The following is a 44599-nucleotide window of genomic DNA, read 5'->3' on the forward strand; positions in this document are numbered from 1 at the left end:
TTCTTTGAAATATAGCCTTTAGCATCAATAAATTTATCAAAGCCTTGCTTAGGATATGCCTGCAACCTATTCCAAAACTCTCCTTTATAACCATGCAAAGCAATCGTATTATATCCTTTATCCTTTAACAACCATGGTAATCCATAATAATCATTACTGACATATTTAGTATATGTTTGACCATCCATAGCAGGATATAATGAATTATGAGTAGTAAATTCGGCATCAGATGTATTTCCTCTACCAAGCAACTGATAATATCTATTAAAGTAGATGCTGTCATTATTTATCAATCTATTTAAATTCGGTGTAAGCTCTTGATTATTATATTGCCTGCCAATAACAAAATTCTGTAGACTTTCTACCTGTATTACAATTAAATTTTTACCTTTTACAATTCCATTAAATTTATTATTTTTATTATTATTATGTGAACCTTTTAATGCTTGAGTTAAATCAAAATTCTCCTCATTTCCAAATAAGCTTACAAATATATCATTGGCATGATAAGTAAACACCTCTTGTTTTCTTAAGCTTATTTCTTCACTAGATTTATCCACAACTACTATAAATAAGAACCAAATTATACACATTATAAGCACGGGATACTTAGATTTTTTCATATTATTATAAAAATAGTACATTTTAACTTTTTTCTTATACTTAACTATTATATATGTAAATAGAAGTGGAATATCTAATAGCAATAAAAAATAAACAGGTTTTAATAAATATTTAACGCTGCTTGTTACTGGACCTAATTGACCAATTTGCCTTAAAACTACAATAGAAGGCAACTGATTGAAATATTTAAAAAATACAACATCTGCAAATGTTACAAATGAAAAAATAGTATAAAATATTATAAACAAACAATCTCTATACTTTTCCTTCAATAAATCAAAAACCATAAAAACAGTCATAGTAAATAAAACACCAGAAACTACAACAAATACATTAGTATTAAAATCAATAAACCTATAAAATATGCTTAATTTTAATGTAACAAGTAATAGAATAATCATCAATTCTCTTGAAATATTTTTATATTTTTTCATATACCTTCTCCTTGTTATTATCAAATTTTTAATAAAAACAACCTAGTATATAAATCTGCTAAACAAAAGATGACATTGTTTTTTATTTTATTTCACTTTTAGAATTATTGATACTAACTCAGGTCTGTTCCATATTCTTTGAGGTACTAAGCTATTTCCTAATCCTCTTGAAACTATCATAAATGAATTACCTTTTTCATGAATTCCTTCTGAATATTTTGGAAAATAACCTTGATTTGGCGCAATAACACCTCCTATAAATGGTATACGAACCTGTCCACCATGAGCATGTCCCGCTAAACTTAAATCAATATTGTATTCTGTATAAATATCAAAATTTTCAGGTCTATGCGTCAAAAGTATTTTAAAATTTTTATCATGTTTTTCTATTGAAGAACTTAATTCTTTTCTAATTATATCTCTTAAAATATTCTCTTTGGTGTTTTGAATAGCATTAAAAGCAGGATCATCAATACCTATAATTGTTACATCACTAGAACACTTTTTTATCTCCAATGATTCATTACGAAGTACAACAACTCCTGCATTTATCAGTTTCTTTTCTAGAGAGTCAAACTTACCTGACCACCCTTCATGATTTCCATTAACATAGTATATAGGTATTTCATTCTTTAAACCATTAATCAGCGTCATGCTTTTTTCTTCATCATATCTTCTTCTATCAATTAAATCACCAGTTATTACTACAATATCAGGGTTCTCATTTTTTATTTTGTTTATCAATATTTCATTATTTTTTCCAAATACTTTACTATGTAAATCTGAAATATGAATTATTTTAAATCCGTCAAATTCTAAAGGTATTTTAGTACTACTAACAATATGCTCACTTATAGTTATACAATTATTTTCAAAATACAAAAATACATATAAAACAGCTATTGCAACTAAACTAATAACTAATTTCCTGAATTTCATTAATAATCTCCAATCTTTACATATATCAAAAACATAAATAGAAAACTAAAATCTATGACTTTAAGCAGACAACTAAAATCTCTGATTTTAAGCAGAGAACTAAAATCTCTGATTTTATGTGAATCGCTTACTCATTCAATGAATGAGTTTCTGATTTGCCGCTTACTCATTTTAAAATGAGTTTCAAAAATAAATATATTTAACCTAAATTATATTATACAATTATTACTAATATAATACAAACATGTTAACACTTTATTTTTCTTTATTCATAACTTCTAAGCATAAATCTCTAAAAGCAATCTTGAATCTTTCATTATTTTCTTTCGTTCTCTTTTTATGTTTTCCACCTCTTTTACCCGCTCTTCTGTTTTCTTGTGATAGAAACCTTTCAAATAAAAGTCTGTCAATATTATTGCCATTATAAATCCTGCCATTTTGATTAATAGCATTTGCTTTTTTTGATAGAACAACAGCAGCAAGACCATAATCCTGTGTTACTACAATATCTCCTTCTGTTATATTATTCACAAGTACAATATCAACAGCATCTTTTCCTTTACCAACAATAACGACTTGAGAGTACGAATCATCTAAAGTATGGCTAGTATCTATATACATAATAACTTTAATATCAAGTTTTTTTGCAATACTTACAATTTCTTTCTTAACAGGACATGCATCCGCATCAACTAAAATTTTCAAACTATCACCTCTTACATATAATATCACAATGATTATAAGTATTATACAATTTTTTAAATATGTTCTTTTATTAAATCCACTTATGATTTTTTGTTATAATATACTTATATAAACATTACAGGAAGATAAAAGATGGAAAAAGCTTGATTCTTCAAACAAAACAAGGACTATCCTAAAATTTAAGATAGTCCTGCCTTAGTTTGAAATTGTTATATGCTATATTTTGAATTATATAAATATATCTTAATTTTGATTTTCTAAAAATGCTTCATAAACCATTGAAACTATGCTTCCGTAGCCTCCTGTTTGGAAAGCATCTCCAGCAAATTTTCCATCTTTAATTGTTGAATGTTTCTTATTTGTAAGAAGAACTATAGCTAAATCATATTCTGGATCTATTATAGTTAATGTTCCTGTCCAACCTGTATGTCCTATAGCTTGATTACTTGCATATGGTCCAAACATCCATACTTTACTCATATTTGCTGCTCTATTCCAACCTAATCCATATACATCATTATTGTATGATGGTTTAGCAAATTGATCTCCTACATTTGCATCATAGACTTTTACGTTGCCATATCCGCCTTTATTTAATACAAGCTGACATAATACAGCTAAATCTTCACTTGTTGAGAATAAGCCTGCATGACCTGAAACTCCACCCATGCTATAGAATGCTTTTTCATCATGAACTTCACCTTGTAATGTATATTTTCTTACATTTGGGAATTCTCTTGTATATCCTCTAGTATTACCAAACACCTCAGTTGCTGCACAAGCTTCTTTTTTAATACCTTTTTTAGTAGGATTATACATAGTTTTTTCTAAGCCTAACTCTTGATAGATGTTTTCTTCTACATATTGGTCTAATGGCTGACCAGTTACTTTTTCAACTAAAAACCCTAATGTCATAAAGCCTAAATCACTATACTTTGTAACTTTTCCAATTTCATTTTTTAAAGGTGCTTTGCAAATTAACTCGAATGTTTTTTCTTTATCTTGTGAATAAAATTCTTCTCCTAATGGGTTCCTTTTTTTATCTGTTGTATAGAATCTAATAGTTGAATCAAAACCTGAAGTATGTGTTAATAAGTGTCGAACCTTAATCTTTTCTTTATCATTGCCAGCAAATTCAGGGATATATGTACTTACATACTCCTCTAAATCTATTTTACCTTCACTAACTAATTTTTGAATAGCTAAGTTAGTAGCATACATTTTTGAATTTGATGCTAAATCAAACATTGTATCTTTTTCCATTTTTTCTGGTTTGTCTAATGTTACCCCTTGTTCATACTTTTTCTTATATCCATAAGCAGTATTTTTAACTATTTTACCGTCTTTAACTACAAGTAAAACTGCTCCTGGAAATCCATTTTTTACTTCATCATTTATAAATTTGTCAATTTTTTTAAGTTTATCTTTGTCAAAGCCTACTGTTTCAGGATCAGCATATGAAAGTGTAGGATATCCTATTTTGACATTAATGTATGCGTTTTCAGGTTTAACACCTAATACTTTAAGAGTGTTTTCTCCATTTTTAGTATACTTGCTTATATCTACCTGAAAAGCTTCTTGATTTTTTAAATTACTAGGTGGAAACGAAACTTTTTCTCCATTTATGTATATTTTTGCATAAGTTGCACCATGACTTTCAAGCATCATAGTACCTTCATTCTCATAACCTTTGAATACTCTTCTACTTCTAGCTAAAACTCTACTAGTTGGATTTTCTTCAGGAAAACGATCAGAAAACTGTGAGACAAACGTTTGCTGTTTTTCAGAAAAAGCTACTAAGTTATTATCAGCACATAAACCAAATGAACTAGTGAATAACATCACTACTACTACAAGCAATGCTGATATTTTTAATTTTTTCATAATAATACCTCCCTTTATTATTAAATACATTAAATTATGAAATAATATTTCTTTATTTATATTATATTATGATATATTATTTCTTTCAAGCACAAAAAAATAATTTGAATGTTTTTTAAAAAATTCCTTACACTAAAAAACATTCAAACCTATTTCGTATGTTAACTCATACTACTTTAACATCAAAAATAATTATTTTTATCAATGGAACTCATATTGAATGAGTTAAAATAATCAGTGATTATTTTTTATTTGCTGGTTCTATATTTATAGTTTTTCCCTTTATCCTATTATCTTTCATAGCATTCAATACTTTATTAGCATGAATTTTAGGAACTTCTACAAAGGTAAATTTATCATATATATCTATAGCTCCAACCAAATCTCCCGGTAATCCTGATTCACCTGCAATTGCACCCAAAACATCTTTTGGTCTAACTTTTTGATTCTTACCAATATTTATAAACAGTCTTACCATTCCTGGTTCTGCTCCAGTATCCCCAAAATCTAATTCTTCTTCTTTTTCTTCTTGTTTATGCTGTCCCATAACTATTTTCAATAATGAAGCTGCTACATCTATAGTATTAAAATCATCTTCTACTATTTTTTCAACTATATTAATTTCTTTTCTTAGACTTTCATTTTCTATAATATTTTTAATTTGATTTAAAATAGTACTTGTTTTAGCTTCTTCTACATCACTAACTGATGGAGTTCTTTCTCTCTTTATTTTAGTTTTTGTATACTTTTGGATATTTCTTAATTTGTACACCTCTTTGCCAGAAACAAATGTAAAAGCCTTTCCTTCTCTACCAGCTCTACCTGTTCTACCAATTCTGTGTACATAGTATTCTTCATCTTGTGGAACATCAAAGTTAAATACTATCTCAACGTCATCTACATCTATACCTCTAGCTGCGACATCTGTTGCTACAAGTATTTCTATATCTCCATTCCTAAATAAATTCATAACTCTATCTCTTTGTCTTTGTTTCATGTCACCATGTAATTTATCAGAAAAATATCCTCTACTCTGAAGCTGATCAGACACTTCATCTACTTTCATTTTAGTATTACAAAATACTAAAGCTAATTTAGGATTGTAAATGTCTATCAATCTTGATAATATCTCTAGTTTATTGTTCCTTTTCACTTCAAAATAGTACTGTTCAATGCTTGGTACTGTAAGCTTTTTATGTACCACTCTTACTGTTTCTGGATTTTTTTGATATTCTTTAGCTATTTCTAATATAGCCTTTGGTATCGTAGCTGAGAATAAAATAGTTTGTCTTTTTTCTGGTGTATCTTTTAATATTGTCTCAATATCATCTTTGAAACCCATGTTTAACATCTCATCAGCTTCATCTAATACTACCATTTGTAAGTTACCAACTTTTAGTGTTCTTCTTCTCATATGATCTTGTATTCTTCCAGGAGTACCGATTATGATTTGTGGGCTTTTCTTTAATGCATTTATTTGTCTTTGAATTGGTTGTCCACCATATATTGGTAATACTTTTGTATCATGTAGATATTTTGCCATCTTTCTAATTTCTTCAGCCACTTGTATAACTAATTCTCTTGTTGGACAAATTACCATGCATTGCACGCTTTTATCTTTTGGATTTATTTTTTCTAAAATAGGTATTCCAAATGCGGCAGTCTTACCAGTACCTGTTTGAGCTTGCCCAGTAACATCTCTCCCTTCTAAAATAAAAGGTATTGCCTTTGTTTGAATTGGTGTAGCTTCTTCAAATCCCATATCTCTTATTCCATGTAATAACTTATCAGATATGGTTAATTCCTCAAATTTGGTTGTCTTCATACATCTTCCCTTTCTACTGTTTATTTTTAATATTATAATGATAATAAATATTCAAAGTATAAATAGTTTAACCCAGATTAATCATATCATTCATATATTTCAATAACTAACTATAATTTATCATTTAAAGCTAACTTTTATTACGAAAAACTGAGTTACTACAAATAAGATTGTTTTTTACGAACATTACAGTCTTAATAATATAATACTCAAAATATTAAAAATTATTAAATACCTACTATATAATATCCTAATAATCATATATACACAAGATATATTTTCTAATAGTAGTTACAATCAAATTAAAAACTATATTTATATATTCGTATAATCACGTAATTTATTTATATTTTATACATAATTAACGTATTTACAAGCTTCTATTTAATTTAAGAATTTTGTTAAATATAATTACCATTCTCCTTTATTTCTTAATAATGAAGTAAGTTTTTATTTTATGACATTTGAAAATTATATCATATAATCCCTGATTATTCATGGAAAATCAAATATTCTATTATATCCTTCTGATTATAAAATGTCCATTAAATAACTGACATTCCAACTGTTATGCTTTCGATTCTAATCCAGAGTTATACTGCACACTATAGGGAGTTTATATGAACAATCAGGGATAATTGCATATAATGTAATAAAATTTTTTTATTTTTATAAATATTAATTATATAAGCTTTGTTGTAAAACGCTTTTACGAAATTGTGGTATTTTTCCATTATACAGAAATATATTAATATTTATTTTGTATATTTATGTATCTTATTGATGTTTATACAATTCAATCAACTTGACAAAGTCATCTACTCTGGTTATAATCGACTTATCACTTGTCCGATATTAGCTGATTAAGATTTTATACATTTTTTATTCATAAGGGGGAAAATAAATTGACCTGCAAAAACAGAGAACTAAATGTTTACTCTGAAATAGGAAAATTAAAAACTGTATTACTTCATAGACCGGGTAAAGAAATAGAAAATCTCACACCTAACCTAATGGAAAGATTATTATTTGATGATATACCTTATTTGAAGGTAGCACGTCAAGAACATGATGCTTTCGCAGACATTCTTCGAAGCAATGGGGTTGAGGTATTATACTTAGAAAAATTAGCTGCCGAAGCTATAGAAAATCATAAAATAAGAGATGAATTTGTGATGAATTTTATTGAAGAAGGTAATGTAAGAGGAAATGGATTAAAAAAACAACTACTAGATCATTTATCACAATTCAATAATCAAGAATTAATTGATACTTTAATGGCTGGAGTTAGAACAACTGATATAAAAAATTACGCTACCGTTTCTTTAACTGATATTACTACATCAGACTATCCATTTGTACTTGATCCTATGCCAAATTTGTATTTCACTCGTGACCCATTCGCAACTATTGGATCAGGTATTACGTTAAATCATATGAGAACTGAAACAAGGAATAGAGAAACCATATTTGCAAAATATATTTTTGAATACCATCCACGTTTTCAAAATTGTAAAGTGCCTATATGGTATAATAGAAACCAAGAATTATCTATTGAAGGTGGAGATGAATTAATACTTAATGATAAAGTATTAGCTATAGGAATCTCTCAAAGAACTGATGCTGGTGCAATCGAAAGATTTGCCTCTACAATATTTGCAAGTAATGAAGGCTTTGAAACTATATTAGCTTTTGATATTCCAAAGAAAAGAGCCTTTATGCACCTAGATACTGTATTTACAATGGTTGATTATGATAAATTTACAATTCATCCCGAAATTGAAGGTCCGCTAACAGTGTTCTCTATAACTAAGGATTCAGCTTCAGAAAATGGATTGAAAATTGTTAAAGAAGAAACTGTATTAGAAGAAATATTAAAAACACATTTAGGATTAGATTCAGTTACACTAATTAGATGTGCTGGTGGAGACCCAATTGATGCGGCTAGAGAACAATGGAATGATGGTTCTAATACATTAGCTATAGCTCCAGGTGAAGTAATAGTTTATTCTAGAAATCATGTTACTAATAATTTACTACAAGAACATGGGATTAAAATCCATGTAATGCCAAGCTCTGAGCTTTCAAGAGGTCGAGGCGGTCCAAGATGCATGAGTATGCCTTTGTTTAGAGAAAATTTAAAATAAAAATTATATAAGGGTTAAAAATTTGAATTATACAAAATTTTTAACCCTTATTTATTTATAAATTAATCAAAATCTTCATTTCAAACAATTATGTAAATAAAGCTTATAATTATTCAATTATAAAAGTCTTTACAAGTACTTTTCATATATTTTTCTTGCTATATCTTTAATTTCTAGTTTTAGGTGTTCAGGTTGAACTATTTCAATTTCACTCCCAAATCCAAGCAAAAAACCATAAATCCATTTATCAATTTTCATATTAGTAACAACTCTTACTCTACCGCCCTCAATTATTTTACATTTTTCTATACCAAACACATCAATTGCAATATTTTTAATTGATTTATCAAATAAAATTTCTACTACTTCTGTTTTCTCAATTTTATTATTGTCCCAACTAATCCTATCTAATTGTATTTCTTTTCTAATAAACATCTGATCAGTAAAAGATATTTTTTCTATTCGTTGTATTTTAAATAATCTAAAATCTTGTCTTTTGAAACAATAAGCATACACATACCAATTAGTATTTTTTAATACTAAGGTATAAGGATTAATTTTTCTATTCTCTGTATTATCCCATTTATTATAAACGATATCAATAGTTAATCTTTCACGTATAGCTTTTTTAATTACTCCTATAAATTCTATAGTTTTTTTATCGCAATACCAATTTGTCAAATCTATCAATATCTCATCTTGTTCAAATGTACACGTTGCCGTATTAGTATATTTTACTTTATCTATTAATGTTTTTATTTTATTATCATTTGATATACTATTTATGCCTTTTAATGCAATTAGAATATTATTTATGTCTTCTTTAGTAAAAACAGTCTTATCTATTTTATAACCCTCAATTATTCCTATTCCACCATTTACACCTTGATAAGTTGTAATAGGTATCCCAGCTGCTTCAATTGCATTTAAATCTCTATATATAGTCCTCACAGAAACATCAAACTTTTGAGCTAAATCTTTAGCTTTTACTTTTTTATGAGTTACAAGATGCAAAATTATAGCTAATAATCTATCAATTTTCATCAAATCACCTATTTTAAATATATCGTAAAACATTAACACCACTATGTCAAATTTACATCATAAAGCTTGTTTATGAGGGGAATTTTAATTAACATAATTAACAAAATTAATTGTTGCTTTAACTAAATTATCATTGTTATATTTATCAAATACTGTTAATTCTGCCGGTTTATCGAAATCGATATCTTCTATATTATACTCAACGATTTTAAAAGTATCTTCTATATAGTAATCAATGTTATCATTTGCAATCTCTCTGCCATCCTGCGTAAGCATCACACCATATAATCTAGCACTGTTGTTTTTAAAATATGTAATTATACCAATTTTTTCAAACGGATAAATATTCTCTTTGTTTTTCTTCACATAATCTAATGTTATAGTTTTATCATTATGAAAATATTCAACATTAGACAATGTAGAAATCTTGTAAGCTGGTGTTTGTAAATAGGACGAAGCTATTGAGTGAATTCCATTATTTGATGTTGGTTTTATTAAAAATTTAGCAGTATAATTTTCTTCTTTTCCATTATTGATAGCTTCTATTATTTGTTCATCTGTTAAATTATAAATATGCTTTCTAACGTCATCAACTACGGCCTTTGCCGCTTCTTTATTTTGGTTTATTACATCATGATTATTATTAGCAACTACTGTAGCATTATTATCAGCTATATTTTCTTTATCTTTACTCTCTAAATAGATATAAGTACTAACTGTAACTATCATAATAAAAACTATAGAACATATTGCTAATAAAACCCATTTTAAAGAACCTTTCATATATCCGTCTCCTTTTTATTTATATTAATTATTCCCAAAATTAGGTCTCTACCTAGTTTATAATATAATGCTAATAATTTCAACATGAATATAATCAAAAAATTATAGAATTCAAAAAGATAAAAACAGCTAAGCTCTTTACTACAGAGCTTAGCTGTTTTCTGATTAACAAGAAGCTATCAGGTGTATTTATAATTTTATTGATCTTGTGTAAGAGTTAAATTTGACCCATTGCAACTTAGATCAAAGAAATAGTCTCCGCTTCCTTTTGAAGATTTAACTTTTAGTTTATAAGTTCCAGTATTTTGAACAGGAGAGTACCTAATAGTTCTTTGTCTTGTATTACCACTATCAGATGCTACTTCACTTCCGTTTGGATCAATTAAGACTATATCAAAATCTACTCTTCTATCCCAATCAGGTATAATTAGTGTTATTGCTATAGGATAGTTTGTACCATTAACACTAAATTCCCATATATCTTCACTACGTCTAGCTGCTAAGTTTTCATCTCTATACATATGATCAGGTACTACAATATTACTACCTGTAAATCCACCAGCTTGTTTAACTGCTGCATAACCATCTAATCTACCATGTCCATATTCATTATCTTGTCCAGGTTTACCCCAGTCTATTGCAGTAGTTGTGATAATATTTCTAATTTGAGCTGGTGTTAAGTTAGAATTAGCATCTAACATTAAGGCAATAGTTCCTGCTGTAAATGGAGTTGCCATACTTGTACCAGTGTATGATATATAGTCATTAGTACTGTTAGCATATGGAGCCATAATACTTGTTCCTGGTGCTGCTATATCTGGTTTAATTCTATCATCTGCAGTTGGTCCTCTACTAGAATGATATATTAAAGCAAACCCTTTTTCTCCTACATCAATCATATTACCAACAGTTATAGCTCCTGTAGCTGCCCCTGGAGAACCTACAGTATATTTTTCAGGTCCAGAGTTTCCAGCTGCTACAGCTACAGTAATTCCAGCATTAACAGCATTGTTTACTGCTAAAGATGTTGAATCTGTTCCATCAGAACTGCCTGATGTACCAAGACTCATACTTATTACATCTATTCCATATACATTTTTATTAGTTATACACCAATCGATTCCTGCTGTTACATCACTCATACTTCCTGAACCGTTACTATCAAGAACTTTAACACCTACTAGCGCTGCACCAGGTGCAACTCCTTTATAATTAGAATTTCCTTGTCCTTCACCTGCTACGATACCAGCACAGTGAGTACCATGACTATTGTCATCATAAGGAGTAGCTTGACTATTAACATAATCTTTCCAACCAATTACTTTTCCACCGTCTAAATCAACATGACTTGCATCTATTCCAGTATCAATTACAGCTACTACTACATCATCTTTAGAATAGCTACTGCTTCCATCTTTATTTCCATCAATACCAAAATCGTCTCTTGCTTTTTCAGTACCAAACCAATTATTAGCATCATCTAAACAAATTTTAACTTCTTCATCATATTCTATACGCTCAACCATATCTGACTTTTTGAGTTCTTTAATTTGTTCTTTACTTAAACTAAGTGCTACTGCAGGGATGTTTTTAAAAGCATGCTTTACTTTATTTTCTTTCATTAAAGTTGAAACCTCATTATTAGCAACTTTTAATTGATTTTCTTTATAAATTACTATAACTGGTATTAATTCATCAGCATTAACTTTTTCCATTGCACTAAAAAGATTCTCTGTTAACTTATCACCATCAGCATCAAAAAGTTTTATAATTTCTTCTTTTTCAGTCTTGTCATTTGCTAAACCATATGAACTAAGTGACAAAACAACTAAAACACACATTATAATAGATAATATTCTTCTCTTACTAAACATTTTCTTCCTCCTTATTTTTTTTATTTTTTATAATCTCTGACATTCATTTCAGGAAATCTACATCTGTAATTATCTAATTATGAACTGAAATTACAAATACATTGGACTCACCTCTTCCAGAGAATTAACAACCTATGTAAATGAATACTATTCATTTTTTGTGCATTTAGTAAATATTCGTTTAGTTTTCTATTTACTTTTATAATACAACCTTCCCAGACTCTTGTCAACCATTTTTTTCTATTAATAGTATTTAATGTATTAATTATAGCCTAATATTTGGTTTATATCAAGAGAAAAATGCTATAATTGATTATAACAATACTTTTCTAAAGTGAGTTTAATAGAAAATAACTAGTTCATACCATTAACAAAATTTATTATATCGATAATATGTTAGCATTTGCATTTTAACCATAGTCAAGAAAACAGCTAAGCTCTTATCAACAGAGCCTAGCTGTTTTCTGTTTAACATGCAGCTATCAGGTGTATTTCAAAATTTTATTGATCTTGTGTAAGAGTTAAATTTCCACCATTACAACTTAAATCAAAGAAATAGTCTCCACTTCCATCTTTAGATTCAATCTTGATTTTATAAGTTCCTGTACCACCAGAAACAGGGTAATACGTGATAGTTCTTTGTCTAGTACTATTATTTTGAGAAGCTACTTCACTACCATTTGGAGCAATTAATTTTATATCAAAATCAGGTGTTCCCCACCACCAAAAAGATGTCCAATCAGGTATAATTAATGTTATTGCTATAGGATAATTTGTGTCATCAACATCAAATTCCCATATATCTTCCCTGCTATCAGCTAATGTTTCAGCTTTATGCATATGGTCAGGTACTGCAATATTACTACCAGTAAATCCACCAGCTTGTTTAATTGCTGCATAAGCATCTAATCTACCATGTCCATATTCAGTATCTTGTCCAGATTTACCCCAGTCTATTGCTGTAGATGTAATAATATTTCTAATTTGAGCTGGTGTTAAGCTTGAGTCAGCATCTAGCATTAATGCAATAGTTCCTGCAGTAAATGGAGTTGCCATACTTGTACCAGTATATGAAATATAGTCATTAGTACTGTTAGCATATGGAGCACTTATATTTGTTCCTGGTGCTGCTATATCTGGTTTAATTCTATCATCTGCAGTTGGTCCTCTACTAGAATGATATATTAATGCAAAACCTTTTTCTCCTACGTCAATCATATTAGCAACGGTTATAGCTCCTGTAGCTGCCCCTGGAGAACCTATAGTATATTTTTTAGGTCCAGAGTTTCCAGCTGCTACAGCTACAGTGATTCCAGCATTAACAGCATTGTTTACTGCTAAAGATGTTGAATCTGTTCCATCAGAGCTGCCTGATGTACCAAGACTCATACTTATTACATCTATACCATATGCATTTTTATTAGTTATACACCAATCTATGCCAGCTGTTACATCACTCATACTTCCTGAACCGTTACTATCAAGAACTTTAACACCTACTAGCGCTGCACCAGGTGCAACTCCTTTATAATTAGCATTTCCTTGTCCTTCACCTGCTACGATACCAGCACAATGAGTACCATGACTATTGTCATCATAAGGTGTAGTCTGATTATTAACAAAATCTTTCCAACCAATTACTTTTCCACCGTCTAAATCAACATGACTTGCATCTATTCCAGTATCAATTACAGCTACTACTACATCATTTTTAGAATAGCTACTGCTTCCATCTTTATTTCCATCAATACCAAAATCGTTTCTTGCTTTTTCTGTACCAAACCAGTAATTAGCATCATCTAAACAAATTTTTACTTCTTCATCATATTCAATATGCTCAACCATATCTGACTTTTTGAGTTCTTCAATTTTTTCTTTACTTAAACTAAGTGCTACTGCAGGGATATTTTTAAAAGCATGTTTTACTTTATTTTCTTTCATTAAAGTTGAAACCTCATTATTAGCAGCTTTAAATTGATTTTCTTTATACACTACTATAACAGGTATTAATTCATCAGCACTAACTTCTTCCATTACACTAAAAAGATTCTCTGTTAACTTATCTCCATCAGCATCAAAAAGCCTTATTATTTCTTCTTTTTCAGTCTTATCATTTGCTAAACCATATGAACTAAGTGACAAAAAAACTAAAACACACATTAAAATCGATAATACTCTTCTACTAAACATTTTTTTCCTCCTTATTTTTTTATTTTTTATAATTTCCGTCATACATTTAACCAAATAACATCCGTAATTATTTAATTGTAATCTGAAATTATAAATACATTGGAACCACCTCTCCTAGAGAATTAACAACTTATGTAAATGAATGTTGTTTGTTTTTTGTGCATTTAGTAAATACAAATTCCATTTCTATTTACTTTTATAATACAGCTTTTTTGAATTCTTGTCAACCATTTTTTTCTAATATTAGTATTTATTGTTTGTATAGAGCTTAAAATGTGTTCTCTTTATACAAATAAAGTATTTAGAATACCTGCTAAAAAAAAAGTACTGCAATTGTTTATAACAGTACTTTTGTGAAGTGTGTTTAATAGAAAAACCTTAGTTACAAAATTATATTGTAATTATATTATATTAAGCCATTTGTTCTTTTTTTAGAAAAAATGAAAAATAAATATTGAATAGCATTATACGTTAAAGAATTGATTTTTTTGTTTACAAACAAAGTTAAAATTGTAAGATAAGACTTTATAAAACAAGTTTTATTCTATTTGAATTAGTTACTTTAATTCTGTGATTTTATTGAATATCTTATGTTCCTTAATCTTTCAAATGTATTGAAATAGATATAGTTTAATATTGAAACAAAATTCTTTAGATACGAAGTAAATGTGTTATTTTTTTTATTTCTGTAAAAAACATTCTGCTACTACATCCCAAGGATGAGGCTCTATAGGCTCAGGTTCTTTTATTGCTAATATATTCATACTAGTTATCAAATTAAGTATAACTACAACTACTACTACCAGTATTAATTTTTTTGCTTTCATATACCCACCCCCTTTATATATATGATATAGTTAGTTGCAAAACTCTCAGCATTCAAAATTATCCACATTTTTAAATTACTGTTTTGCAACTAACTAATATATAAAAGACGATTGTAAAGTTAGAGCTTTTAAGTTTATAAATACAAATTTTTCTTATGTATTATAATACTATATCTAACAAACAATCGTCTTTTAAGCAGAAATATCTCATATGAATCGCTTACACATTTAATGAATGAGATTCTGATTTGTCACTTATTAAATTCACAATATATTATTCCCAGTTATATTAATAATTGTTTTTGTGTATCAACTAATTATCATTAAACTTATTTTTAGTACTTCTACTGTTTTTAATATATCTTTATCAGTATAATAAAAACTAACCTTAAGCAAAATATCCTTTATTTTTTCAATATTCTCTATTTTTCTATTGTTTTTAATTATTAATTTTATTTCTTCTAATAATTCGTTGATATTTTTATTATCCTTAGTATGTATATAGCAATTTAATAACTGATTATATATATCAATTACTAATGATAATTTCAATTTTTTCTTAGCTTCTTCTAATGCTTTGATTAAGCTATTTTCTGATAATTCATAGTTTTCTATATCTAAATATCTCTTACCTAATGCTAAATATATTTCTTCAAGATAATCATAATTTGTGTCTAATCTAATTCTCAAGCTATTGTTTATATATTCTACTGATTTTTCTTTTTCACCTATTATAAAAAAGAGTTCACTTAAATTCATGTATGCAACTGCGACATATCCTAGCTCATCACAACTAGACGCTAAATCAACAATTTCCATATAAATATCTTTTGCTTTGAGATATTCATATTTTTTAAAATAACAATTTCCTTTTAGAATTAATAACTCAAGCTTTTGTACATTAGTCAATCCAAAATGTTCTCTTTTTTCTAAGTTGTTTATTGATGCTATTGCTGCATCATATACACCTAACCCATTGTAAGCCAAAGCATTATTAAAAAAAACGCTTTTTTCTATATCATAGTCTGTTATTTCTTTATTATCTAATATAAACAAAATATGATTATTTAAATTTATTACTTCATGATAGTTTTTAACCCATAATGAACATCTAGCTAATTTTTGATATAGTAACGCTGTTTTTAGATGATTTGAGGTTGTTATGTTCATTTCCAACGCTTCTAAATAGTGTATATGACTCATCTCATAATCACTTCTACAATAATAATAATCTCCTATTACTTCATTAAATTCAGCTTTTTTATCTACTATATCCCAATCTTTTAATATATCATTTATGATTTCACATTCACTATCAAATCTCTTGTCTTTTGAATTAGCATAATCCCTTAAATTCGATATATGCTTATCCAATAACTTTTCAGCCTGAATAAATTCATTTCTCATTAAATAATCTACATCTAAGTCTAATTTAATGTTTTTTTTAACAGCCCAATCATTCATACTGTCCACTATTATTTTCGCTGTATTTTTAACTAGCTTTGTTTTTCCGTTTTCAATATAGCTTATCAAATTTCTAGTAACCTTTCCTCCAGTGATTTCATACTGCTTTAAGCCTAAATAACTTCGTATCCTGCGTACTTTTTCGCCTGGAGGTAATATGGCATCTTCTAAAAAATACATTTTTCTACCTCTCTTCATTTATGTTTAAGTTTATTAGTATCTTAATTCAAGATTATTATATTCACATCCTTCTATTATTTATATATATTAACTAAATGTAAATAAAATTACTATTTCATAATTACTTTAGTTAAACTATTTTTTAAAATTAAATTTACTATTTTTAAAATAAATATTTTGTTTGCAAATAAAAAAACTCTTAATCATTGATTAAAAGCTTATTTTTGATTAGCTTCAAATTTCTTTTTTAACATACTTTAAAAATGACTCACCGAGTTACTTCACACACTAAATTTTTTTAAAGATAACGAATTGTCTACATTCTAGTTCTAAACATAAGCATTATCAAAAAAAGAAAAACAAGTTAAAATGAAGCTTGATTATGCATTAATGATTATGACTGTTGCAATTAGAACTTATGCCATTTGCACAATATGTTCTTGTATTGGTGTTGCGTTCATGTTAATTCAACTACTAGTTTATTATCATTATTCTTATTACGACAAAATCCCTCTATCCACGATAGAGAGATTTTTATATCAAAAGATTAATAAGGATTGGTACCAAAACAAGCACGGTACTAGATAATCTATAAGACATATCCGTTGTATTAGTACCTGCCAAATCTATGCTTTCTACATTTCAATAACTTTAGAACTATTTTTTCTGACCTCTTATAGCTATTCCTAAACAAACTGCAAATCCACCCCAAAGAAGACCGACAGCTATAACACCAAATACAATTGCACTTGTACTCATTATATATCAACTCCTTCTGAAATCATTCTCTGGTATTCTTTACTACCATTTATATTTGCAATTATTAATGCTGCAATCGATATAATTACTACAGTTCCTCCACCAATTACTAATAAAGCTTTTATAGGATATCCTTCATAACCTTTAGTAAAATCAATGTAAGTGTTAAATAAGAACATCATGCTCAATAATATAGGTGTCATATATATAAGTGTCTTATTCCACCAAGTACCTACAGTAAAATCTGACAACTTATTTGCATATTTACGAGTTCCTTCAATATTAAAATACCATGTAAGAACTAATAACTCAATTAAACCCGATATTGCAATACAATAAGTATTTATAAAGTGGTCTACAATGTCTAGTATATAAATTCCTGCTCCTGAAACAAATATTAAAGATATAACGAAACCTATAACTGTAGCAATTGTTAATACCTTTGTACGAGAAGCATTGAATTTATCTGCTGTACCAGATACTACAACTTCCATAATAGACATACTTGAACTTAAACCTGCAAATATCAAACATAAGAAGAATATTGCGCCAAAGATTCCATTGAAGCCTGGTAAAGCATTTATAGCCTTAGGAAATACAATAAACGCAAGCCCTATACCTCCAGTGGCAACCTCGGATACGCTAACTCCTTGTTGAGCAGCCATATATCCTAAAACAGAAAATACTGCTATACCTGACATGATACTAAATGAACAGTTTCCTAAACCTGTTATGAACGCATTATTCACTATATCTGTATCATCAGGTAAATAACTTGAATATGTCATCATAATTCCAAAACAAATACTAAGCGAGTAGAAAATTTGTCCATATGCAGCAATCCATACCTTTAGGTCTAGTAACTTGCTGAAATCAGGTTTGAAAAAATAATCTAAACCTTGTGCCGCACCCTCTAATGTAACTCCTCTTACCATAACTGTTATCAAACATATTATTAGTAATGGCATAAAAATCTTATTAGCTTTTTCAATACCAGCTTTTACTCCACCCCTTAAAATAATGTAGTTTATTAACCAAGCTAGTACTAGAGTAATTAAAGTTACTTTATTTAAACCTCCTAATGTAAATGGTCCTTCAGATACTTGTAAGAACTTATTAAAGAAAAAATCTTTAGTTTCTATTCCCCATTTACTTGTAAATGCATAAACAAAATAATTCATTGACCAACCAATTATAGCAACATAATAAACCATAATTCCAAAAGATATCATTGTTTGAAACCATCCTAAAGCTTCAAAAGGTCTCTTTATCTTGCCAAATATCCCTGGCGTTGATGTTCTGACCTTATGTCCAAGCGAAAACTCTAAAATTAATATTGGAATACCAGCTGTTAATAATGCAAATAAATAAGGAATTAAAAATGCTCCACCTCCATTACTAGCTGCTACATATGGAAATCTCCATATATTACCTAGTCCAATTGCCGATCCTATAGCTGCTAAAATAAATCCCATACGTGATCCCCATTGACCTCTTTTACTCATATAATTCTCCTTTCCAACTTTTTAGTATATATTTATTATTCCTAAAAAAATTTTTTATAAAACAATCACATCAAATTCGAAATTATTACTTTTTTGTAATTGTTGCGAATATTTTGAAAATATAAAGCAAAAATTAATCTATAATTCGACATTTTATTTGATTGTTTTATAAAATGTGTCTATTTTTGCTATTATACTTTAATTTTCTGAATATTGCAAGTAATATAGCAAGAAAATTTAAACAATATTTGGGAATACGTTTACATTTTTATTTTTTGTAAATAGCTTTGATAATATTTACTATTTTCCATAAAATATCTAGGTAATAATTGCTTTTATATTATTGCGTAATGATTTAAAAACTAGTTTAAAAATGAAAATTACTCCACTCTGTTTCTTGGGTTAAGCAATTCACATTAAATCACAGATTTAGTTTTCTGCTTAATTAAAATAAAACTGAGTAATTTAAACTCAGTTTTGTTTAATTCTATAATAAGTTTTATAAGTTCTAATTCGTTTTCATAAAACTAAAAAGAAAATATAGTCATCTTACGTAAATTATTTTGTTAAACTTATATCAATAACTAACCATTTTTTAATATATATTTATTTAAAATATAAACTTAAATCTTCACTAGCATTAGCTACATCGCTTTTTTCAAGCCACCCCTTCCGAGCTACATTTATCCCATATCTAACATAGTCTAGATCTTTTATGCTATGAGCATCTGGTGAGATTACAAACTTGGCTCCTTTCTCTTTAGCAGCTTTTATATATCTCCAATCTAAATCTAGCCTATAAGGATTTGAATTTATCTCTATAATTACATTGTTTTTTACACAGGCTTTTACAATTTCATCTATATTTATATTATAAGGCTCTCTTGATAATAGAAGCCTTCCTGTAGGATGTCCTAATATTTTAACATATTTGTTTTCAATTGCTTTTATAATTCTCTTTGTCATTTTTTTCTCATCCATTTTGAATGAGGAATGTATTGAAGCAATAACAAAATCAAAAGTTTTTAGAACTTCATCTGAATAATCTATGCTGCCATCAGCAAGAATATCAGCTTCAGTGCCTTTAAGTATTTGAAAACTTAAATATTTTTTGTTTAATTGATCTATTTCATTATGCTGTTTAATTATATCGTCTTTCTTTAAGCCTCCTGCATAAATAGCTGATTTACTATGATCTGTAATACCTAAATATTTATAACCCCTTTTGATACATTCTCGTGCCAAATCCTTTATTGTTGCACTACCATCACTATAATTAGTATGAACATGAACAAGTCCTTTAATATCTTTACTCTCTATAAGCTTAGGTAATTTTCCTTCAATAGCTGCTTGTAATTCTCCATTATTTTCTCTTATCTCAGGTTGTATAAAATCCATACCAAAAACTTTGAATATATCATTTTCATCTTTACATTCAATTAGTTTTTCATCAGAAAATATGCCGTATTCATTTATTTTTAATCCCTTTTGTTTTGCTAAGTGTCTAAGAGCTGTATTATGCTCTTTACTCCCTGTAAAATGGTGTAATGCATATGGATATTGCTTATCTGTTACTACTCTCAAATCAGCTCTCAATCCATTTTGAAGTATAACGCTTGATTTTGTATTTCCTTTACTAGTAACCTCAACTACATAATAATGAGATGTAAAAATATCCATCACTTTATCTGGTTCATCACTACTCACTAATATATCTATATCTTTGATAATTTCCTTCTTTCTTCTTAGACTCCCTGCTACTGCATATCTTTTTATATAGCTGACATCTTCAAATGATTTAATTATTTCCTGTGCAATAATATCTCCTACAGGAAAATGAAATTTGTCGGCATATTTCTCTATAACTATAATTCCCTCTAATATTTTTTCTTGACCTTTTTTGCTAAACCCTGTTATTATCAAAAGCTTATCTTCTAAACATGCTTGCTTTAATTCTTGTATTGTACTTATTCCTAATTTATCATAAAGTATTTTTATCTTTTTAGCACCAATACCTGGAATTTTCAACATTTGTATTAAACCTTCAGGAATCGAACTTTGTAAATCTTCATAATATTTTAGTTTTCCAGTATTGACTAGCTCACCTATTTTTTCTGTCAAAGCTTTTCCAAACCCTTTGATGTGACCTAATTTTCCTTCCTTTACAAGTTCAAAAATATCTTCCTGCATTAATTCTATCTTCCTAGCTGCATCATAATACGCTTTAGATTTAAAAAAACTCTCTCCTTTAATCTCAAGTAAAAGTCCTATATGATTTAATGTTCTAATTATATCTCTCTTAGTCATAGCTTCACCACCAAATACTTTTTCTATATTATGTCCACAAGCAATATACTCTAATCAAAATGAAGTTTTTACTCTAATAAGAATAGCATAAATTGAGGATGTATCTACATGGATGATTTTTTTTCTGATGATTTTTGTAAATTTGTACAAAATTTAGTTTTAAAGCAATTTTTCTAATCTATACAACTCCTTATAATAAACAACAAACTGTTTTTATAAATCAAGTAATTCATTACTTCTCTCAAAGGCTTACCCTAGCTATTTTATTATTAAATCTTTGCGAGTATTATAGTTCATTACTCCTTTAAAAACAGAAACCTCTTAAGTAAACATAATAGTTTCTGTTAACTTAAGAGGTCTATTTATTAATTCATTAATGTGTTTTTTCTAATCATTTATTTATTATATTCTTCCATAATTTTAACAGCTGCACTTGTACCTATTCTTGACGCGCCAGCTTGTACAAATTTTTGTACCATATCTAGTGTTCTTACACCGCCTGCTGCTTTTATTTTTATTTCTTCAATTGTATTTTCTCTCATCAACTTAACATCTTCTATGGTAGCACCAGATGTTCCAAACCCTGTTGAAGTTTTTATAAAATTCGGTTTTACTTCATTGGCTATTTTACATAATACTATTTTCTCTTCATTTGTAAGATAGCAATTTTCAAAGATAACCTTACTTGTAACGTTAAATTCTCTACAAATCTTAACTATTTCTTTCATTTCTTTTTCAATATAACTGTAGTTTCCCATTTTAAGCTCTGCTATATTTATAACATAGTCTACTTCTCCAGCTCCTTTTATTATTGCATCTCTTGTTTCGAATAGCTTTGTATCAAGAGTACACTGTCCAAGTGGAAAACTTACAGCTGCATCAACTAGTACATCTGTACCTTTAAGAAACTCGCTACATCTTTCAATATTTGCATTATTAATTGCTACAGTTTTAAAATTAAACTCAATTGCTTCCTCGCATAATTTTCTCATGTCAGCCTCACTGGCAAAAGGTTTTAAATTTGTATGATCAAATAATTTTGAAAAATTATTCATAGTATTACTCCCCACTTTCTATTTTATTTTGTAGTTTTTTTAGATTCGTCATACTTTGCACTGTATCTTCATAATTTACTTCAGACTCAAGGCTCACTGCATTATTGTATTTGCTAATATAAAGCTTTCTTAATATCTTTTCATAATCCATTGAACCTTCTCCAAAAGTAATATGATTATATGTACTAGCATCACCATTATTAACACATTTATAGTCTTTAAGATGTACATGCTTTATAGCTGGTAATATTAAATCTAACTCATCATAAGGGGATACCTGTGCATATTCATCAGATAAAATATCAATCGGTGCTCTATAACTGTTACCACTGTCCCATAATAACTTTAGATTTGTACTATTTATATTATCTATAACTTTTTTAGTCATAATTCCTTTTGGCATATGAGAATGAGGGCAATTTTCTAATACAAGAACTACATCAAGATTTTCTGCTATTCTAACAGCATTGTTTATATTTTCAGTAACTAATTTTAAATCATCTTCGCATACAGCTTTCTTATTCGAAGGAAATCTAAAAGGAAATATCCTAATAAACGGAGTCTCTAGCTTCTGAGAAATCTCCGCTGCTCTTTTAAGCCCTTCTAAATGTTTTTCTAAACCACCATTAAGCGTTAGAAATTTTTGATTAAAACTATCAAGAGCATAATAGTCATATAACGGGCACATAAAAAATATCGTAGAACTTAAACAAGACACCTTCATATCATATGTTTTCAAAAGTTCTCGCACTTTTAAAACTTCTTGCCCTGTAAGATCCTCAACAGTTTTTCCCCATAAAGAATGAATTTCTATTGATTTATAATCATGTCTTTTGGCAGTTTCTAATGCTTCTTCAAAGTCCATACTTATTTGATCTGTTATTATAGATTTGTACATAAATATCATCCCTTCTTAAAATTCGATATAATATTCATATCTATTTGCAATATAAAAACCCTTTGTATACTCTATTATCGATTCATTTTTATCAAAAGACTGACGTTTTATTGTAAGTACAGGGTTTCCTTTCTCAATATCAAGATATTCACTTAAATGTTCGTCAGCTATTGATGCTCCAATGTGTTGCTTTACTTTTTTTATTTTTATTCCTTTTACATCATCTAGAAATTCATATAATGATCCATAGTACAAATCATTGTTTAACTCTAGCTTGAGATCCATTTTGAAATAAGTATCAAATAATACTATAGGCTCTCCATCTGCACATCTAATACGTCTTACTCTGTAAATTTCTTCACCCTTTTCTACTTTAAGTTTCTCAGGTATATCATCAAAAGCTTTTGTTATTGTAATTTCAGCCCATTTTGTAGATGCTTTTATTCCTCTGTCTTTCATTTCATTTGTAAAACTCTTAATTCTCGTAAGTGGTTCTTCAATTATCGGCGATTGTACCAATGTTCCTTTCCCCTTAACTCTTTTAACATAACCTTCTTTTGCAAGACCATTAATAGCCTGTCTTGCAGTAATTCTGCTAATATTATATTTCTTTTGAAATTCTAACTCCGTTGGTATTAAATCACCGATTTTATATTTTCCGCTCTTAATATCTTCTTTTATCTTTTCTTTTAGCTGTACATATAAAGGTTCGTACTCTTTACCTCTATTAATTTGCATATAATACCTCCTATTTATTTATCTAATATATGCTTTTATAGTACAGATTTTCTTTCCCTGAGATTTTCCATAAGGTTTAATAGTATATTCTTTAATACACTCTGGTATAATAAAAGTTTCTGCATAATGCACTATAAAAGGTTCAAACTGTCCTGTTGGACTTTCGATTACAGCTTCATCACCTTCAACTAGGTTAAGAACATTTACACTCCCATTGGTATTATGATGTACTGTATCAGTAAACCAGTGTCTCCTTGTTTCTATAAATTCTCTTTCATGAAGCCCTGTTCTTTCTTCTAGACATCCATCAGTTTTACTTATTTCCTCAACTCTATTTACTAAATTCTTATTAACCCAACTTGCAGTTCTATCCCACTGTATTACATTTTTACCATGTTCAATGTGTATAGGTCTAGGAATACCATCTAATCCTACTCTATCCCAATCCCATAATTTAAAAGTAAATATATATGGAGTTGCACTAATCTCTAATACCATGCAATTGTTGCCAGAACAGTGAATTGTACCTGCTGGTATTAAAAAATGATCATGCTTTTTAGCTGGAATTTTGTTTATATATTTTTCGTCAGGAAAAGATATTTCTCCTTTTTCAGCTCTTTTTAAATCATTAATCATATCATCTTTATTAATTCCTTCTTTTACACCAAGATAAACATTAGCATCTTCTTTGCAATCAAGAATATAGTAGCTTTCATCTTGAGTATAATGCATACCAAAATTCTCTTGGATATATTCCGTAATTGGGTGAACCTGAAGCGAAAGATTTTGTCCTCCCATAGTATCTAGAAAATCAAATCTAATTGGAAACTCAGCACCAAATCTCGCATGAACCTTATCTCCAAGGAGCTCTACAGGTTGATAAAGAACAACATTAATAGAAGGTACTTCTACTCTTACATTTCCATATTTTAAATACAAGCTGTTCTCTTCAGGAACTCCATCAAAACTCCAAGCAAAATTTTTCTTAGTTTTATCAAGTCCACATACTTCTTTCATCCATTGTCCACCCCAAACACCTGGGTCAAAATATGGAACAACTCTAAATGGTCTCTCTGCAGTTTGTTTCAATCCTTCTCTAAAAGCATTTCCAGTTATCATCTTAGGATTATCTTTTACATTTGTATCCAAAACATAATCCATTTTTTCATATAAACATTTTTTGTGTCTGTCAGCAATACGCCATTCAATAAAGAAACCTCTCTTATATTTTCTTTTTAGATCTTCATCATAATTATTCTGCTTCCAATTTGGCATACCATTTCTATACCTTTTTTGAATTTCCCAACGAGCAAGGTCAGCATAAATATAAACATCTCCTAAAGTTATAAGCCCTGCACCTACTCCATAAACAAGAACAATGCCTTTTTCTACGCTAGAAATTTTTTCTGCTGCTTTCTCAATTTTTTCTTTAACAAAATAATCTTGTAGTTTTTTTGTATTAATAATTCCAAACACTCTATCATCAGTTAAATATTCCTGCATCATCTCAGTAAGTTTCTCACCATCATAAGCACAATCATCCGCTTTTACTTTCATTACAGGATTAAGCAAGTCAAAACCTTTCAAAACTTCATCTTCACTGACTCCATGATAAAAATCAATAACGACTACAGCTTTTTCTTTTCCTATTATATCTTCTTTTACTCTTTCAATAATATGATTATATCCTTCAAAAGCCTCATTATCAAATCCTTTAATTTTTACCTCAGGGTATTTATCATAATTTTGCATACAACTCCTCCTTCTCGATATATGTTCTATTGTAGATAGACAAAATATATAAAATATTATTCAACATTATATAAATAATCAGTGTTAAATTACTCAAAATACTATATATGGCATTACATATGATTGAATTATATGGTATATCATATGTTTGATATTCAATTATATATTTATTGAACCTCTGTACAGTTCAATTGTATTATAACATATGTTATATCATTTTAAAAGATTTTTTTACTATGTTATGTCTATGTAATAAAAAAACGCTTATTAATATTGACATTATTTTTAAATATGCTATAATTAAATTGGAATTAGATGAATTTTACTATCTAAGCCCGAATTTATTTATTTTCAATTTAATATGTATTTACATATCGACATCAGATTACATTTAAGGAGGAACATTTATGATAGGAATTGTATTAGCAACTCATGGAAAATTGGCAAACGGTTTTATGGATGCAATCAAAATGATACTTGGTGAACCTGAAGCTTTAGAAATTGCATCTTTAACTACTAATGGTGGTATAGACAAATTTACTAAGGATTTAAAAACAGCTGTTGAAAAGGTTTCCTCAAAAGATGGAGTTTTTATATTAACAGATTTACAATCTGGTACACCTTATAACACAAGTGTAATTTTATCACAAACTAACGATTATGATTTTGATATAAAGATTGCAAGTGGTATTAATTTACCTACTCTTTTAGAAATACTATTTCAAAGAAATAACTATTCACTTGATGAACTTTCAAAAATTCTTTTAGATATCGGAAGCACTAGTATAGCTTTATATGAAAATACAAATAATAGTTCTGATGAGGACGACGAATTATAATTTTAGGAGGTAATAATATGGCAATTACATTAGTTAGAGTTGATGACAGAATAATACATGGACAAGTATTAACTCAATGGACACGTATAAATCCATGTGATGGAATCTTAGTTGTAAATGACTATCTAGCAAAAAACAAAGAATTGGGTCAAGTATACAAGAATGCTGCTCCTTCAAATATAAAAGTTCATATTTTTACATTTGAGAAAGCATTGTTAAAAATTGATGAAGCAAAAAGAAGCAAAAAAAATTACTTTTTAATAACTAAATCACCAATAGAGCTTAGTAACCTAGTTCAAAACGGAGTAGAATTTGGAAAAGAGCTGATTTATGGACCATCTAGTTTTAGACCTGATACTACTTCTATAGGACCTAATCAATCACTTACAAAAGAAGAAATGGATGCATGTGAAGTTCTTCACAATAGCGGAATCAACATTACATTTAAGCTTACTCCAGATAAAAAAGGCTTTGCTTGGAAAGAAATAAGAAATAACTATTATAAATAATTCATTCAGCTGTTTGATGAATTTAACTTTAGTAAAAGGAGGTGAAGTAAACTTAAAAACTTACAGTTAAACTAAAGAATTTATTAAATTTATAATAAGAGGAGGCAAAACATGTTACTACAATCGATTTTATTAGGTATAATTTGTTATCTTGCAAGTCTTGGAGTTCCTTGGTTCTTAGGTACAACAGGCGGATTTTATTACTTAAGCAGACCTTTAATATCTGGTACTATAGTCGGAATTATATTAGGAGATGTTAAAACAGGTATTATAATTGGTTCTGCTGTACAAGCATTATATTTATCTCTTATCGTTCCTGGAGGTGTAGCTTCAGCAGATATCACATTCGTAGCTTACCCCGCAATCGCTATCGCAATGCTTTCTGGTGCTGATGCTGATGTTGCAGTTGCTTTAGCAGCAACTATTGGTTTACTAGGAGTAACATTATTTAATCTTATTGAAACCGTTAATACTTTTTGGAATCATCTTGCTGATAAATATGCAGAGAAAAACGATCTTAAAGGTTTTTGGCGTGCAAACGCTTTATATCCTCAAATAACTACATTCGCTCTAAGATTTATACCAACATTTTTAGCAGTATATTTCGGAGCACAATATGCAGAAAACTTTTTAAATGCAATTCCTCAATCACTAATGCAAATTATGGGCACATTAGGCGGAATCCTTCCAGCTGTAGGTATTGGTTTACTTTTAAGTCAAATAATGAAGGAACGAACTTTAGTAGTTTACTTCCTTGTAGGTTTTGTATGTGTAGTCTTCTTAAAATTAAACATGATTGCTCTTACTATAGTAGGTGCAGCTATTGCAGTTATGCATTATAAATACTCAAATAATCCTACACCAGCTGTAGCTTCATCAGGAGGAAATGTTACCCAAGATTATGACGATGATGAGGAGGTATTATAATGGCTAAAAACGATAACTTTAAGAAAAAGCTGACAAAAAAAGATCTTCGTAAAAGCTGGTGGTCATGGATTTTATTCAACCTTTCAGCAATAAGTTTCGAACGACTTGAAGGAACTTCTTTCGGACAATCTATGTTACCAATAATAAATAGATTATATGATACTGATGAAGAAAAAGGTAAAGCACTTAGAAGACACACTGTATTCTATAACACTGAACCACAATTAGGATCAGTTGTAAATGGTATAGTTGCAGGTCTTGAAGAAGCAAAAGCCAATGAACAACCCGTTGATGATGGATTAATCGAAGGTATAAAAGTTGGTCTTATGGGACCTATTGCAGGTGTTGGAGATGTTCTTATACAAGGTATAACAGTTCCACTTCTACTTAGTATAGGTATGGGACTAGCAGCCAACGGCAGTATATTAGGACCTTTATTCTATACATTAACTTGGTTCCCTATTTGTTTGTTATCTTCTTATTTCCTTTATATGAAAGGTTACGATATGGGTCTTGATGCTGTTAACCTAATCATGGGAAATAAGGCTAAAAAAATTACAGAAGCATTTACTATACTTGGTATTGTTGTAATGGGTGGTATTGCCGCTAACTTTGTTAATCTTAACATTGCTGCTATTTACCAAAATGGAGATACCGTTATAAAATTCCAAGAAATAATCGACAATATGTTTCCTAAATTGCTTCCATTGATTTTAGTTCTAGTATCATGGAAATCACTTCAAAAGAAGAATATGAGTCCACTAAAATTAATGGGAATATTCTTAGTTTTAAGTATAGTTGGAGTACTAATAGGTCTATTCTAAATATATTAGTTCTAGGGGATGTCTCAAAATATTTTGATTCGTCCCCTTTAGGCTATTAGAAAATGAATAAATTTAAGGCAATTACTGAAATAAAGGAGGTAGTTTAAGTTGTATCCATTAAAATTTAAGCCTATATATATTGAAAAAATATGGTCAGGAGACAAAATAAAAGAATTAAAAAATGACGAAAGTTTAAATAATGTTGGAATCAGTTGGGAATTAAGTGCTCATAGAAATGCTGATACTGTTATTTCTAATGGAGCTTTTAGCGGAATGAAACTGAGTGAAGCAATAGAGCAAAATGGAGAAAGACTAATAGGCACTAAACTAGACAAAACTCAAATATTAAGAGCTGCTATATTAGATGCAGCGCAAAATCTTTCAATACAGGTTCATCCTTATCAAGAATATGCAAGTCTTCATGAAAATGATAATGGCAAAAACGAAACATGGTATATAATGGACGCAGAGGAAGATGCGTATATAATCGCTGGAACAACAACAACCGATGTAAACGTATTAAAAGAAGCTGTACTAAATGGAACTCTTGAAGATTATATAGTTAAGGTACCTGTTAAAAAAGGAGATATTACTGTAATAAAAACAGGACTTTTACACGCTCTAGGCAAAGGTGTTTTAGCGGTTGAAATTGGAGAAAACGGCGATACAACTTATAGATTTTATGATTATAACAGAGGTCGAGCACTAGATATTGAAAAATCCTTTGATGTACTAAATCCTAATGAAAAATGCTTTAAACCTAATCACATTTCTATAAAATATGATGGTTATACAAGAACATACTGCTATGTTAATAAGGAATATGCTATCGAACTAATTGATGTAGCTACAAAATATGAAAACAAGAGTGATCCTGAAAGATATTATATTTATGTATGCGTAGAAGGTTCTGGCAGTATAATCTATAATTCAGGTGTAGAAAATATTAAAAAAGGCGATAGTATTTTTATGCCTGCATCTATAGGAGAATATTCTTTTGAAGGAAACTGCCGACTTATGAAATGTTATATACCAGATACCGAAAAATCGAAAAATGAAATTTTATCAAATGTAACTATATAATGTGGTCAAGCTGAAAGGTTATTACATTTTATCTATAGTTATTGTTGACACTTGTAGTTTTTATTTATATTATTTAATTGATAGATACATAGCTAAGCTTCTTAAAAAATATAATTGCTTAGGAGATACCACAGTTTAAATATAGTTTTGAATAGAAATTTTTAAATAAGTTTAGCTATACATTGCAAAATAAGGAGAATATAAATGTTTTTTGAGAATCAGAAATTAGATAAAAACAGCTCAGTACCACTTTACTATCAACTACAAAATATTATTATTGAGACCATAAAAAGAAACAAGATTAAAGAAGGTGCCATGCTACCAACCGAAATTGAAATAAGCAAGATTTTTAACATAAGCAGACCTACTGTTCAAAAGGCACTGAACAACCTTGTTACCAAAGGTTATCTACATAGAATAAAAGGCAAAGGAACTTTTGTCACTAAGCCAAAAATTACACAGGAATATACACGATTTATTGAAAGCTATAATGAACAGATGAAAAAAAGCGGGCTTATACCAAAAACTAAATTGTTAGAAAAGAAGGTCATTGAAGCTGATGAGAAAATTGCTTCGAAACTCAATATACGTGCGGGTGAAAAAGTGATAAAGCTAAAAAGACTACGTTTTGCCATTCATGTCGAAGAAGAGATCATCAGTGATTTAAATAAACCCGTTCTTGTAACTACTGTTTATACTCCATATAATTTACTACCAAGCATTATGAATTATGACTTCGAAGTTTTTTCGTTCTATGAGGTACTTGATAAAAATAATTTAAGCGTTAAAAGAGTAACCAGAGAAATAGAATCCAAAAACTCGGACATAGAAACTGCAAATATACTAGAAATAAACGAAGGAGATGCAGTATCTATAATTACATCAATAGGTTTCTTGGAAAACGGAACACCAATCGAATATTCAGAAAGTATTTATCCTGGTGAAAGAAATAAGTTTGTTTTAGAGATTTCTAGGTAAATGAGAAAACCAAGTGGTTCAAACATCTAATAAAAAGGGCTGTTTAATATATTTTAGACAGCCTTGTTTTAATGAGTATAATTAACTTTTTAATAATTCACTAGGAGATATTTTTTTTATTTGCTTTATTGAGCACAATGATGCAAGCAATGTAATAGTAATCAAAATAAACAATATACCTAATAATGCATTTAGATCAATATATAATTGTATACTTAAAAGCGTATTACTAAAAGTTCTAACTATGAAAGGATTTACAAACTTATTAAGTGATTTAACTATTAGAAATATAGCTACAAAGTAACTTATCAATGTTAAAACGCTACTTTCTATGTAAATTAGTGTGAAAAGATGCTTATGATTATAACCCATGGCTTTAAATAAAGCAATCTCAGTCTGTCTATCATCAATTGAAGATTTTATGTTAATGGTTATAGAAATAAAATTCAATATAATAATTATCAACAGCGAGAACACTCCAATGATTTTAATAGTTTTTATCATATCTGTATTTATTATACTATTTTCATATCTAATAACAGTATAATTATCTTTAACTGAAAATATCTGTATTATTTTATTCACATTTCTATAATCATCAACTAAAATATCCATCGTTACAGTTTTTTTATTTAATGATAAAACATGGACATTTTCAATTGATGGATATTGCTTTATTATTTCAATATATTTATTAAGATCTAAATGCGTGTCTGAATATTCATAATCAAGTCTAAATATTCTATATACTACTTCTGAATTTAAAGAATTTAAATTATCATCTATAACTTTATTTGTCGTATGTGCGAATGAAAATGATATACCAAGCAACATAATAGTAAGTGAAATCACGATAGTATATATAATATTTTTGAATTTATAGCGAAACATATTTATAATAGTCATTTTTAGAAAATTATTCATTTGAGTTCTGTTCACTCCTTAATTATTGCTTCTCTTGGCTTTATTCTTACACTATACATAAAACCTTGCAAACTTCCTAATAAAGGTAATGATACACTGATTAATGCCATCATTAAAATATACCAAGAGTTCATTTGTATATTTAAGCGCTTAATATACATAGAACCACCCATTTCAATACCAAAATTTAAACCTTTGATCAGCAAAAACGAAATAAGAATTGCAAAAACATAGCTCAAAATACCAATAATCAGTGCTTCCAAACCAATAATGAATATAATGTTAAAATTACGATAACCAAAAGCTTTCAATAATCCTATTTCAGAAGTACGTTTTTTTATAGATTTGCACATAGTTAGCATGATATTTACCATACTAATAAATATCAGTGCTATTCCCAAGGCTTGTCCTGCTAACAAAACATATTTTGCTATAGGTACTATACCCCCAAGCCTGCTTTTTTCCCTTGCGATTCCTCCAGCAAAATTTGTTATAGGATTAATTTCTTTTTTAATCTTATCAATATTGCTAAAGCGATCAGAGATAACAGTATATGTTTTACCAAACTCTTCAGCAATACCTATGTCATAACTCTCTATATCATTATATATTTTTTGTAAATCTTTTTGTGAAATAATTATATCATTTGGCTCATAAAGATTATCTAAAATATCGTATGTTCCTACTACCTTAAAACTATAATTAAAAGTTTTTATAACCTCTAGTTTATCCCCTCTACAGTCATGAGCGCAATAGTTAATATCAATATTCTTACCAATCAGGCTCTCACCGTCAATAAACTGTATTTTTTCTTTAAGAAAGCTTATGTCAAATGACATATCAGGGTAAAATTTCTTAGGAACAATGCATACTTGAGTATCTATTTTTTTAAAATAATTGCCTTTTAAAATAAAATTAGCATGTTCTACATTACCACCATATAAACATAAATATCCAAAACTCTTACCTAATTCTTTGTGATTTCCATCAATAAATTCATAAGGATTTTCTAGTTTAACTGTGATCCCATATAATTCATTATAGAAATCAAGGATGTTTGGATCTTGTTTTGCAAGTTTAGCTAAATCTTTTTCTATTTTATCGCTACTTTTTTTTGATACAGTAACATGTATTGTACGAAAATCTAAAGAATTTAATAAATATTCATCAATAAAATTGACTACAGAGTTTAATAATGTATTTGAAACAACTAGAGTAAGCAAAGCTATTGACATAATTAATATGTTCATTTTTACTGTTTTTTTTCTTCTAGAAAGATTAGTAAATGCAATTTTTATATAGTGAGTAAGCCTCATATAAATTCCTCCTTTAATGAGCCTTCTGTCATGTAATACATTTTATCAGCATATTTTAGCACTATATCATTATGCGATACAGCAATAATACTTTTACCTTTGGTAGTAAGCATCTTTAAATAGTCAAATACAATTTTTTCACTTGATACATCTAGATTTCCCGTTGGTTCATCTGCTAAAATACACTTAGGGTCATTAGCCAAAGCTCTTGCTATTGCAACTCTTTGTTTTTCTCCCCCTGACATTTGATTCGGAAAATGATTGTAGCGTTCTTTTAAACCTAAGAGAGTTAATAAGTCTACAGCTTTTTCTTTTAGATTTTCGTTTCTATAGTTTGGATTGATATACATTGGTACCATGACATTTTCATAAGCCTTAAGCTTTGGATTTAAATAAAATTCTTGGAATACAAAACCAAAATCTTGCATCCTAATAAATGATTTTTGTTTATTATTCATAGTCGATACTTCTTGACCATCAATAAATATTTCGCCAGAGCAAGCACTGTCTAATAATCCAAGCATATTTAATAATGTAGTTTTACCCGAACCTGAATGACCCATTATAGCATAAAATTTTCCTTTTTGAATATTGATTGTAACATCATGAACAGCTGTGATGTTTTTATATTTTTTTGTTAGTTTGTTTGTAGATATAATGTAATTCATTAATAACCTTCCTTTTTATTTTTTAGTTAAATTAGGGGTATTATAATATATTGAATCGCCTAAAAAATTAGACGATTCAATAATATTGGTAATTTAAATATTTTTTAAATACATTTAATAACTAGACATAGTTACTGTTTTACATGTAAAAGAATCCGAAGTATGCTCTTGGTCAGTTGCTGGCCAACCATTAAAAAATTCGTATCTAAAAGTTCCATCATCTTGACTATAAAATTTGTAATTATATGTCTGTAATTCTTTAAGGTTAGCAATTTTAGAACCCCTGTCTTTATTTCCTAGCCAAGTATCTTGTACTAGAGTTATATCAACATGGTTATCATATGTTGTAGGTAGATCTCTTTTTGTTACCTCTAGGGCTATCTTATGAGTTGAACCTACATAATCTCTCCATGCGCCATCATGAGAGCTGTTAATAGAAAGTGTTAAGTAAGATGTATATGATGTTGCAAATACAGAACCACAACCAATAACTAATATAACTACTGCCAATACTAAAGATGTTATTTGTTTTTTGTTAATTTTCATCATAAATATCTTCCTAAATAATTTTTTACGTGCACGCAAATATAAGTGTAACACAATTTCATTTTATTGTCAATAATAGTAATACATTGTATAATTAATAAATAGTAACATTTTAAGCAACATTAGTTGATATTATAATAACAACCATATAATCTTTCACAGAAGTTATTTTTATTTAAAAATCAAACTTTCTTATTATATGAAAAAAACAGTGGATGGACTATTGTCCTACCACTGAATAAGTTTTACTACTTTATCTTTCTAAGACTGCACCTGTACTTGCTGATGTTACTAATTTGCTGTATCTTGACAAATATGTTCCTCTTTTAGCTTTCGAAGGAGGCTGTACCCATTTATCTTTTCTTGCTTGAATTTCTTCTTCTGATAAATCTACTTTTAATACTCTATTTTTAATATCTATTTCTATAATATCTCCTTCTTCAAGGATACCTATTGTTCCGCCTTCGCTTGCTTCAGGAGAAACATGTCCAATACATGGTCCTCTAGTACCACCAGAAAAACGTCCGTCAGTTATAAGTGCTACTGATTTTTCTAAGCCCATTCCTGCTATTGCAGCTGTTGGACTTAGCATCTCTCTCATGCCCGGACCTCCCTTAGGACCTTCATATCTGATGACTACAACATCACCTGCTTTTATTTGCTTATTTAAAATAGCTGCATAAGCAGTTTCTTCTGATTCAAAGATTCTAGCTGACCCTTTGTGCTGCATCATTTCTGGTTCTACTGCTGATTGCTTAACAACTGCACCATCAGGAGCTAAGTTTCCTCTTAATATTGCTATTCCGCCCTCTTTTTTATAAGGATTATCTATCTCTCTAATTACATTAGGGTCTAGTATATTCGCATTTTTAATATTTTCACCAATAGTATTCCCTGTAACCGTCTTTGCATCTGTATTTATCAATCCTGCCTTAGCAAGCTCATTCAGAACTGCTGATATACCTCCTGCATTATCTAAATCATGCATACTATGAACACCAGCTGGACTTATTTTAGTTAAGTTAGGAACATTTCTACTTATTTCATCAAAATGATCTAATGTCAAATCCACTTCCGCTTCATTAGCAATTGCCAATAGGTGCAATGTAGTATTAGAAGAACCTCCTATAGCCATATCTAATGCAATTGCATTCTTAAATGCATCAATCGTCATAATGTCTCTTGGCAATACGTTATTTTTAACTAATTCAACTATCTTCATTCCTGCTCTTTTAGCTAATTGCTTTCTTCTTCCAAAAGGAGCAGGTATAGTTCCATTGCCAGGTAATGCTATACCCAAAGATTCAGCAAGTGAATTCATAGTATTAGCAGTAAATAGTCCCGCACAACTACCACAAGTTGGACAAGAATGAGTTTCTATCTCACTTAATTCTTCCGCTGATATTTCACCATTTACATGAGCTCCAACAGCTTCAAATGATCCTCTAATAAGATCAAGTGTCTTACCTCTATAATCTCCAGTCAACATAGGTCCACCGCTTATATATATAGAAGGAATGTTAAGTCTAGCCGCTCCCATAAGCATACCAGGTACTATTTTGTCACAATTACCAACTAAAACTAATCCATCAAATTTATGTCCCATAGCCATAGCTTCAATAGAATCTGCAATAAGCTCTCTTGTAGATAACGGATATTTCATACCACTATGATTCATAGCAATACCATCACAAATACCTATAACAGGAAACTCAACAGGAGTTCCTCCTCCAGCACTTATTCCTAACTTAACCGCCTGAGCTATTTCATCTAAATGAAAATGTCCAGGTATAATCTCATTATGTGCATTAACAACCGCAATCAATGGTTTTTCCAAATCCTCTGGCAAATACCCCATAGCATACAACAAAGAACGATGTGGAGCTCTAGCTACACCTTTAGTAATCTCATTACTTCTCATATATATTCCCCCTAACAAATAATCGTATATTAGTTAATTACAAAACTCTACAGTAGTAATAAATTCTATGTTTACATGTTTTAAAGCAACTCGTTTCCCCCATATGTAGTCGTAAAAACTACCAATATAGTTACTAGGGAACCATCTCATGTTTCTTTGAAAGCGTGACTTCAAGAGTTCGTTTCTTCATCGCTCTACTTAAATCATAAGAAACGGGCTCTTGTCGGAACCGTCAAAGATTATGAGATGGTTCCCCTCTCCAAAAACTTATGAGCTAAAACACTAAAAGATATCCATAATTTTAAATTTCAGTTTTGCAACTACCTAAATAATCGTATATTCTATATATTAAGTCTACCTGTAAATTCAAATAACAACAATGAATTATAATATCAATCTTTAAGAATATTTTGCTACTACCATTACGAGTATTTTGTCATTGATTATAGATATTTTGCTATTATAAAATGGAGAGTTACCCCTCCATTAAACAACAATATACCATATGATATTTTTTAACTCATTTTACTCCAAATACCCATCAATTGTACAATAACCAACATCTTCATTATCATTAGTAATCTCAATAGCTGTCAAGAATACTCTCGCTGTATCTATTGAAGTAAATGTAGGTATTCTGTGCTCTATTCCTTTTCTTCTGATTTTAAAACCATCACTTTCTTGGTTATTTCCTGTTGTCGGTGTGTTGATAATCATATTTATATTTCCTTTTGATATAAACTCCATAACCTTAGCTATTGAAATCTTCTCGCAGTTTATATTATTATCATTTAAGAATGCTGCCGTTCCATCTGAAGCATAAAGTTTAAATCCCATCTGTGCGTAAACTTTAATTATAGATAAACTCTCCTTTTTATCAACTTCCTTAAGTGAAACATATATACCGCCCTCTATAGGTATTTTTATACCTGATGCTCTAAAGCCTTTGTATATAGCTTTCCTAAAATCTTTATCTACCCCTAAAACTTCTCCTGTGGATTTCATTTCAGGTCCTAGATAAATATCCACATCTGTAAGCTTTTCTCCTGAAAATACAGGTACTTTTACAGCATATAAATCTTTATTCTTAAGCAGTCCCGTTCCGTAAGGCTGATCTTTTAATTTTTTGCCAAGCATAACATCTACCGCAAGCTTAACCATAGGAACTCCAGTTACTTTACTCAGTATAGGAACAGTTCTCGAAGCCCTTGGATTTACTTCTATTACGTAAATATCTTTTCCATCAAACACGTACTGTATATTAACTAAGCCAACAATCTTCAAGCCTTTGGCAATCTTCTTCGTATATTCTACAAGCTTTTTTACAGTCTCTTCGCTAAGTGTAATATTAGGATATACAGTGATACTATCACCTGAATGTACGCCCGTCTTTTCAATATGCTCCATAATACCTGGAATTAGTATATCTTCACCATCTGATACTGCATCCACTTCTATCTCTGTACCTTTTACATATTTATCAATCAATATTGAATTTTTAGAAGAAATACTTTCTGCTTCTTTCATGTATTTTATCAAGTTTTCTTCATTATAGACTACTTGCATTGCACGTCCTCCAATTACATATGAAGGTCTTACAACTACTGGATATCCTAATTCTTTTACAGTCACAAGTGCTTCTTCAATACTCATAACCGCTTTACCTGTAGGACTTGGAATCTGTAATTCTTCTAAAAATGCTCTGAATTTATCTCTATCTTCTGCTAAATCTATTGATTCAAAAGATGTTCCAAGAATATTAACTCCATTTTTATAAAGCTTAGGAGCTAAATTTACAGATGTCTGTCCTCCAAACTGTACAATTACTCCTTCTGGCTGCTCTTTTCTTATAACATTCATCACATTGTCAATATATAAGGATTCAAAATATAATTTGTCAGCGGTATCAAAATCTGTACTGACTGTCTCAGGATTGTTGTTTATCATGATAGATTCATAACCTGCATTCTTAATCGCCCATACTCCATGAACACAGCAGTAATCAAACTCAATTCCCTGTCCTATTCGTATCGGTCCTGAACCTACTACGACAATCTTTTTATCATCTGATATTATATTTTCATCTTCCTCTTCATAACATGAATAATAGTACGGTGTTTTCGCATCAAACTCTCCGCCACAAGTATCTACCATCTTATATACAGGGTATATTCTATTTTCTTCTCTGATTTCTTGAATTTTTTCACGTTTTAATCCAGTTAAATCGCATATTTCAGTATCTGTAAAACCCATAGCTTCAGCTTCATTGATTAGCTCTACATTTAAATCTTCATTATTAAGTCGTAGTTCCATTTGTACAATATTGTTTACACCATGTAAAAACCAAGGATCAATAGTTGTCACTTCATGCAGTTTTTCAACCGAGATACCTCTTCTAAGAGCTTCTGCAAGTCCAAATATTCTCTCATCATCACATTTATTAATTTTTTCGTATAATTCTTCCTCTTTCAGTTCCATAAGTGAATACATTCTAAGTCCGTTAAATTTCCCCTCTAGTGAAGTTAGCGCTTTTAACAATGCACTTTCAAAACTTCTACTTATCGCCATTACTTCACCTGTTGCTTTCATCTGCGTACCAAGCTTTCTTGATGCCTTAGAAAATTTATCAAAAGGCCACTTAGGAAATTTCACTACGATATAATCCAGTGCAGGTTCAAAACAAGCACTCGAATCCTTTGTTACAGAATTCTTCAATTCATCCAAGCTGTATCCAATAGCTATCTTTGCAGCTATCTTTGCAATAGGGTAACCTACTGCTTTGGAAGCTAGTGCACTTGAGCGGCTAACTCTTGGATTAACCTCTATAACTACATATTTATTACTCTTTGGATTTAATGCAAATTGTATATTACAACCGCCTTCAATTTTCAAACTTCTGATTATTTTTATTGAAGCATGTCTTAACATCTGATATTCCTTATCTCTCAATGTTTGAGAAGGAGCTACTACTATGCTGTCACCAGTATGAACACCTACAGGATCCATATTCTCCATATTACATATGATGATACAATTATCTTTTTTATCTCTAATAACCTCGTACTCGATTTCTTTCCACCCTGCTACACTCTGCTCAAGTAATATTTGTGATATAGGACTGTTTTGTATTCCCCTTTCACAGATTTCGAGAAGTTCTTCTTTATTATTTGCAATTCCTCCTCCTGTTCCTCCGAGAGTATATGCAGGTCTTATAATTACAGGGTATCCATATTCCTTCACAAAATCTTTACACTGCTGAATGTTAGTTGCTATAATACTCCTTGCAATTGGTTCATCAATCTCTAACATTAAATCCTTGAAAACTTGTCTGTCTTCCGCTTTTTCAATAGTATCTCTATCTGTTCCTAACAGCTTTACATCATATTTTTGTAATATACCTTCTTCTTCTAAATTCATAGCCAAATTTAAACCTGTTTGACCTCCAAAGCCTGCTAGAATGCCGTTTGGTCTTTCTTTTTCAATAATTTTTTCTAAACTCTGTACATTCAATGGCTCAATATAAACCTTATCAGCAATATTTGTATCTGTCATTATTGTAGCTGGATTACTGTTTACAAGTATTGTTTTGATACCTTCTTCCTTGATAGCTTTACACGCTTGAGTTCCTGAATAATCAAATTCTGCTGCTTGTCCAATAGTGATAGGTCCTGAACCAATAATCATTACTTTCTTTAAAGTTTTATCTAACGGCATACTACATTTCCTCCTTTATTTGGTTTATGAATTTGTCAAATAAATAAGCTGAATCTCCTGGCCCCGGAGCTCCTTCTGGGTGAAATTGTACTGAGAAAATAGGAAGCTTACTATGCCTCATTCCTTCAACAGTTCCATCATTTAAATTAACGTGAGTTATTATCATATCTTTCTCTTCAACGCTCTTTCCATCTACAGCATATCCATGATTTTGTGCTGTTATATAAGCTTTATCTGTTTCTTTGTCATAAACTCCATGATTTCCACCTCTGTGACCAAACTTCATTTTATATGTATCTCCACCTAATGCTAAAGCTAATATTTGATGGCCCATACATATACCAAAGATAGGAAGCTTTCCAACCAATTTTTTAACCGTCTCTATACCCTCTACTGCTTCTTTAGGATTTCCCGGTCCATTGCTTAAAAAAACACCTGCTGGTTTTGCCTCTATTATTTCTTCATAGCTGCTCCCATATGGAAATATAGTAATGTCACAATCATAATGCTTTAAATTTCTAATTATATTTCTTTTTATACCAAAATCAAGTACAGCTACTCTCTCACCTTTCCCTGGAATATGGATAATCTCTTTTGTTCCAACCTCTTTCATCCAATCTCCTTTGAGTTCGTTCTCCTTGATATATTTTTTTAACTCATCAATTGATAAATCTTCATTTGATATAACACATTTTAAAGCACCACTCTTTCTGATTTTCTTAGTTATGCTTCTTGTATCAATATCATAAACTCCTACAACTCCCATATCCTTCAACATATTATCAATAGTATTTTCACTTAAATAATTGGAAGGATTATCTGAAATCGATTTTACCACAAATCCTTTGGCAAATATTTTAGACGATTCATTTTCCTCTTTATTAATTCCATAGTTACCTATTAACGGATATGTCATAGTAATAATCTGTCCTGCATAAGACGGATCTGTTAAAATTTCTTGATACCCTGTCATAGATGTATTGAAAACCAATTCACCTACTGTTGTACCTATTTTTCCAAAGCCTTTTCCTTTGTAAATAGTACCATCTTCTAAATAAAGTATCCCTTTCATAAATCACACCTCAATTCAATTTATTCTTTTGTATGACTAATACTTATACCTTTATTTATATAATTATGCAAAACAGTTCAAATTTTTTTGTTTGTTTAGATGTTTACCGTTTTAACTTTCTAAATCTTTGTTCATGTATTCTCTGCTTTCTAAATCTTTATCAAACTTAAATTTAGCTACTATTCGTTTTTAGATTAACATTTTCGTTATTCATCATGTTTATCTTTCAAACTGTAACTCCTGCTCAGTATCTTCGCATGAGTAAGCGATTCACACCAAATCATAGATTTGGGTTCTCTGCTTTCTAAATCTTTGTCAAACTTGAATTTAGCTATTATTTGTTTTTAGATTAACATTTTCGTTACTCATCATGTTTATCTTTCAAACTGTAACTCCTACTCATTTCATTCCTAGGAGTAAGCGATTCACACCAAATCATAGATTTGGGTTCTCTGCTTAAATTAAAAACCTTCTGTCAGAGACAGAAGGTTTATTCGCACGCACAAACAAAGATAGTATAAAACTATATCTTCACAAACATCCTTTTCAGTCTCTCTGGGCTGAATTAAAGGTACTCATATTTAGCTTTTATTTATGATAACATACTTATCACATTTGTGTCAATGACAACTTTATCTAAGTGAAACGCACTAGGTACGGTTCTTTTTGGGTTATCACCCAATAAAAACCATACCTAATGGATATTTTTTCTAAAAACACTTGGCAAAATTTTCTCATATTTTTGAAAAACGGAGCTAAAATAGCTAAAATCATCATATCCAACCATTTCTGATATCTCTCTCAAACTTAAATCATGATTGTTCATATATTCTATAGCTTTTTTAATTCTAACCTTGTTTACATAGTCAGAAAAATTTATTCCTGTAAATTTTTTAAACAGTCTTGAAAAATAATAGGGACTAAAGCCTACATAATCTGCAACTTCTTTTAAGTACAACTTTTTATTATGATTATCCTTAATATAATCCTGTGCCTTTATTATAAGTTTTTCATTGGGGTATAATTTATTTTGATTATTTTCATTTTTACATTTTAGTTGTTTTTCATAATTCTGTATATCGTTATTTATAAAATCAATTAAATCTTTAGGAGGTATAGGCTTTAATAAATAATCATCTACTCCTAGTCTTAAGGCTTTTTGAGCATATTTAAACTCATCATATGCAGACAACATTACAACTTTCATATGAGGATAGAGTTTTTTTATTTCTTGAGCTGCACTTAATCCATCCATTATTGGCATACGTATATCCATCAGTATTAAATCAGCACTGAATTTTTTAAGCTTATCAAGAGCTTCTTTTCCATTTTCAGCCTCTTCAATAAATACCTTTATATTTTCTTTATCAAGTACATATTTAATATATTCTTTGGTCATAGCCTCGTCATCAACAATCAGTAATTTAAACACAATACACCTCATTATCAATTAAAGGTAGCATAAGCTCTATTTCTGTACCTTTTTTATATTCGCTCTTTATATTAAACCTATAATCATCACCATAATAGTATTTAAATCTAGTGTTTAGATTTTTTAGTCCTAAACCTGTACTTTCTTTTTTACTTTCCTTTTTATCTTCAAAAATATTTGATAATTCATTTTGATTCATTCCAATACCATTGTCATTTACCTTAAAATACATCTTGTCATCAATAAATTTACCAGTTATAGATATTTCCCATTCTCTCTTTAATTGTTTAAATCCATGCTTAATAGAATTTTCTATTAAAGTTTGCAATGTCATAAAAGGTATTGACTCATTTATTATTTTTTCATCTATATCTATTGAAACTTTAATCGATTCTTTGAATCTCTTGTTTTGAATAAAAATATAATCTTTTAAATATTTTATTTCTTCAACTATAGTAATTAACTCTTTGGATTTTGACAAGCTTGTGCGTAATAAATTTGATAACGCAAAAGTTGTCTGTGCTGCTTCCTCTGCACCATTCATATACGCTAATTCTCCTATGACACTTAAAGTATTAAAAAGAAAATGCGGACTTATTTGAGACTCAATTACTTTTATTTGAGATTTTTTTAGAGCTTTTTCTAATTCTACCTTTGCCTGAGATTGTTTCAGTATCTCCATAGTCTTCTCTTGAAATTCTTCATGTATCAGATTGTTTAAACCTGCCTCCACTATAAATTTATTTATAGTTTTGAGTGATTCAATAATTGCATATAACCGTGCCTTTGTAATAACCGTAGTATCCTTATATGCTTTGGTAAGCATTTCAACTTTATTACTATCTTCCAAAGCTTTAATTTGTTTTACTACTTCATCACTCTGCCCATTTAATATCACAGGACCACACATAATATTACCAAAATGTTCATTATTAATATAAATTGGAGCACTGATTTTGACAAGGTTATAGCAACATGTTTTTACTTGAACTTCAGTAGTATTAAATACTATAATATGTTCTTTAAGACATCTGTTTTCATTATTATCGTACATTTGTTTACAAAACCCAGAAATATTACTTGGTTTAGTAAGAAATTTTCCTTCTTTATCTTCAATTACAATACTTAAATCCAAAGCTTTTGAAAGCTCATCTTGTATTTTTTGTATTGTATCAAAATCTATCATTTTTACTATATTGCTATAATTAAAATTATCTAGCAAATCATTTTCAGCAGGCATGTTTTCAAGTTCTACACTTCTTGGATTATAGACTATTATCATCTCAAGTGGATTGTCACCTGTATTTTTCAATTCATGACCTACATTATGCTGTATATGATGAATTGAACCTGGCAGTAGTGGATAATATTTATCACCTACCCAATGTTCACCTACACCCGAAATTACATAAAGTATTTGTTCACTACCAGAATGTAAATGTCTGCCTTGTTTTTTGTGCGGCAAAAAGGTTACATGTCCAACTATCATTTTTTTATTGTCAAAATCCTCAGGCTCTTTTAACCATTTAATACATCCCCAACTAAAATTCTGATTGAAAGGACGTAATATACTAAAATCTTTTTTATCCTTAGTATCCAATTATGTATTCACCCCTGACTTAAAACATATCTATATTATATCTCTTATATAATATTAGTATTATTATAATATTTTTATAATGTAAAATCTAATTTTTTCTAGATATAGAGCGAAATTCGCTATCTTTTTTTTATAAATTCATATAATACAGTCAATCTTTGCGGATATTATAGCTATTGCCACCATACTCACAAAGCCTAACCTTAAAAAAGCGAATCGACAAATCCTTTAGAAGCTATATGACATTTTTTGACCACGACATTGATGCCTATATTTTTTCATCTTTATATAATCAGAAAAATATAAACATCT

Annotated in this window: 34 protein-coding genes (1 of these 34 running past the window's edge); 7 read left to right on the plus strand and 27 right to left on the minus strand. The window is 29.3% G+C overall.

Annotated features, from left to right (window positions below; translation table 11 throughout):
* The 5 genes from AYC61_RS09380 to AYC61_RS09400 all read right to left on the minus strand — a co-directional run.
* Positions 1–1058, minus strand: partial view of a sulfatase-like hydrolase/transferase gene (locus AYC61_RS09380; protein ID WP_066500562.1) — the 5' portion only. 1492 nt of this gene lie to the left of the window's left edge; 1058 of the gene's 2550 nt are visible here — the first part of the coding sequence; the start codon lies at positions 1056–1058; its stop codon lies off the left edge, out of view.
* A gap of 87 nt (positions 1059–1145) precedes the next feature.
* Positions 1146–1997 carry a metallophosphoesterase gene (locus AYC61_RS09385; protein ID WP_066500564.1) on the minus strand — a complete coding sequence of 284 codons (852 nt, stop codon included), beginning with the start codon at positions 1995–1997 and terminating at the stop codon, positions 1146–1148.
* A gap of 255 nt (positions 1998–2252) precedes the next feature.
* Positions 2253–2702, minus strand: coding sequence for a YaiI/YqxD family protein (locus AYC61_RS09390; RefSeq protein ID WP_066500568.1), 450 nt, complete (start codon positions 2700–2702; stop codon positions 2253–2255).
* A gap of 243 nt (positions 2703–2945) precedes the next feature.
* A complete protein-coding gene (gene pbp4b / locus AYC61_RS09395) occupies positions 2946–4586 on the minus strand; it encodes a penicillin binding protein PBP4B (protein WP_066500572.1) in 1641 nt (546 codons plus the stop codon).
* 241 nt (positions 4587–4827) lie between these two features.
* On the minus strand, positions 4828–6411 hold the full coding sequence (locus AYC61_RS09400) for a DEAD/DEAH box helicase (protein WP_066500574.1): 1584 nt from the start codon (positions 6409–6411) through the stop codon (positions 4828–4830).
* A gap of 905 nt (positions 6412–7316) precedes the next feature.
* Here AYC61_RS09400 and arcA point away from each other — a divergent pair.
* Positions 7317–8558 carry an arginine deiminase gene (gene arcA, locus AYC61_RS09405; RefSeq protein ID WP_066500576.1) on the plus strand — a complete coding sequence of 414 codons (1242 nt, stop codon included), beginning with the start codon at positions 7317–7319 and terminating at the stop codon, positions 8556–8558.
* 129 nt (positions 8559–8687) lie between these two features.
* Here the strand turns inward: arcA and AYC61_RS09410 are convergent, their stop codons facing one another.
* The 13 genes from AYC61_RS09410 to AYC61_RS09460 all read right to left on the minus strand — a co-directional run bounded on the left by AYC61_RS09410 (position 8688) and on the right by AYC61_RS09460 (position 25934).
* Entirely contained in the window at positions 8688–9635 is a 948-nt protein-coding gene (locus tag AYC61_RS09410; RefSeq protein ID WP_066500582.1) for a helix-turn-helix transcriptional regulator, read from the minus strand.
* A 51-nt stretch (positions 9636–9686) separates the two neighbouring features.
* The gene (locus AYC61_RS09415; RefSeq protein ID WP_066500586.1) at positions 9687–10385 is read right to left on the minus strand and encodes a hypothetical protein; all 699 of its coding nucleotides are present in this window, start codon (positions 10383–10385) and stop codon (positions 9687–9689) included.
* 197 nt (positions 10386–10582) lie between these two features.
* Positions 10583–12259: a S8 family serine peptidase gene (locus AYC61_RS09420; protein ID WP_066500590.1), complete on the minus strand. Its 1677-nt coding sequence runs from the start codon at positions 12257–12259 to the stop codon at positions 10583–10585.
* Positions 12260–12760: 501 nt separating this feature from the next.
* Positions 12761–14449 (minus strand): S8 family serine peptidase, encoded by a 1689-nt coding sequence (locus AYC61_RS09425; RefSeq protein ID WP_066500595.1) that lies wholly within the window; start codon positions 14447–14449, stop codon positions 12761–12763.
* 680 nt (positions 14450–15129) lie between these two features.
* Positions 15130–15276 (minus strand): hypothetical protein, encoded by a 147-nt coding sequence (locus tag AYC61_RS21230; protein WP_156456415.1) that lies wholly within the window; start codon positions 15274–15276, stop codon positions 15130–15132.
* A 309-nt stretch (positions 15277–15585) separates the two neighbouring features.
* Positions 15586–16920, minus strand: coding sequence for a tetratricopeptide repeat protein (locus tag AYC61_RS09430; protein ID WP_066500597.1), 1335 nt, complete (start codon positions 16918–16920; stop codon positions 15586–15588).
* A gap of 657 nt (positions 16921–17577) precedes the next feature.
* Entirely contained in the window at positions 17578–17679 is a 102-nt protein-coding gene (locus AYC61_RS21235; protein ID WP_156456416.1) for a MetS family NSS transporter small subunit, read from the minus strand.
* A complete protein-coding gene (locus AYC61_RS09435) occupies positions 17679–19184 on the minus strand; it encodes a sodium-dependent transporter (protein WP_066500599.1) in 1506 nt (501 codons plus the stop codon). The genes AYC61_RS21235 and AYC61_RS09435 overlap by 1 nt, the downstream gene beginning before the upstream one ends.
* Before the next feature lie 606 nt (positions 19185–19790).
* A complete protein-coding gene (gene polX, locus AYC61_RS09440; protein WP_066500600.1) occupies positions 19791–21491 on the minus strand; it encodes a DNA polymerase/3'-5' exonuclease PolX in 1701 nt (566 codons plus the stop codon).
* A gap of 395 nt (positions 21492–21886) precedes the next feature.
* Positions 21887–22546 (minus strand): deoxyribose-phosphate aldolase, encoded by a 660-nt coding sequence (deoC, locus tag AYC61_RS09445; RefSeq protein ID WP_066500601.1) that lies wholly within the window; start codon positions 22544–22546, stop codon positions 21887–21889.
* Between the two features lie 4 nt (positions 22547–22550).
* Complete coding sequence (locus tag AYC61_RS09450; protein ID WP_066500604.1) at positions 22551–23444, minus strand: sugar phosphate isomerase/epimerase family protein; 894 nt, start codon at positions 23442–23444, stop codon at positions 22551–22553.
* 15 nt (positions 23445–23459) lie between these two features.
* Positions 23460–24182 carry a GntR family transcriptional regulator gene (locus AYC61_RS09455; protein WP_066500607.1) on the minus strand — a complete coding sequence of 241 codons (723 nt, stop codon included), beginning with the start codon at positions 24180–24182 and terminating at the stop codon, positions 23460–23462.
* 18 nt (positions 24183–24200) lie between these two features.
* Positions 24201–25934, minus strand: coding sequence for a class I mannose-6-phosphate isomerase (locus AYC61_RS09460; RefSeq protein ID WP_066500609.1), 1734 nt, complete (start codon positions 25932–25934; stop codon positions 24201–24203).
* Positions 25935–26341: 407 nt separating this feature from the next.
* Between AYC61_RS09460 and AYC61_RS09465 the strand changes: the two genes are divergently transcribed.
* The 6 genes from AYC61_RS09465 to AYC61_RS09490 all read left to right on the plus strand — a co-directional run bounded on the left by AYC61_RS09465 (position 26342) and on the right by AYC61_RS09490 (position 31094).
* Positions 26342–26773 (plus strand): PTS sugar transporter subunit IIA, encoded by a 432-nt coding sequence (locus tag AYC61_RS09465; RefSeq protein WP_066500610.1) that lies wholly within the window; start codon positions 26342–26344, stop codon positions 26771–26773.
* A 17-nt stretch (positions 26774–26790) separates the two neighbouring features.
* Positions 26791–27282, plus strand: a complete 492-nt coding sequence (locus AYC61_RS09470; RefSeq protein ID WP_066500614.1) for a PTS sugar transporter subunit IIB — start codon at positions 26791–26793, stop codon at positions 27280–27282.
* Between the two features lie 111 nt (positions 27283–27393).
* A complete protein-coding gene (locus tag AYC61_RS09475; RefSeq protein WP_066500615.1) occupies positions 27394–28209 on the plus strand; it encodes a PTS mannose/fructose/sorbose/N-acetylgalactosamine transporter subunit IIC in 816 nt (271 codons plus the stop codon).
* A complete protein-coding gene (locus tag AYC61_RS09480) occupies positions 28209–29033 on the plus strand; it encodes a PTS system mannose/fructose/sorbose family transporter subunit IID (protein ID WP_066500616.1) in 825 nt (274 codons plus the stop codon). The genes AYC61_RS09475 and AYC61_RS09480 overlap by 1 nt, the downstream gene beginning before the upstream one ends.
* Before the next feature lie 108 nt (positions 29034–29141).
* Positions 29142–30116 (plus strand): type I phosphomannose isomerase catalytic subunit, encoded by a 975-nt coding sequence (locus AYC61_RS09485; RefSeq protein WP_066500619.1) that lies wholly within the window; start codon positions 29142–29144, stop codon positions 30114–30116.
* A 204-nt stretch (positions 30117–30320) separates the two neighbouring features.
* On the plus strand, positions 30321–31094 hold the full coding sequence (locus AYC61_RS09490; protein ID WP_066500627.1) for a GntR family transcriptional regulator: 774 nt from the start codon (positions 30321–30323) through the stop codon (positions 31092–31094).
* Positions 31095–31175: 81 nt separating this feature from the next.
* On the opposite strand, the gene AYC61_RS09495 is transcribed toward AYC61_RS09490, so the two are convergent.
* From AYC61_RS09495 to AYC61_RS09535, 9 genes are all read right to left on the minus strand, one after another.
* Entirely contained in the window at positions 31176–32018 is an 843-nt protein-coding gene (locus AYC61_RS09495; RefSeq protein WP_066500628.1) for an FtsX-like permease family protein, read from the minus strand.
* Between the two features lie 11 nt (positions 32019–32029).
* Positions 32030–33334, minus strand: coding sequence for an ABC transporter permease (locus tag AYC61_RS09500; protein WP_066500632.1), 1305 nt, complete (start codon positions 33332–33334; stop codon positions 32030–32032).
* Positions 33331–34002, minus strand: a complete 672-nt coding sequence (locus AYC61_RS09505; protein ID WP_066500637.1) for an ABC transporter ATP-binding protein — start codon at positions 34000–34002, stop codon at positions 33331–33333. The genes AYC61_RS09500 and AYC61_RS09505 overlap by 4 nt, the downstream gene beginning before the upstream one ends.
* A gap of 114 nt (positions 34003–34116) precedes the next feature.
* The gene (locus AYC61_RS09510; RefSeq protein WP_066500639.1) at positions 34117–34551 is read right to left on the minus strand and encodes a hypothetical protein; all 435 of its coding nucleotides are present in this window, start codon (positions 34549–34551) and stop codon (positions 34117–34119) included.
* Between the two features lie 250 nt (positions 34552–34801).
* Positions 34802–36469 (minus strand): dihydroxy-acid dehydratase, encoded by a 1668-nt coding sequence (ilvD, locus tag AYC61_RS09515; RefSeq protein WP_066500641.1) that lies wholly within the window; start codon positions 36467–36469, stop codon positions 34802–34804.
* Positions 36470–36994: 525 nt separating this feature from the next.
* Complete coding sequence (gene carB, locus AYC61_RS09520) at positions 36995–40183, minus strand: carbamoyl-phosphate synthase (glutamine-hydrolyzing) large subunit (protein WP_066500647.1); 3189 nt, start codon at positions 40181–40183, stop codon at positions 36995–36997.
* A gap of 1 nt (position 40184) precedes the next feature.
* Positions 40185–41255, minus strand: a complete 1071-nt coding sequence (gene carA / locus AYC61_RS09525; protein WP_066500653.1) for a glutamine-hydrolyzing carbamoyl-phosphate synthase small subunit — start codon at positions 41253–41255, stop codon at positions 40185–40187.
* A 694-nt stretch (positions 41256–41949) separates the two neighbouring features.
* Positions 41950–42687 (minus strand): response regulator transcription factor, encoded by a 738-nt coding sequence (locus AYC61_RS09530; protein WP_066500658.1) that lies wholly within the window; start codon positions 42685–42687, stop codon positions 41950–41952.
* Entirely contained in the window at positions 42680–44287 is a 1608-nt protein-coding gene (locus tag AYC61_RS09535; RefSeq protein ID WP_066500662.1) for a PocR ligand-binding domain-containing protein, read from the minus strand. Before AYC61_RS09535 ends, AYC61_RS09530 begins: the two co-directional genes overlap by 8 nt.
* Positions 44288–44599: the final 312 nt, after the last annotated feature.

The organism is Abyssisolibacter fermentans, from assembly GCF_001559865.1.
In the GTDB taxonomy this organism is placed as follows: Bacteria; Bacillota; Clostridia; order Tissierellales; family MCWD3; genus Abyssisolibacter; species Abyssisolibacter fermentans.

Bases quoted from the DNA above. Each gene is read 5' to 3' on its own strand.
- AYC61_RS09385 (WP_066500564.1), bottom strand. From the start codon at position 1,997: ATGAAATTCAGGAAATTAGTTATTAGTTTAGTTGCAATAGCTGTTTTA.
- pbp4b (WP_066500572.1), bottom strand. From the start codon at position 4,586: ATGAAAAAATTAAAAATATCAGCATTGCTTGTAGTAGTAGTGATGTTA.
- AYC61_RS09400 (WP_066500574.1), bottom strand. From the start codon at position 6,411: ATGAAGACAACCAAATTTGAGGAATTAACCATATCTGATAAGTTATTA.
- AYC61_RS09410 (WP_066500582.1), bottom strand. From the start codon at position 9,635: ATGTTTTACGATATATTTAAAATAGGTGATTTGATGAAAATTGATAGA.
- AYC61_RS09415 (WP_066500586.1), bottom strand. From the start codon at position 10,385: ATGAAAGGTTCTTTAAAATGGGTTTTATTAGCAATATGTTCTATAGTT.
- AYC61_RS09420 (WP_066500590.1), bottom strand. From the start codon at position 12,259: ATGTTTAGTAAGAGAAGAATATTATCTATTATAATGTGTGTTTTAGTT.
- AYC61_RS09425 (WP_066500595.1), bottom strand. From the start codon at position 14,449: ATGTTTAGTAGAAGAGTATTATCGATTTTAATGTGTGTTTTAGTTTTT.
- AYC61_RS21230 (WP_156456415.1), bottom strand. From the start codon at position 15,276: ATGAAAGCAAAAAAATTAATACTGGTAGTAGTAGTTGTAGTTATACTT.
- AYC61_RS09430 (WP_066500597.1), bottom strand. From the start codon at position 16,920: ATGTATTTTTTAGAAGATGCCATATTACCTCCAGGCGAAAAAGTACGC.
- AYC61_RS21235 (WP_156456416.1), bottom strand. From the start codon at position 17,679: ATGAGTACAAGTGCAATTGTATTTGGTGTTATAGCTGTCGGTCTTCTT.
- AYC61_RS09435 (WP_066500599.1), bottom strand. From the start codon at position 19,184: ATGAGTAAAAGAGGTCAATGGGGATCACGTATGGGATTTATTTTAGCA.
- polX (WP_066500600.1), bottom strand. From the start codon at position 21,491: ATGACTAAGAGAGATATAATTAGAACATTAAATCATATAGGACTTTTA.
- deoC (WP_066500601.1), bottom strand. From the start codon at position 22,546: ATGAATAATTTTTCAAAATTATTTGATCATACAAATTTAAAACCTTTT.
- AYC61_RS09450 (WP_066500604.1), bottom strand. From the start codon at position 23,444: ATGTACAAATCTATAATAACAGATCAAATAAGTATGGACTTTGAAGAA.
- AYC61_RS09455 (WP_066500607.1), bottom strand. From the start codon at position 24,182: ATGCAAATTAATAGAGGTAAAGAGTACGAACCTTTATATGTACAGCTA.
- AYC61_RS09460 (WP_066500609.1), bottom strand. From the start codon at position 25,934: ATGCAAAATTATGATAAATACCCTGAGGTAAAAATTAAAGGATTTGAT.
- AYC61_RS09465 (WP_066500610.1), top strand. From the start codon at position 26,342: ATGATAGGAATTGTATTAGCAACTCATGGAAAATTGGCAAACGGTTTT.
- AYC61_RS09470 (WP_066500614.1), top strand. From the start codon at position 26,791: ATGGCAATTACATTAGTTAGAGTTGATGACAGAATAATACATGGACAA.
- AYC61_RS09475 (WP_066500615.1), top strand. From the start codon at position 27,394: ATGTTACTACAATCGATTTTATTAGGTATAATTTGTTATCTTGCAAGT.
- AYC61_RS09480 (WP_066500616.1), top strand. From the start codon at position 28,209: ATGGCTAAAAACGATAACTTTAAGAAAAAGCTGACAAAAAAAGATCTT.
- AYC61_RS09490 (WP_066500627.1), top strand. From the start codon at position 30,321: ATGTTTTTTGAGAATCAGAAATTAGATAAAAACAGCTCAGTACCACTT.
- AYC61_RS09495 (WP_066500628.1), bottom strand. From the start codon at position 32,018: ATGAATAATTTTCTAAAAATGACTATTATAAATATGTTTCGCTATAAA.
- AYC61_RS09500 (WP_066500632.1), bottom strand. From the start codon at position 33,334: ATGAGGCTTACTCACTATATAAAAATTGCATTTACTAATCTTTCTAGA.
- AYC61_RS09505 (WP_066500637.1), bottom strand. From the start codon at position 34,002: ATGAATTACATTATATCTACAAACAAACTAACAAAAAAATATAAAAAC.
- AYC61_RS09510 (WP_066500639.1), bottom strand. From the start codon at position 34,551: ATGATGAAAATTAACAAAAAACAAATAACATCTTTAGTATTGGCAGTA.
- ilvD (WP_066500641.1), bottom strand. From the start codon at position 36,469: ATGAGAAGTAATGAGATTACTAAAGGTGTAGCTAGAGCTCCACATCGT.
- carB (WP_066500647.1), bottom strand. From the start codon at position 40,183: ATGCCGTTAGATAAAACTTTAAAGAAAGTAATGATTATTGGTTCAGGA.
- carA (WP_066500653.1), bottom strand. From the start codon at position 41,255: ATGAAAGGGATACTTTATTTAGAAGATGGTACTATTTACAAAGGAAAA.